Origin of the sequence: Lactobacillus selangorensis (assembly GCF_001437205.1) — a bacterium.
Taxonomy (GTDB): Bacteria; Bacillota; Bacilli; order Lactobacillales; family Lactobacillaceae; genus Paralactobacillus; species Paralactobacillus selangorensis.
The window spans coordinates 57672-115342 of record NZ_JQAZ01000006.1 but is presented as its reverse complement, the minus strand read 5'-3'; the positions used below and the strand labels follow the sequence as shown (position 1 = coordinate 115342).

The following is a 57671-nucleotide window of genomic DNA, read 5'->3' as shown; positions in this document are numbered from 1 at the left end:
ATTTCAGTCACCCACGATGACAGTGAAATCAGAGACGCCGCAAAATTGTATAACATCGTGGCCGGAAAATTGGAGGTGCCGACAAATGATCAACAGCAATAATTTTATTTTAATGGGTGCCATGAACACCAAGAACCTGCAGGTCAGTCCGTTTTCACTTGTTTTAGCAGCCTCGCTGGTGCTGGTCGCCGTCCTAATCAGTCAATGGCAGAAATTGGGCTTGACCAAGGATCTGTTAGTCGCCGCCATTCGAGCCGTCATTCAATTGACGATCGTCGGCTTTATCTTAAAGTACATTTTCCGAATCAATAATGCGTGGCTGACCGGCCTGATGATTTTGTTCATCATTTTCAACGCAGCGTACAATGCCCATAAACGGGCCGCTGGGATTCCGAAATCCTTCCCAATCTCGCTGATTGCCATTTTTACAGCGACCATCCTGTCGCTAGTCATCCTAGTGGTGACTGGTGCCGTCAAGTTTATTCCGTCCCAGACGATTCCAATCACTGGGATGATTGCCGGCCAAGCTATGGTTGCTGATGGCTTAGCCTATCGCAGTCTGAACAGTAGTTTTCACGACCGCCGGGAACAAGTTTTGGAAAAATTGGCTTTAGGCGCTAACGTCAAACAAGCATCTGAAGGTATTATTCGGGACAGCATCAAAAACGGGATGGCCCCATCGATCGATTCCGTCAAAACGATGGGAATCGTCAACCTGCCCGGGATGATGTCCGGTTTAATGTTTGCCGGCGTCGATCCGTTGCAGGCCGTTGAATACCAGATTATGACTGTCTTCATGATTTTGGCCACAACGAGTTTGAGTGCCTTCATTGCCGTCTACTTAGCTTACAAGCAGTTCTACAACGATCGGGATCAGCTCGTTCGGGATTAACCTTTATTTTTGTTTCAGAGCGTGTAAAATAGGCCTTGAAAGCGCCTTGATTAAGAAAGAAGTGGATGAAAGTGACAGAGAAAAAAGTGTACACAGACTATTTTTTTGATGAACCAGCTTTTAACACACATGATGGCGGGTATATTCCGTTAGTTGAAGCGGATGCCCCGCAAAAACCATTGGCCATTCCGCCATTGCTGAAGCCGGATCAGGAAACTGAGACGGATACTTGGTATACAGTCGATGCTCAGACCGGCGAATCGCAATTGCTGCCTGGTGCCAAGACCAAGACTTGGGGGTACAATGCCCCACTCTTAGGCCAAACAATTGTTTTTCAAGATGGCAAACATATCCATGTTACCCTGAAGAACGACCTGCCTGAATTGACAACTTTCCATTGGCATGGTCTGAATGTTTCCGGTCCTTACGTTGACGGCGGCTGTCACGCCCCTGTTTATCCAGGCGAAACCAAACAAATTGATTTCACGCTGCATCAGCATGCTGCAACGACTTGGCTTCACGCCCATCCATGTCCAGAAACAGCCATTCAAGTTTGGCATGGCCTAGCAACTCTGGTTTACGTCAAGGATGAAGCCGAAAGTAAAATGCCATTACCACGCAATTATGGGGTTGATGACATTCCGATTATTTTACAAGACCGTCGTTTCCATGAAAACAATCAGTGGGATTACGAAGCTGATTACGATCCCGACGGTGTTCAAGGCCCAACCGCAATGATCAACGGCACAATCAATCCTTATTTCGATGTCACGACCCAAAAAGTCCGCCTGCGCATCTTGGATGGTTCCAACCGGCGCGAATGGCGTCTGCATTTCAGCGATGACCTTGAATTTGCCCAAGTCGGTTCCGATGGCGGCATTATGCCAGAACCCGTCTACATGAATAAAGTGATGATTACCTGTGCGGAACGGGATGAAATCATCGTCGATTTCGGCCAATATCACGCTGGTGATGTCGTCACCCTCTACTCTGACGATGTCCCATTGGTCCGCTTCAGAATCCATGATTACAAACCTGACAATTCCAAACTGCCGGATCACTTAGCCGACATTACTTATCCAGATGTCACACCTGGTTCGCAAGTCCACAAGGTCACACTCGATGGCATGGACGAACAAGTTGCTTTGAATGGCAAGAAGTTCGATATGCAGCGGATTGATGACCGCCAGCAAGTCGGCACGACCGAAATTTGGGAAATCACCAATACCAACGATGCCAAGAACGGCATGGTCCATCCCTATCACATGCATGGAACGCAATTCTTAGTCTTGTCCCGGAACGGCAAGGAACCGTATCCGAACGAACATGGCTACAAAGATACAGTCGGTGTCAATCCGCAGGAAACTGTCCGAATCAAAGCCAAGTTCGATTATCCGGGTGTGTATATGTACCATTGCCACATCATCGAACATGAAGATGGCGGCATGATGGGCCAATTCCAGACTTATACCCCAACTGATCCTAATAAGAAGTATAAGCTGATGGACATGGACACCTTAATGAACGCCCTTGCCAAAGAACGTGGCGTCAAGATGGACGATGTCTGGACGCCAGAAAATCCGAAGCCAAAAGAATCGAATGAAGATTTGAAGTAATTTAATTTTAAGCACAACCTAAAAAGCTTCCTAACTGCCATTTTGCGCAGCTAGGAAGCTTTTTTATTCAATTCGCACGGCTGCACTAGATAAACTTCTTTGCAGAAGCCATGCAGACTGTTGCAAATATGCTGAGCCCGTGAATACTTGCGGCACAAGCCGAATACCGTCGGCCCGCTGCCGCTCATTTGGGCTGCATCGGCACCGAATTTCAGCATCTGACGCTTGAGATGGGTAATTTCCGGATAACGCCGAGCCGTCACTTCTTCCAAAACATTGCCCATGCCAGCACACATCTGGTCGAACGAGTGCGCTTTGATGCCGGCAATCACCGCACGTGTATCGGGATGCTGGTTCAAATCCCGATACGATAAATGGTTGAGCACACTCGGGGTTGACACACTGATGCGTGGTTTGGCTAAGACAACCCAAAACGGCGGCAACTCGCCCAAGGGCCGAATCTGGTCGCCTTTTCCGGTCACGAGCGCCGTTCGGCTGTAAACACAGTACGGCACATCGGAGTCGATTGTCAGCCCGATTTCGGCTAATTCAGCCAGACTCAAATCCAGATGCCAGAGCTGATTGAGCCCCCGCAAAACGGCCGCTGCATCAGCACTGCCGCCGCCCAGTCCGGCCGCAACCGGAATATGCTTCGTAATGGCGATTTGAACCCCGCCGGCAATATTAAATTTTTTTTGCAGCGTCCGAGCCGCCTGATACGCCAAATTGCGCTGATCCTCAGGCAAAAAGCCGCTATCTGTCCGGACTTCGATAGCCGGTGCGGCTGTCAGTTTTAAATGGACATAATCGGCCAGATCAACTGAAGTCATCACCATTTCCCACTCATGCCGGCCATCATCAGAATGCCGAAACAACGCATCCAGGCTTAAATTGATCTTTGCGGGCGCTTTTTCGATTCTTTCCATGTCAGCTCACCATGATCCTAAGTTTATTACTCTTAATTTACCAAAAATCTTGTTTGTTTGCACAAATTTTTCCACAAAAAAAGAGCTTTACCAGCTCTTTTGATTATTAGGAAACTTTTGCTTGATCCTCTGTCGATGCATCATCTGATTGATCGGCAGCAAATTTAATTTCAATGGACTTGGTGAGGACATCGGCATAACTATAAGAAACGTGCTCGAAAGAGTTTTCGTCTTGATCGAGATCCACAACAAAAACAGCCGGATAAGTTTCTTTCAGGGTGCCTTTACGCTTTGTAACCTTCTTGCGTCCTGCTTGTGCTACAACCATTAACTTCTCTCCGACTCTATCATCCAGTCGATGTTTAATGCTAGCTAGTGTAACTGGCATGCGCTTCACCTCTTCTGAATGAAATTATAGCACGTTTGCGGAAAGTTTGCAATTATATCACTAAATCTTTTTAATCGCAAGAATTTTTGCTGTTTTTTTATGTGATTTAATCTGCCTGTAATATTGCCGCATCAAGGTTTGCAAACTGTTGCAAGGAGAGCTGCTCCGCTCGAGTACCAGGATCAATCTGTGCCTGCGCCAAGGCGGCCGTCAGTTTCGCCTTTGTTTGCGGATCTTTGCCATACAAACTGATCAAATTGTTCCATAAACTCTTGCGGCGGTGGGCAAAACTACCCTTAATCAGCCGGTCGAACGACTTCTGATCCGGAATTTTAACCGCTGGTTCGGAACGCATCTTCAGGACGACCACTGCTGAATCGACATTCGGTGCTGGTACAAAAGCCGTATGCGACACGATTTCAGCAATTTCGACTTCGGCCCGCATCTGGACGCCGATACTCAAAGTCCCATATGCTTTTGTGCCGGGATGGGCCGCCAACCGTTCAGCGACTTCCTTCTGCATCATCAAAACCATCCGTTCGATCGGCAGTTTCGTCTTCAGCAGCTGCATCATGATTGGCGTCGTAATGTAATACGGCAGATTGGCCACAATCTTCAGGGTGTGTTTACCGTCAAAATACTTGGACACCAATGTTTCGAGGTCGGCTTTTAAAATATCTTCAAAAATAACAGCTGTATTTTCATACGGCGCCAGCGTTTCATCCAAAACAGGTTCGAGCCGTTCATCGACTTCGAACGCGAGGACTTGGTGGGCGTGGATGGCCAATTGTTCGGTCAAACTGCCGATGCCAGGCCCGACTTCGATAATATCATCCTGGTCAGTAACATCAGCGGCACTGACAATTTTCTGCAGGACCTTTTCATTGGTCAGAAAGTTCTGGCCTAAACTCTTTTTGAAACGGAAGCCGTACTTTTTTAAAATGGCCCGTGTCCGTTCTGGATTGGCGATGGCCTGATAATCTTCTCTCATTGTTCTCCTTTATCTAATTCCGCAACGGCCGCCAGAAAGTCGGCCCGTGAAATTTGAAACATTGCTAAGCGTTTTAATAATTGTTTGCCATTGGTGTAGCCGATATGCAGGATATCACCCAGCCGTTCCCGTCGGTGTTTGGCATCGGGCCCGTCCAGCAGGTCATGGTCGAGCAAATCGGCCTGAGTGACCTCCTGATGGGTTTCGCTAGTCTGCGTATATAAATGGTCCAGCGCCCTGAGAATGGCCGCAGGATTGGCATGTTCGACGCCTAAGCTGCCCTTTTTATACGGTTTGGCATCGGCACGGGGCAGAAAAGCGTGTTTGACGCCCGGGACATTCTGCGAAATAATCTTGCGAATCTTCTCGCCGTGAAAATCAGGATCGGTAAAAACAATCACGCCTCGTTTTTCTTGTGCCAGTGCAATTTTTTCAAGCACGGCATCATTGATTGCCGAACCATGTGTTTCAATGGTATCGACGTTCGGAAACACCTCACGAAGGCGTTTGGTGTCATCGCGGCCTTCCACCACGATTACTTCTTGTATTTGTTTAGTCATGGTCAATCTCCAATAATCGATGTGTATTTTGGTAGGTCTGTTCTGCCACTTGATCCGGATTTTCATCCCGCAGCCGGGCTAAAGCTTCCAGTGTATACAGCGAATAGGCCGGCTGATTTTGTTTGCCTCGAAATGGCATCGGCGCCAAATAAGGAGCATCGGTTTCAACCAGCATCCGGTCGCTAGGTACAGCTCGAGCCGTCGCATGGACGTCATGGGCGTTTTTGAAGCTGACAACTCCGCTAAAGGAAATGTAGAAGCCCATCTCCAGAAACCGCTGCATCCATTCTGGGTCGCCGTTGAAACTGTGCATTACGCCGCCACGTGCCGGCACGCCGACTTCTTCCAACAGTCGATAAGTGTCTTCGAAGGCATCACGAGTGTGGATTGAGATTGGCAAATTGAATGCTTTGGCCAGTTCGATCTGCCGTTTGAAAACATTCTTCTGGGCTGCATGCGGCGCCACATTCTGGTGGTAATCGAGCCCGATTTCACCGACTGCGACCGTTTTCGGGTCCTGCAGCTGTTCGATCAGAGTGGCTTCTTCAGCAGCATGGTAACGTTTCGACTCTTCCGGATGCCAGCCGACGATCGCAAATAAATTATCATATTGGTGCGCCAGCTGCAAGGCACCGGCATTCAGATTGGTATCCGAACCGACGATTGCCATCTGGGTTACGCCCAGTTTTTGCGCATGGGCGACATATTCGGCGACATGCCCCGTAAAGGCTTCATCATTCAAATGCGTATGGGAATCAAAAATCCGCATCGTGTTATCCTTCCTTTCACTAAAAAAGAGGTCGCAACGGCCTCTTTTTGCAAGCTTGTTTAATCGTTTTAACCTAAAACGGCCCCATTTTCAAGACTGCTGTCGACTGTAACGAGCTGAATATCGCCTTGGCTGTTTTCAATCGAAAGCAGCATGCCCTGGCTAATCTGGCCCTTCAGTTTGCGGGGCTTCAAATTGGCTACGATGACCACTTTCTGCCCGACCAATTGCTTGAAGTCCGGATAAGCCTGTGCAATACCGGATAAGATTTGGCGCTGGCCGTCGTCCCCTGCATCCAAACGGAACTGAAGCAGTTTATCGGCATTTTCGACCTTCTTGACATCGATGACCTCAGCCACTCGTAATTCAATCTTATCGAAATCTTCAATCTTAATCTGGTCTTTGCCCGTCAGTAAAGCCGTCTTTTCGGGATCGAAGCCAGTCTTAGCGTTGACCGTTTCATTTTCGTCATGGCGTGTCTTCTGTTCCTTGGCCATTTCTTCCTTGATGTAGGCCACTTCTTTGTCCATATCAAGACGTGGGAAGATTGGCTGGCCTTTCTTGACAACCGTCGTGCCTTCAGGAAATTCGCTGAAGTCGAGGTGGTCTAATTCAGAATGAGCATCGTTCCACTTCAACCCCAGCTGGACAAAGATTTCCTTCGGTGCATGCGTCATCACTGGACTGATCAGCAAGGCAATGACACGGAGACTGGCGGCCAGATGGGCCATAACACTGTCAAGTTCAGCTTTCTTGCTGTCGTCTTTAGCCAAGACCCATGGTTCGGTTTCGTCAATGTACTTGTTGGCCCGCCGAACTAAGCGCCAGACTTCGCCTAAAGCATCGGAGAATTTCATGCCATCCATCAGATCGTTGTAGTTGACGATGACATCACCGGCAACGGATTCGAGGTCAGCATCATAATCGGTGACTTCTGGCGTATAGGTCGGTACTTGACCGCCATCATACTTATTGATCATGGCGACAGTCCGGTTGAGCAGGTTGCCTAAATCGTTGGCGAGGTCATAATTGATCCGGCTGACAAAGTCTTCCGGTGTGAAGATTCCGTCGTTGCCGAACGGAATGGCCCGCATCAAGTAATACCGCAGCGCATCGAGCCCATAACGATTGACGAGCATATCCGGATAAACAACGTTGCCCTTCGACTTGGACATCTTGCCGTCCTTCATCATCAGCCAGCCATGGCCGAAGATTTCATGCGGCTGCGGCAAACCGAGCGCATGCAGCATAATCGGCCAATAAATGGCATGGAACCGGACGATTTCCTTACCGACTAATTGGACGTTAGCTGGCCAATACTTCTTGAACAAACTGTCATCGTCGCTGCCGTAGCCGAGTGCCGTGATATAGTTCAGCAGCGCATCGAGCCAGACGTAGATAACATGCTTCGGATTCGACGGTACCTGAATACCCCACTTGAAGCTGGTCCGTGAAATCGCTAAGTCTTCCAAACCGGGTTTGATGAAGTTATTGACGATTTCGTTTTTACGGGAAACCGGCTGGATGAAATCAGGATGTTCATCGAAATACTTGAGCAGCCAGTCTGTGTACTTGCTCATCTTGAAGAAGTAGGATTCTTCTTTGACACGCGTCACTTCATGACCAGATGGCGCCTTGCCGCCGATAACGTTGCCGTCTTTGTCACGGTAGACTTCGGCGAGCTGGGTTTCGGTGAAGTATTCCTCATCGGAAACAGAATACCAGCCTTCGTATTCGCCCAAATAAATATCATCCTGATCGAGAAAACGTTTGAAGAGCCGCTGTACAGCTGCCACATGCTGTTCATCCGTTGTCCGGATAAATTTGGTGTTGGAAATTTCAAGCATCTTCCATAACTTCTGAATGTCGGCGGCCATGCCATCGACATACTCCTTAGGTGTAATCCCTAATGCATCGGCCTTCTGTTCGATTTTAAGGCCGTGTTCATCGGTCCCCGTTAGGAAAAAGACGTCATTGCCCATCGCCCGTTTGTACCGTGCAATCGTATCAGCGGCAATCGTTGTATAAGAATTCCCGATCGTCAGTTTGCCGGATGGATAATAAATTGGTGTAGTTACATAAAAAGTTGGTTTTTTCTCTGCCATATGCCCAGACCCCCGTTGTTTAAAAATTCGAGTTGTATATAGTCTTTAGTATAGCATTTAACGACACTGGGAAAAAGCGTACCTTGCCCAATTTGGCGAACAATTCAAAAGAGGAATCAGCCCAAATTAGCTGATTCCTCTTTTGAATTAAAACAAACTCGTTTGTTCCGGTTCCTGATGCCACTCAAGCCCCAATATTTGCGCCAATTCGGCGGCATTAGGGGCAGCATCGTGGGCGGAGTTGTTATTGAAAATAACACACACTTCCTTGGAAGTCTGTTCGAGCTGCTTGGCAACATCGGCAAAATGTTCCAATTCGGAGGTGCTGTAATGATAAAGCGTTCGGGTTTTGCGCCACGACTGGCCTTGATTGGCCCAACCTTCGGCGTTGCGGCCATGCAGCCGTAAAATCGTTAGGTTCGGATTGGTGGCAACGGGCACAAACGGCACACTGTTCGTCGGCGTCTGCGGCTCATCCGGAATGACATGGATGAAGCCCAGCTCCTTCAAAAATTTCAAGGTACTGGCCCGATACGTGTCCTCATACCATGAGGAGTTGCGGAATTCGACCGCCACCGGATAACCCTTCAGATAGACACTGATGCGACGTAAATACTGGACATTTTCCTGTGTTAATGGAAAGAAATTCGGAAATTGAAATAAGATTGCTTTAAGCTGCTGATGATCGAATAACGGTGCAACGGCCTTGCGATACGCCGCAAACATCGCCGCCTCACTGACATAGTGCGCCTGCCAGTCAGCCTGTTTCGTCATGCCCTGATAGGCCTTCAGGATAAACTGAAAGTCGTTGGGCACCTGCTGCTGCCACTTCTGTTCCATTTCCGGGCCCCGAATGCCGTAGTAGAGACTATCGACTTCGACCACTGGAAAATATTGGGCGTACTCCGTCAGTGTCGGCTTCTTGCCGGCTGAATCTAACGACGGATGATCCGTCCAAGTGACTAATCCGATCGTAATCATGCTGCTCGCTTCCTTATTCTTCAAATCCCTTCTGATTTTGGGTGGGATGAGCCGCCGTCGCATGCTCATGATGCGCAAAATTGATGCGCAGAGCGCTAAGAGCGACATCAATCACACCGGCCAGCACCAAAATGACTAATGCATCCTGCTGTTTAAACGGCACCCCCAGTAAGATGACTGTATGCGTCGCCAGCAGAATCTTCAGCAATATATAGCCCAAAAAGAGGTCGGCACACAGCTGGACCCAGCTGTAATGACGAATTGCTGTTCGTATTTTCATGGTTGTCCCTCGCTTTCTAAAAGCTAGGCTGGTAATGGGTAAAAATCGGTCAATTCATCGTTGACAAAATTCGTATAGTAAGTTGTCTGCTCATTGGCCAGCAGACTGGGCAAGGCGGCCTTCAAATCGGCGACAATGCCGACATTATTTTTATTCGTAACCCATGCAGTTGGAAATGGGTTCAGGATACCTTCACGGGTCGCCTGCGGATACACGTTCTGCGGGAACGGCTGCTTCAAATTAGCTACAAATAAGTAAATCCCATCAACAAACGTGCCGTTCTGATGCCATTTTAGCAACCCGTTCTGACTAAGCTCATAGTGGTCCATCGTTAAGCCGGTTTCTTCCTGAATCTCACGTTTGATTCCTTGGATGGGTGTTTCCCCACTTTCGATCTTACCACCGACCCCGTTCCACATGCCTAGAAAAGGCTGTTTAAGGCGGTTGATCAAGAGAATCTGCTGCTGGTCCCGCACTAAGGCGAGCGTTAAATTATACTTTGCCACGATGATCGAATCTCCTTATCCGTTGATATTGACCTCAGTTTACCATAGAACGTTTTGAAGCTGAACCATTCAGTTTTCGGCGTCCTGCAGGTCTTTGATGACATGAGCCTGATACTGCTTCGTAATCAAAGTTGTATCCCGCAGCCAGTCGACCAGAAAACTAGCCAGCTGCTTGTCATCGAGTTTTTTGACCAGCCGGACCCGTTCATCGGCTTCCCGGCCCCGATTCGAAATGGATTCATGGTGCTGGTATTTTTGTGCGGCGACTTCTTTGGCCAAACTCATTCGTTGTTTGAACAACGCCACGAGCTGGTCATCAATTTCGTCCATCTGCTGCTGTGCATCTTTCATAGTAACTTTCCCCCTATTCCTTCAATTGTGCAAAAACATTAACGGCGTCCCCCTGAATCATCTCAACTGGGAACGGAAATTGCAACTGCTCTTCATTAACGGCAATCAATTTGGCATCAGGCTGACGATATTGGATTAAACCGGCGAATGGATACACTTGGAAGGACGTCCCGACGATCATAATCACATCGGCGGCTTGAATTGCCGTAATCGAATCGGCAACGGCATCCGGGTCGATTGCCTCGCCATACAAGACAATATCCGGCCGTAAAATGCCGTGATCGGCCGCATGCCGGTCGCTCTGCAGGTATTCAGCCGTCGTAAACTGCTGGCCGCACGTCTGACAATAAATCCGATTCAGGTTGCCATGAAACTCGATTACATGTTCAGCGCCAGCCTTAGTATGCAGGCCGTCGACATTCTGGGTAATAATATCGCCCTTCTGATTGGCAATTTTAGCCATCTGGGTATGAATAATATTCGGCTGCGCATCCGGAAAATACATGTTCTCTTTAACGAACTGATAAAACGATTCTGGATGGTCCCGGAGGTTATCCGCACTCAGCAGGTATTCGGGATTCTGGTGGCCGGCATAGATGCCGTTTTTAGAACGATAATCGGGAATTCCTGAAGCAGTCGAAACGCCAGCGCCGGTCATAAACGTGATGTGACGGGCCTGATCTAATGTCGCTTGTAAATTCATTGTTTATCCTTCCTTTTTGAACCAGAAAAATAACGTTTGGTGCTATAATGATGGCGAAAGGGAGCCACGACGATGAGTACAGCTGAAAAGAAAAAACTAATTGCAGTTTTAACCTACCTCTTCTTTGCCATTGTTTTAATTTTTAGTGTATGGGTGGCTTTCCATCTCTTAACTTATTTTTACCATGAAATTCCATATGCACTGGATAATTACTTTGGCGGTTCCAGGTAAAATACCTTCATCAAGAGTTCGCAATTCGTTGCGGACTCTTTTTAATTATCGTGCGCCGTTTTCAATCTGATACTTGTCCAAAAAGTCGGCCACGGTCATCTGATAGAGCTGTTTGAAAGCTTCGGGATCGTTGTCCTGATTGGTCAGCGGCAAAACGAAGGCGTTCTGCTGGTCAGAACCCAAGCCAATGTACGCCCGCTGTCCAGTTTGGCGATTGGTCAGGTCAGCATGCAGAATGTTGAAGACTTGGCGGACTTCCAAACGGCGCTGATGAGCGCTCAATAACGGCATCACGGTCACAAATTGGTCCAACGGCACGGCTTGATACCCCAGCTGAACGAGCAATTCCCCAAACTGGCGTAATAAATTCACGTAAGCCCGCCGGAACGTAAACGGCGTATCCAGCGGCCGGCTCATCAAACTTGTGTACAGCTTTTGAGCTTCAGACAAAGCGGCGGGATATAAGTGCTGCCAAGCTGCTGGCAGCGGCCGGTCGGCAAATAAAATCAGGCCGTCGAGCAAGTTAAGAATGCGGAGAATGATGCGTTCATCGCCATCTGTGGTTTCTGGCGTTAGAAAGCTCGCCATTCCTTGTGCATACTGGTCGTAAACTTGGTCGGTCAGCAAACCATCGTTAGCCTGAATATCACGAATGATGACATGGGCGGCACTGTCATACAGCGACGTCGAGATGGCCAGCAATGTCTGGTCGACTTCCGGTTTCTGGGTCGTCACCAAGTATTCCGGCTGCGGAAATTGTTTTAGCTTCAATAATAAGTGCAATAATTCATGCGAGAGTGTGTAGTTCGGATTGGTCACATCGGTAATGGTGATTGCCAAAGTACCGTCCTTTTTGACGTGCTGCTGGCCTTGGTCATGCCGGAGATAACCGACGGCCTGGTCGCCGAACGTCACGTCCAGCGTGCCAGCATAATGATCCCGCACGGTCGCCAATAAGTCTTGCACGACCGGCTGTAATTCGATTTGTGTTCCCATAAAGGACCCTCCCGTTTTCAAAATCTGTATGGTCTATCTTAACCCAAGTTTTCCCTGGTGACAAAAGAATTTCTTTTTTGAGAATAAAGGTGCTAAAGTCGCACAAAGTTCGTTATAATAAGGATGTATCCGCTTTTATAAGGAGGAATGAGAATGAAAATCAGTATTCCCAATGACAATGGTTTTTTTATCCCGAAATATAGTAAGCAGGCACCCGCCGACGATTACTACAATGGCAATCCCGCCGTGTCGTTTCCGTTTACGATTACCGATGCACCCGCTCCAACGGAAACTTTCGCCATCGCCATGCTCGATTTCGATGCGATTCCGGTCTGCGGTTTTCCTTGGATTCACTGGGTCGCCGCTAATATTCCGGCCACCGATTTCAAAGTGCCGGCCGATAACAGCCGCACGCTGAAAGTGCCGATGGTACAGGGCAACAACAGCAATGCTGGTTCGCTTGTCGGTGAAAGTGATCCATTGACAACCCGCCATTATACGGGGCCATTGCCACCTGACAAAGACCATCAGTATACGATTACCGTCTTCGCCGTTGCGAAACGGCTGCCCTTGCAAGCGGGATTCTGGCTGAACGAGCTTTACCACCAGCTGGATGGTGAAACATTAGATGAAGCAACTGTTACTTTAATTGGCAAAAAATAGATAAAGGGGTCGATCCACATGACAGATACACATGATCGCAAAGTTATTTTATACATCACTGAGAGTCTGGATGGTTTCATCGCCGAAAAGGACGGCACTACCACTTGGCTGTCCAAACTGAATAACAGCGAGGCTTACGAAGATTATCAAGATTTCTATAATTCCATCGATACCGTCATCATGGGCCGCAGAACCTATGCCGATCGTGTCAATAAAGCCGGCAACTATCCATATGCCGACAAGAAAACCTATGTCTTCTCGACTTCCATTGAAGATACCGATGACCCATCAACCGTCATCTCCGGCAACGTCCAAGAATTTGTACGACGATTGAAGCACGAAGGCGGCGAAGATATTTGGATCGTCGGTGGCGCCGATATCTTTACGGACCTGCTTCGTGCACACTTAGTCGATGAAATCATCATCACGATTGCACCTGTCCTTCTGGGCGACGGCATTTCATTAGTCAGCACCAACCTCGACGATGTGCCGCTGCATCTCAAGGCAACCAAGCGTTTAGGCCACTTTGCCCAGCTGACGTATACATTGCCCGAAAAAGAGGAAGAATAGGCTTACTTGAATTAACAATAATAAAAATTAACACTAAAAATAGGCGATTCTCGATATCACTCGGGAACCGCCTATTTGTCACTGACACTTATTAAGCAGTCTCATATTACTTCCATATTATTGTATAGTTATGTTAATAACTTCATTAAGTCATCATAATTTACCATTTTTGTGTCACCATCGATACTTTTTTCTTTCAGTCTTCGATATAAATAGCCAAAAATATTTGTTTGACTTCCTAATGATTTGTCAACTAATACAACTAAAATTGCCTTAATTGCAGTATTTTCGATTTTCCCTTTTTTTTCAGATAAGATACCAAACAATTCAAAAGGCACCGGCAAATTAGTAGCTGCATGAGGGATCGAAATATGATTTAGAATTAGCTGGTTCCCTTCACCCTCACGCTTGATTAAGTCGTACTTTTGCGTTTCCGTCATATTAGCATTTTCAACAAAATAATCCAATCCCTTCTTAAGCGTCTTAGAAACATCGTGGTTCCCTTTTAAATAAACCAAATTAATTTTCGGAAAAAAGTTACCTAAATTTTGTTTAAAATAATTATCGACAGACATTTCACCTAACTGAGAGATTAATTTTTGGTCGATGATTCCTGTAAACTTTAAATCATAGTAATCCCTTGTTTTACCAACTGAATCGCCATTATAAAGATAAAGTGAAAATTGCCCATCCCTTCGGAAATTTTTTTCCTCACGTTTAGTTGTTACTAATGTGACATCTACATTTACGGCTTTTTCAGAAATAATCAATTTATTAATATTGCCGAATGACGGACGTTCTGCATACAATAGGATTTTCACAAATGAATCATCTTTGTTTTGAACTGCATAAATTAGATAAAGCGCGAGTAAATCACCATCTATATAAACGCTACTCAGATAGTCAGAAAACTTAATTTCTAATTCCCGACCGAAATCAAATAGAAAAGGATTTCTAATTTTTAAAAGATCCATTTGTTCATTTAATTCATTTAATTGATATATTGGAAAAGCAATACTGCGATTTAAATGATTCAGTATTTTTTGATAAAGAGAATCATCTCGAAATTCAAAATGATAATTTTGGTTTACATTTGCAACTAACTCCTGAATTGTAGCAATATTCAATTTAGCAAGATTTTTAATCTTATCATTAAACCAAGATGAAATTACTGATAATATTTCTGCATCACTAGAATCAATTTGTTGATAAGACTGTAAATAATAGCTTGTTGTATCTACCTGAACAGTAAACTGATGCCAATTCTCATTGTTCAATACAAAACTATTAATCGGATTTTGAGTTAACAAATAATCATATATTTTTTTATAATCCAATTGTGATGCTTTTTCTTGAATTAGTTCAGGTATATTTAAAATTAAATCTGCAATAAAATCAAGTTTAACTTCCAACTCAGCTTGAATATAATAACCTTTACCAGTTTTAGACTTAATTTTCAATTCTTCGGGAGCTTCTTCTCGTAAATAGCCGATAATTCTTTGGATTTCTTTTTTGGGTAAAAAAGTTTGTTCAACCATATCGTCCAAGGTTACAAATGGTTTAGTTAATAAAACAAATAAAATTTGTTGTCGCTCAAAATGAACATTATCCAATTGCTGATTTAATTTTTCTGGACTAGGGACATGCAAATGGTAGCCTTTAAAATGAGTAATTGTACCCAAATTATTGTTTAAAAGCCAGCTGTTAATAACTGAAATATCACGAATAACAGTTCTGCGAGAAGTCTCTAAAACATTAGCCAGCTCATCTCCGGACAAATCTCTATTCTGCAACAGTTTAATCAGTTTAATTTGCCGATCATTAAACATAAACCTAACCTTCTCCTACTCTTTAGTGATTCAATGCAAAAATTAACCGATCCAAACCATCTTTTACTTTCGAACGTGGGCAGCCAACATTCATTCGCAGATAGTTACTATCTCCATATGTCTTTCCTGGCATAATGCCTACCTTCCCAATATTAACTAACTTATCTTGTAACTCCTCACTACTTAAATGAAGAGCGGAAACATTCATCCAAGCTAGATAAGTAGATTGTGGCTCTGTAAAGTTAATTAGAGGAACTTTTTTTTCTAGATACTTTGCGACAAAATCCATGTTATCTTTCAAATATGCTTTTAATTCAGTTAAATATTCATCTGAATGATTGTACGCAGCCATTTGTGCCATCATTCCAAAGATACTAACTGATGACAGTGCATTTTTTTGCTTCAATTCAAATAAGAAACGATTCAACAATTCTGGTTCAGGACAAAACATATACGAACCAATTAAGCCTGGAATATTGAATGTCTTACTTGCCGACGTACAAATGGTAACCTTCTCAGTTGTAACACTAGTAATTGGAATATATTTAGCACCTTCATACACAATATCACCGTGAATATCATCCGAAACGATAAATACATTATTTCTCTTACAAAGTTGAGCAAGTTTAGTAAGCTCTGATTTTGAAAAGACTTTCCCAGTAGGGTTATGTGGATTAGTGAGTAAGAACACTGTATTATTGGGATCCTTTAGATATAATTCCAACGTATCCCAATCAATTTTGTAATCCTTGTCTGCGGCTAAAAGTCGTACTGCAGCAATTCTTCGATTATTTCCCTGAATAATGTTATAAAAGGCGTCATACATAGGTGTAAATACTACTACCCCATCACCAGGTTGACTATTTAACCGAATCATACTAGCCACAGAAAAGCCAACACTTGGACTGTAGGCAATCCAATCAGGATTCATATCTACATCATGCTGCTTCTTATACCAATTTACGATACTGTCCTTATAGTCACTATGATTCCAACGTGAATAACCATATATTGGATGTTTCATTCTTTCTTTTAAAGCATCCTGAACTTCATTAGGAACAGGAAAATCAGTATCCGAAATTGAAAACGGTAAAATATCATTTCTTCCAAAGCGATCTTGAATATAATCCCATTGTGTGCTGTAAGTATTATGACGATCAATTATATGATCGAAATTATAATCATCTGTCATCCTTCATTACTCCATTTCTATTAAAAAAACAGGATTAAACATATCGTTTGCACCTGCTTTTTAAATTGATTGACTAATTCATTTTTTCTTTTAATGCATTGTCTTGTTTAGCAAGTGTTTCGTCATCACTTTCAACTTTCTCTTTCAATTGCTTTTCATTTTGACGTTTCAACCAAGCACCTTTGAAAAGAATAATGAAAGTAACGTTCAAAACTAATCCAATTACTAAGACAAGATAGAACCAATACCAAGGTTTCATTAAACCAATAAGTGGATCAAAAATCCCAATTCCTGGTGCGATCCGTTGTAATCCGAATACCATTGCAAGTGAGCCGGTAATTCCCCCTGCCAAAGTATTTGCAGCAATCATCGGCACAGGAGCAGCTAAAGCAAACGGAATTGCTGGCTCAGTCGCAACTGTCATCCCAACAATAAACGCCGAAATACTAGAATCCTTTTCTGCTTTACTAAACATATTAGGCCGAATCCAACTAGCAATTGCTGCTGCCATTGGTGGAAGTAAGGTAACGACACCAACAATGCCGTACCATGTGTACACATGGGAACTCAATAAAGAAAAGGCAAAGAACCAAGCAGTTTTGTTAATAGGACCACCCATATCAAAGGCCAACATACACCCAACTAAGAATCCACCAGCAATCTTTGCGGATGCTGGCATATGATTCAAGAAGAACAGCATGTTCTTCATAATAAGTGCCATAAATGGACCAATTAAATAATAAGTTAATAGACCAAAAATCAGCAAAGTCACAAACGGAATAATCAAATACCCCATTAAGGATTGGATACTCTTAGGTAACCGGATCTTCTTAAAGTATTTTACAAAATAACCAATACTCAGTCCTAAAATAATCGCGCCTAAAAATCCGGCGCCTGATTTAGTTCCTAGTAATGTTGTATCATTTGCAAGAAATGTGGTTAAAAATGCTGGGGCGAACGCAGGCTTATCGCCAATTGAAGCCGCAATGTAGGCACCCATGATTGGAATCATAAAAGTAAATCCTAGATTCCCAATTTGAGTAATAACCCAAGCCAGTGACGGACGCACTCCATTTGCCAATGCAATATTCGGCATACCGAATTGAACCATCATACTCCCGATGGCAACTAGTAACCCACCACCGATAACAAATGGTAAAGCAGCGGATACACCAGCCATCAAATGGCTCATAATGCCATCTTTAGCAACAGCCTCATCACCAAGTTTTACATTTGAAGCGCTGTAAAGTTTCGCTTGATTATCAATATCGTCAAAAATAGTATCAATATGTTTCAAGGCATCTGAAACAGGTAATTCAACAACTTTTTTGCCATTGAAACGCGACTTATCTTCATCTGTCATTCCCTTCCCCAAAGCAAGAATAACGTAATCGGCGTTAGCAATGTCATGCGGTGTTAATTTATTTTCAACGCCACTTGCGCCTTGTGTTTCAACATGAATTTCATAGCCGAGTGATTTAGCCTTTTGTTCTAGAGCTTCTGCAACCATGTATGTATGCGCAATCCCAGCTGGACAGTTCGTGACTGCAACAATTTTTAACTTTTTGTCGGACATGATCTCTACCTCCTTTTATTTCTGGCTCATTAAACATTCACAATATTGCTAATTGCCTCATAAACCTGCTCCTCATCTCCATTTTTAAGAATATCAATGAAGTCCTGATGCATTAGCTGACGACTTAATTGTGCCAATAATTTCAAATGAACATCTGACTGATCAGTAGGAATCATTAAAGAAACCCATGTATTTACAGGCTTGCTATCTAACGAATTCCATTCAACATCATTTTTACCTCTTGCAAAGAAAACGCTCGCTTCTTCAACTACATCTGATTTTGTGTGAGGAATCGAAACACCATTTCCAAAACCGGTCGTTGATTCCTTCTCACGATCAAGTAAATCTTTTTTTAACTGGTCCTTATCCGTTGTAATACCTTGATCATAGGCAAGCTGTGCTAAATCACCCATAACTTCATCTTGATTTGTTGCATCTAAATTCATAATAAGATGATTTTTATCAAATAGTGTCATTTTTTAAATCCCCTTCCTGATTTCATTATTAGTATATTTGAAAACGTTTTCTAAATTAATGCTTTTTTTGTCACTTTCTCAGTGACATATTGGTCATTTCTTGCTTTATGCATAAATTATGCAATAAAAAGATAAATATGCAAAATAATCTTTTTTTATTCTTTATATTGCATATTTTTTGACTATCGGTTAGGATAAGGGCATCAACTTATTCAGGGAGGATTTAAAATGAAAAAGAAGTTATCAATTTGGGCCTTATTCATTCTTACGATTGTCATGATCGTCAGTGCCTTCATTCCGGCCGCTTCACCAGTCCAGGCTGCGGATGACTCGCTCGCCAAGATCAAGGAAAAAGGGACTTTGGTCGTGGCGACGAGCCCTGATTACCCGCCCTACGAATTTTTAGTCAATAAAAAAGGCAAGTCGCAGGTTCAAGGAATCGATATCATGGTCGCCAAGAAAATCGCCAAAGATATCGGCGTCAAACTCGTCGTCAAAAAAATGAGTTTTGATTCCCTGCTCGTGGCCCTGCAGACCGGCAAATGCGACATGGTCATCGGCGGGGTCAACCCGACCCCGACCCGGCGCAAAAACGTCGATTTTTCGAAAATGTACTACCATGGCGGGCAGTACATCCTGATTAAAAAGTCGAATGAATTGTTCTACCATAATAAGAGCTCCTTCACCAACAAATCGATCGGCGCTCAAACTGGGACGACCCAGTATAGTTTAGCCAAGAAACAGATTCCTGGCGTCAAAATGAAAGGCATGACGTCCTATAGCGATTTAGTGCTGGCCCTGAAGACGAACAAGGTCAATGGGGTTGTCATGGAAAAACCGACTGCCCTCGCCTATGAGAAGAACGATTCAAGTTTGAAGGCAATCAACGCCGATTTTAAACTCGACAAAGGGACGACTGGGGTCGCAATCGCGTTTGCCAAAGGCAGTACGAGCCTCGTCAACGCCGCCAACAAATCAATCGACCAAATCAACAAACAGGATCTCGTCAACAAAGTCTACATTCCTAAAGCCGGCAAGTACATGAAGGTCAATACCCAAGATACATCCATGATGCATTACTGGCGGTTCTTCGCCCTTGGGGTCGGCTACACTTTGATTATTTCCGGCGTCTCCGTCATCTTCGGGATTCTCTTAGGCCTCTTGTTTGCCTTAATGAAATTATCGAAAAACAAAGTCGCCCATGCGATTGCAACGGCGTATATCGAATTCTTGCGGGGCACACCAATGATGGTCCAGGTCCTGTTCGTCTACTTCGGGATTGGCGCCGTCATCAATATTCCGGCCCTCTTAGCCGGAATCATCGCTGTTTCGCTGAATAGTGGGGCGTATGTCGCCGAAATCATTCGGGGCGGGATCAATTCCGTCGATCCAGGTCAGACCGAAGCGGCTGAAAGTTTGGGGCTGCCGCACGCCGATGTGATGCGGTTCGTCGTTTTACCGCAGGCAATGCGGAACATCTGGCCGGCGTTGGGCAACGAATTCATCACCTTGCTGAAGGACAGTTCAATTGTTTCAATCATCGGGGTCACCGATTTGATTTACGAAGCCAACTTAGTCCGGTCCGATACGTATCGGGGGGTTATGCCGATTTTCATCGCCATGCTCCTCTACTTTGCAATGACCTGGGTCCTGACACGGGTCCTCAATCACTTCGAAAGGAAGATGCAGCATGGCAAATAAACCAATTTTAGCCATCGATCATTTAGAGAAAAAATACGGCGACACCGTCGTTTTGAAAGATATCAATGAACAGATTCAGTCCGGCGAAGTTGTCTGTGTGATTGGACCGTCTGGGGCTGGGAAAAGTACTTTCCTCCGCTGCCTCAACCTGTTGGAACAGCCGACTGCTGGCGAAGTCCGTTACAAAGGCCAGGACATCCTCAAATTCAACAAGACCCAGCTCAGCGACTACCGTGAAAAAGTCGGCATGGTCTTCCAGAATTTCAACCTCTTTCCGAACATGACCGTTTTGGAAAACTTGAAGTTAGCGCCGAAACGGGTCAAGCACCTTTCTGATAGCGATGCGACCGATGCCGCACTTACCCTTTTGGAACGGGTCGGCCTGAAAGATAAAGCACAAGTTTATCCTGACAGTCTTTCCGGCGGTCAGAAACAGCGAGTGGCCATTGCGAGAGCTTTGGCCATGAATCCTGAAGTCCTCTTGTTCGATGAACCGACTTCGGCCCTCGACCCTGAAATGGTCGGTGAAGTCCTCTCGGTCATGCAGGAACTGGCCGAAGAAGGCATGACGATGGTCGTGGTCACCCATGAAATGGGCTTCGCACGTGAAGTCGCCAACCGAGTCTGGTTTATGGCCGATGGGTATATCCAGGAAGATGGCACCCCGAACGAAGTCTTCGAACATCCCAAGACCGAACGGGCCCAAGACTTTATCGCCAAAATTATCGGTAATTAAATATGTAAAAAAGTCGTCCGATAGTTTGCTGCCGAACGACTTTTTTTGTTGCTGCTATTGTTTTAGTTTATTTTGAGCGCTGCTGCCTGAGTTTGCGCCCTAATATTCCCAAGGCTAAGACCAAACTGATGCCGAGCAATAGGTAACCCAGCGGCAGCAGGAAAAACGGTTCATGCAAGAACCCCTGACTATCAACTCGCACGCCAATCACAGCTTTCACCAAGAAACAAACTGCCCCTAACAGGGCCATCAGTGCCGCCGCCAGATTCAGCCAGGTACGCTTCGTTGCATCGCCATCCCGAACTAATTTATGCGTCATCTGCTCATCTCCTAAAATCAGCCGGTCCAGTGAAAGACCGAATTGCTGTGCGATTAAAACGACCATTTCGAGATCAGGCAAATTGCGTTGCCGTTCCCAGCTTGAAATCGTCTGTCGTGACACGTGTAATTGTGCGGCCAGCTGTTCTTGGGTCAAATGATGTTCCCGTCGCAGCCGTTTAATTTGTTCACTAAATTCCATTTTGCTGTCCTCCATGCCCTCTTTATACCGGAACAACGCTAAAAAAGAAAGCAAATCTTGCCAGCATGAGCTGCTCGTTTGACAAGCAATGCCGAGATGGCGGCAATCAGGTACAAAAAAGTCCGCAAAATAGCGGACTTTTTTAATAGCCTATTTAATTTTTCCTTCCTCACGCAGCTGCTTGAGTTCTTCGAAGAGGATGCCTTCGCCGAGTCCGTTTTGTGAGAAAACGGTCCGGTCGGAATCAAGGTAGCTGATGATGGTAACAATGGGAATCAGACCACCGACGATAATATCAGCCCGGTCTTTTGACAGACCCGGAATCTTTTTACGGCCGTCCAGATTTTGCGAAACGACTTCGCCGAAGACGTTGTTGACTTCATCGTTGCGCATCCGGTAGCCATGGATATCCTCAAAGTGCTGGAAATGTTCCTTGCGCCGCTGGATTTTGGCCAAGGTCCGATTACTGCCGCCTAACGCTACAATCGGCAGATTCATCGCCTTGCGGAGCCACCAGATGCCGTTGTAGAGCTGGGTCATGCCAGTGGTCATGTTGAACAGTTCACGGGCTGAAATCTGGTCAGGATTGAGGTACTTTTCGGTCAAATTGACCGACCCCATCGGAATGCTGATCAAATTATTGGCCTTACGATTCTGAACCAGGATTAGTTCGGTGCTGGCGCCGCCGGTATCCATGATTAGGCAGTTCATCAGCGGCAAAGTTTCTGTGACGCCTAAATAATCGTAATAAGCTTCCTGGGTACCTGGAATGACTTCGAGTTCGATTCCGATTTCATCACGGACCCGTTTCAGGAATTTCTTTTTATTTTTAGCATTGCGCACGGCGGCCGTTGCGACGGCACGGAGTTTCACATTGCTGAGCTTGCTGTAATCGGTTTTGAACCCCTTTAAGGCTTCGATGGTCCGATCCATTGCTGCCGGCTGCAAAGTATTGTCATGGAGCTGCATGTCTTCGGAGAGCCGGACGAACTCACGGTAACGTCCGACTTCCTTGTAAGCACCGTCGTCATCAATCTGGTTGATGGTGAGTCGGGCTGAATTAGAGCCTAAGTTAATGACCGCAAAATTTTCCATTATTTCTGATCGCCACTTTCATCTAGAGAATCGTCGGGTTTCATCAGCGGAATGAAACGATGTTCGTTTTCGAACGTGGTTTTAGCCGTTTCATCCGTTGGTGTAATCAGGTAATCGGCAATTTCTTTGGCATGGTCGGCTTGATACTCCTGTGCATCGAGCTTGACCAGACCCCGCCGATCGACACGGTCCCAACTGCCATCCGGCTGAAGGACTCGTGTTTTGACATTATCCGACCATAGTAAAGTATACAACCGCATTACTTGATGTTGAATATCTGGTTGCAAGATCGGGAATAATAATTCAACCCGGCGGCTGATATTGCGCGTCATCAAATCGGCACTGGACAAGTAGGTTTCCTCTTCCCCATCGGCCCAGAAGTAGTAAATACGGCTGTGTTCCAAGAAGCGGCCGACGATCGAGTGGACCGTAATGGTGTCGCTGATGCCGGGAATGCCGACCTTCAAATTGCAGATACCCCGCACGAGCAGGTGAATTTCGACGCCAGCGTGACTAGCCTCATAGAGTTTCGAAATCATGCCTGCATCCGACAACGAGTTCATCTTCATTTGGATAAACCCACGTTTGCCGTCCTTGACATTCTGAATTTCGGCATCAATCTTGTCATAAATAAACTGTCGCAAGGCAATCGGTGCAATGACCAGTTTATGGAAGTACGGCGGTTCGGAGAAACCAGACAGCATATTGAAAATGTTGGAGGCATCAATCCCCATTTCGACATTGGCGGTAAAGAGACCCATATCCGTGTAGCCTTTAGCCGTTTTATCGTTGTAATTCCCAGTCGACATGTGCATGTAACGCTTGATGCCGTCTTCTTCCCGCCGGACAATCAGCGTCAATTTACAGTGCGTCTTCAAACCAACTAAGCCATAAATGACGTGGCAGCCGGCTTTTTCGAGTTCTTGGGCCCAATGCACATTATTCTTTTCATCGAAACGAGCCTTGAGTTCGACTAGTACCGTTACCTGCTTGCCGTTGTCAGCTGCCTTCTTCAGATAAGTAATAATTGGGGATTGCGACGATACACGGTACAGCGTCATCTTAATGGCGAGCACTTGCGGATCTTCGGCCCCTTCACGGACAAAATCGACGACGGGATCGAACGAGTCATACGGCAGGTTCAAGAATAAGTCCCGTTGTGAAATCAGGTCAAAGAGGTTGTTGTCTTTGAAAAGTTCAGGTTCGTAGGGAGTGAACGGCGGATAAAGCAGGTCCTTGTGCCCCGTGACCTGCTTCACCAGTTTGCTCAAGAAAGTCAGGTCTAAAGGACCTTTAACGGCATAAACATCGGCCTCAGTCAGGTGCAGGTGCTTGATCAGCGTCTTACGCAAGTATTTGCTCATACTGCTTTCGTAGTCGAGTTTCAGGGCCTTGCCCCGTTCCCGTTTCTTCAGCTGCCGTTGGATTTCCTTCATCAAATCGGACGCATCTTCTTCGGCAACGTCCATGTCCATATCCCGCATCACTCGGAAAGTGGCTGTTTCCTTGATTTCTGAACCGATAAACAGTTCATTCACAAAGTACTTGATGATATCTTCAAGCAGAATGAATTCGTTGTTGGCGCTTGGCAATTTGATGACACGGGGGAACATGCCGGGTACTGGCACAGCAGCGAAGGATTTCTCCTTATTCTTCTTCTTCGTTTCATCCGGCCGAATCAGCTGGATAGCGATGTTGAGCGAATCATTAGCAAAAAATGGAAACGGGCGGGAGACATCGAACGCCATCGGAGTCAGCACCGGCGCCAATTCATTGTGGAAGAAGTCGTCAATATAAGCCAGCTGCGGCGTTGATAATTCATCCGGCTTCAAGATACGGATGCCATAGTCGGCCAATTTCGGCAGCAGCGACCGATTCAGCGTCGTATATTGTTTATCCGTCTGCAGATGAATCTTTTCGCTGAGCCCTTCCAATTGCTGTTTCGGCGTCATGCCGGATGCATCCGGCTTTTCGTAGCCGACTGATTCCATCTTTTTCAGCGAAGCGACTCGAACGTTGAAGAATTCATCGAGGTTGCTCTGGGTAATTCCTAAGAATTTGACCCGTTCGAGCAGCGGGTTGTCCCGATCACGCGCTTCCTCCAAAACACGGTCATTAAAATCGACCCAGCTTAACTCACGGTTCCAGAAATATTTCGGATCTGAATAATTCGGTTCTGTCATAAGCGACCCTTCCCTTTCAAAATTGGTTGTAACCCATAAACTTCCTCAAAGAACTTGCCTTTTCGCTGGAAGGTCCATTTCTCCAACTCGAAATTTTCCTTCGCAGTTGCCGTCACAATAACCTGCGGGTCCCGCACAGAGACGGAAATCTTGGTGATTTTCTGCTGGCGGCTCGCATCGAGCGCATCGGCCAGCCGTAAAATTGCGGTTAATTTAGCAATCGTCATCCGTTTGTCAATCGGCAATTGATCGAACCGATCCAGTTCAGCCGACGGCGTATCTGTACTGTGGTAACGGGCAATGGCCGCCACCATCAGCTGGGCAGTCGATGACAGTCCGACAATCTTCGAAGCCCGGATGATGTAGTCGGAATGGAAATAATGGTTGTGATTGTCGACATACGAACCGACATCGTTGACTAAGGCCGCAATGTGCAGCAGCAGCCGTTCCTTCTTGCCGAGCCCATGAATCTTCTTAAGCCGGTCAAACAGCGTCAGCGCAAATTTAACAGTACTGTCACGGTGCTTGGGGTCGACATGGTAGCGATTCGACAGATTGACCGCCGAACGAATCGTTTCCGCATCGGAATCCCAGCTGCCAATCTTCTTGCCATTTTGAACGGCGGCATTGACAGCGACCCCATCGATCAGCTTCAGCTGGGACAAATAAACCGTCTTGACTTTGAGCAGTTCCAGCAATTCATTCAGCATCACAACGGTGGGCAAGACCTGCGGCACTTTATCGGCACTGACGTGGTAATGTTCAATCAGATATTGATCGCTGGCATGCAGAATTTCTTCGTACAATCCCTTGACTCGTGTGCCAGTAACTTTAGTCGCCATCTTTTTATTTGGAATCGCATTTTCAAAAATCGAAATACTCGAACCCATCAAAATAATATTGTCGAATTTCAGGCTGTCCGGCAGCATCCGTTTAAATTCATTGATTTGACTATCGATATAATCCCGTAAAATTTCGATATAATTTGGCGCTAAGCGTTTGACATCCTGCATCACTTCTTCGATGCGCAGCGGACCGATTTTAAGGTTGCGGGAAAAGATGAATTGTCCGCCAGTATACGCCGTTAACTCAACGTTCCCTGAGCTGACATCCAACAATAATGTTCCATCCTTAACAATCTCGTTGAATTTTGGCAAATAAACAGCGGCCGCCTGGTTGCGATACAACGCTTCCTGGCTGGGATTGATCCATTCAATCTCCAGTCCCGTCCGAACATAAATCTGGTTGCGGACGTATTCGGCATTCGCCGCCTCATGGAATGCATTGGTGGCAACGACCCGGTCCGGCTTGAGCCCATAATCCTTCAGCAAACGCTGGCATGCCGTCAACGCTTCAATTACCGTATCGACCGTTTCGATCTGGATCTCATGGCGGGCAAACACGTCATCGCCGATGCTGACCTCATATTCAACTCGTTCCAATTCTTGTAACGTCTTCAAATTGATGATGCTGCAATAGACACTCTGCGCCCCAATTACGATCACACCATAATCCACTTTTTTGGCCATCGATTACCCTTCTTTTTAACTGAATTCAGTTCCGCATTTCTCCACTTCTATGATAGCACGTTGCCCTTCATTTAGGCAGTTCTAAGGAATATCACGGTGCCCGAAAATCCAATTGGCACCGGCATAAAATAACACGATATACACGACCAATCCCAAGAACATCTGGTTATAATTCAACCCAAGTGCAGCGGTAATGGCTGAAACGTGATTCTTCGTCCCCAGCAGGTTGGTCAAGTTCGTCATGTTCAAGGGATTCCACTTCAGCCACTCATACTGACGAATCATTGCACTTAGCAGACTCCCAATCAGCGAACTGACAAAATAACCGCTTAAACTGATAACAATCGCCAAACTGCGAGAACGCATCCCAGCAGCAAATAGCAAGGTCAGCGTCGCAAAAAACAAGGCCACGAAGGCGGTGCTGATCATGTATTGACCAAACTGATAAGTCCGATCCCAACTGGCAATCGGAAAAAAGCCGATCAGCAGCCAGTTAAAGAGGTAGCTGCTGGCCCACAGGACGGTAAAATGTGCCCAGACGCTGGTCAGCAGGACGAGCAGTTTGGCAAAGAGGATTTGGGTGTGTCCATGCGGCCGCACCAGCAGAAAGCGAATCGTGCCCCGATCGAACTCACTCGTCAGCAGAGTCGCCGCTGTAATGATGATGAAAATAACGGCCAGCGTTGTCCCCAAAATAACATCGTTCAGCCAGTTATTGCTCAGCGTCAAGGCTGGAAACGCTGCATGGTTCAGCGCCGTCATCAGCCCGACGGCGAGAAAATCAACCATCAGCATCCCCCACTGGGTGCGGCGCTGGTAGAGTTTGATCAGTTCGTTGCAATAGAGGGCCTTCATGCTTCACCCACTAACTGCAAATAAGCATCCTCCAGCGACACTTCTTGTTTGGCGAGCGTCAGTAGGCCGATTCCGGCGTCCCCTAAGGCTTTCGTTACTTCCGGCCGGATATCAGTCGTCATCGGAATTTCAAAGTGCTGTTTGGTCTGGGTAAAGTCGAGCTGCAAGTGCCGTAACACGAGCGCCGTTTGGGCCGGATTATCAGTTTCAAGAATCAATTTAGCATTCTGACGGGCCTGCAAAGCAGCCAAGGTCCCAGCGTAAACGACTTCACCTTGTTTCAAAACGACCAGATCGTCGGCTAATTTTTCGATGTCGCTCAAAATATGGCTTGAGATTAAAATACTGACTTGTTGCGCCGCCAGCTCCTGCATCAAAACCCGAAAATCGTGGTCGCCGGCCGGATCGAGTCCATTCATCGGCTCATCGAGCAGCAGCACCGCCGGCCGGGCCAAAATAGCTTGGGCAATGCCCAGACGCTGCCGCATTCCTAAGGAGTACGTTTTGACCTTGCGCTGGATTGCAGCGGTCAGTTTTACCTTTGCCACCACCGCATCGATTCGTTCTTTTGAAACTGGCGGCCGGCTGGCACGGGCGTATTGCTGCAGATTTTGGTAGCCGGTCATATAATCATAAAATTGGGGCGTTTCGATAATCGTCCCTATGTGTGCCAACGCCTCCGTCAGATGCTGATCTATATTCTGACCCAATACCGTTACCGTGCCGCCCGATTTGGCAATCAGTCCAACCATCAGCCGAATCGTCGTTGTTTTGCCGGCTCCGTTCGGTCCTAACAGACCCAAAATGTGACCGGGCTGCATTTTAAAATTGACCTGTTTTAAAATTTGTTTTCGACCGATTCGTTTCGACAAATCGGTCACCTGCACACTCACAGCTTTCATGTAATCACTCCCTGATTTAAGTGTAAAGAAAAGGAAGTTGCGACACAAGTCGGTTTACCGTTGAGAATGCACAAATTCCAAAGTTGGATTTGCATTCTGAACGCACTTTGAAATAGTAGATTTGTGGCGCTGATGAGAATTCAAAAAAGAGACCATGACTAATGTCAGGTCCCTTCGTTTGAATTTATTTTAATAGTTAAATGCTGGCACCGCCGCCGCCGGAACTGCCGCCGCCACCGGACCAGCCGCCAAATCCGCCTGAGCTGCCGGAACCACCCGACCAGCCGCCACCAGAACCAAATCCGCCGCCGCCCATAAAAAGCCACCATGGAATACGACGCCGGCCGCCACGACCGTTGCCTGAGCCGCCTGAACCGCCGCCGAAGAAAAAGACGACGATGAAGACAATCACCACAATCGTGATGATTTTATCAAGCAGCGAGCCGCCGCTTGCTGACGTCTGTTTCTGGGTAATCTGCTGATAATCAGACTGCGAAATCCGCTGACCATCATCCTGATAACCATAATGCTTATCAATAATGGTCGTGACAGCGTTGAAGGTCTTGCGCAAGCCTTCATCTTCTTTGGTCGTGCTGCTCGACTTCAGCAAATTCTGATTCAGCGCCAGGATTTTGCCGGCCGTTGCATCCGGAATAACGTCTTCGAGGCCGTAACCGACCTCGATGCGGACATTCCGCTGACCATTGTTGACGGCATACAGAATCAAAATCCCGTTATCGGAACTTTTCTGACCGATGCCCCATTTCTGGAAGAGATCGGGAGCGTAACTGTCGACCGTATCGCCATGCGTCGATTTGACGACGGCGACCACGACCTGCGGCTTCTGTTTTGTCGTCGCATACTGTTCATTTTTGGTGCTGATGCGTTGTTTGGTCGTTTCCGACAAGATACCAGCTTGATCATAGAAATTGGTCGTTGGCCGGGCTGGCAGACTTTCCGCCTGCACCGGCCCCGTTCCGATGAAAAACAGGAAGAGCCCGACCAGACTTAGGGCCATTAGCCGCAGCGCACGTCGCATCTTGATCACTTCCCACTAGTTGAAGACGAATCAGTGGTCAGATCGACTTGCGGTGCTTCCTGAGCCTTCGTATCGGCCTTGAAGTACGGCTTTTTACCTAAGCCCATCATATTTGCAAAGATATTTTTAGGGAACGTCACAACGGATTGATTGTATTTTTCAACCGCCGTGTTGTAACGTTTCCGTTCGACTGAAATGCGATTTTCACTGCCTTCCAGCTGGGTCATCAAGGTCTGAACATTTTCATTTGACTTCAAATCGGGATATTTCTCGTTGATGACATTGATCAGCGTCCCAACCGATTGATCCAATTCATTGTTGGCCTTGTTCTTAGCCGTGCCGCTCGAAGCAGTGTTGTAGCTCTTGCGGGCATCGGCAATCTGACCGAACACCTTTTGCTCCTGCTGCATGCTGCCTTTAACGGAGTTGACCAAGTTCGGCACCAAATCATACCGCCGCTGCATCACATTTTGAACTTGCGAAGCAGCCGCATCAACCTGCTGCGATTCTTTGGCCAGACTATTGTAGGTACTGATTCCCCAACCACCCAATAAGAGGATGACTAGCAGGACGATCAGCCACGGATGAAAATTTCTTTTTTGCATCGTTTTGTCCTCCTTATAATCTTCTTATTGTACCATGCCGCCCTAACTGAACATCAGTCTTTAGGCGGAATATTGCTGGGCTTCGATCGCTACAGCCAGCGCCGTTTGCAGACCCCTGACGCTGTCGCCGACACTCATCGATGGCAAATGGTCGGCAACGGCTTGTTCCGGCAGCAACGGCACCTGAAGCAGACCGTTCCAGCAGGACAAATTCTGCTGGACGATCAGTTCTTGAGTGCGGTACATCAGATGATTGCCTAAAAACGGTTCAGCCGTCGTCATAATCCGGCTTGGCAAGTGTTCGCCCCGTAACCCGGTCAGCAATTCACGCACCGGCAGCTGGCTCCAAAAAGCAGCTGGTCCATCGACAGTAATCGGGGCATCGGTCGTTCGCTGTCCGGCATTGTCGGGCCGCCGGCTGTCATTCAAATTGACGGCCATCCGAATCAGATTGAGCGTCGTCGTCGGAGCTGCCATCACATTGAGCACCAATGTCGGCGGTGCGGCGGCAATCTGATCCGCCAGTACCGCTACACAGGCATTGAACGCCGCTGGCACCTTGAGTTTGCTGATGTGCTCGCCCATAATTTTATCCGGCAGGCGTTTGACCGCCTCCCAGCTGGCCGACAGCTTGTGTGGCTGCAGCGGTTCAAACCCAGTGACTAAAACCGTCATCCTGGCACCTCCATTTGCAATTTAGAATTCTTTGAAATAGTTGATGCCGATCGCATCCCGCACTTCATCAAGTGTTTGATTTGCGACCACATTAGCCCGTTCGCTGCCTTCTTTGAGAATCTGGTAAACGGCGGGAATGTCTTGTTCGTAAACCTTGCGGCGGTCACGAATCGGCTTCAATTCAGCTTGCAAAACATCATTCAAGTACCGTTTAATTTTAACATCACCGAGTCCGCCCACCTGATATTGTGCCTTCAATTCGGCGACTTTATCTTTATCGGGGTCGAACACATCGAGATAAGTGAAGACCGTATTGCCTTCGATTTGGCCTGGATCGGACACATGAATATGGTTCGGATCGGTATACATCGACATCACTTTCTTCGTGATCTCGTCGGGTTCGTCGGAAAGATAGATGGCATTGCCGAGCGACTTGCTCATCTTGGCATTGCCGTCAAGTCCCGGCAGACGGCCTTCCCCTTTAGGCGGAAACACGCCCTTAGGTTCGACTAAGACATCCTTCTTGTAAATGTGGTTGAAACTACGGACAATTTCACGTGCTTGTTCCAGCATCGGTTCCTGGTCATCGCCGACTGGCACCGTATCCGCCTTGAACGCCGTAATATCGGCGGTTTGGCTGACTGGATAAATCAAAAATCCGGCTGGGATGCTCTGGTCGAAATGCTTCTGCTGAATTTCAGCTTTGACCGTTGGATTGCGTTCCAATCGGGAAACGGTGACTAAATTCAAATAGTGCATTGTCAGCTCGTTCAAAGCCGGAATCTGCGATTGAACTAAAATTGTCGACTTCTGCGGATCGATGCCGACCGCCAAATAATCCAGCGCCACTTGGGTCAAACTGTGACGGATTTTTTCAGGATCACGAGCGTTATCCGTCAAAGCCTGCATATCGGCAATCATCACGTAAGTTTCGTAGTCGCCGGAATTCTGCATCGCCACACGAGTCCGTAATGAACCGATATAATGTCCGATATGAAGCCGTCCAGTGGGGCGATCGCCTGTTAAAATCACATGTTTCTTGTCTGCCATTGTTATTTCCTCCTTAAAATGAAAAAAGCCGTCCTATTGTCTGCACAATAGGACGGCTTTTCCGTGGTACCACCTAAATTACACGTCTTGAAACGTGTCACTTCTGGATAAGGGCCAGTTCCCAAACAAGCTACTTTTGGTTCACTCGTTTCTGTTAAAAGGCCCATTCGTTTTCCCCATCCGGCGACGCTCGCACCACCCGCCGCTCGCTCAACAGACTTTTTGGAAAACTACTCTTCCTTTTCGTTACTGAGATTTGAATACCCTCATCTTAAGGGAGGAAACTGTTTCTGTCAAACCTTAGTAAAAATAACTCAGGTCGCTTTCGACGGTCGGATACGTCATAATCCGCTTTGAAATCTGAGCAGCAGGCGTCTTCTGGTCAATCATAACCACAAAATCATTGATCAGCCGATCGGCGCTCTCCGACAAGACAACGGCGCCGACCAGCAGTCCCGTCTGCTGATCCGTAATCGTGCTGACTTGGGCATACGGCTCCCGAATCCGCATATACGTGAACCAGCTGGTCACATCCTGAGTCGTAACCTGGTAATGGGCGGGATTTTGCTGCGCTGTCTCCAAGCTGACCCCAGCCATCGCCAGTTTCGGACTAGCATAGACAATCGTCGGAATGGTCGGATAGGCAATGGTAGCAGTCGTTTGACCGGTCAGTAATTGACCAAGATAGCCGCCCTCAAAGCTGGCAACCGGCGTCAGTTTCGGCTGCGACTTTGAAACAACGTCACCGACTGCATAGACCCGTGAATTGCTCGATTGGAGGTGATCGTTGACCACAACCCCATGCCGGTCCGTCGTGACGCCGGCGTTTCCAAGTTGTAACGCCGTTACGTTCGGCGTTCTGCCGGTAGCATCGATGACCAGATCGGTCGTCGCCTGATATCCATTCGTCCCCTGCAGATGATACCCATCAGCTTCAGAAGTAATCGTCTCAATTTCGACATTATAGTCGAACTGAATCTGTTTCTGTTGGGTCAGCAATTCGGCCAGTTTCTGCGTATAAGTCTGTGGAAACTGCCGCAATAAGCGGTCGTTATGCTGAACGATATGCACCTGTGCGCCCGCCGTTGCCGCAATATTAGCCAGTTCAATCGCAATGTAGCCGGCCCCAATGAACGTGATCCGTTTCGGTAATGTCTTCAAATCGAGAAAGTCGTTGCTGGTCTTCAGGTATTGCTGCCCCTTCATTGGCAGTAGCGCCGGCTGCTGGCCAGTGGCGATCACAAACTGATCGGCCGTATAGTCCGTCGTTCCGACCGTGAGTGTCCGTTCATCCTGAAATTGGGCTGTGCCAGCTGCAGTGTCGATTCCGGTGGCTTTCAAACCGGCCAAAGTGTTGTTCGGCACTTTGTCAGTGTATGTGTTTTTGAACGCCATCAAAGCAGGCCAATCGACTTGCGGCAAGCCGGTCAAGCCATGCTGCTGCATCTGCTGAGTCAAATCTTGAGCCGCAACGGATGTATAGAGCATCTTCTTCGGATCGCAGCCCCGATTCGGACAAGTGCCGCCCCACAAATCATTTTCCACTACTAAAACAGTTTGCCCAGCGGCTTTTAAAGGATACGCCGCTGCCAATCCGGCGGGTCCGCCGCCGATTACGATCGTGTCATAATGTGTCATCACAAACAGCTTCCTTCCTATTTAGCATGGTGCGTCTGATCACTCAAATAGCGAATCACATCTTGCCGAGTCAGATGGCCGACAAGTGCACCGGCCCGTTTAATGGCGATGTGGTCGGTATCAGCCAGCTGCGGCAGTACCTCCCGCACCAGTGTTTCGGTATCAACGCCGGTTTCTGACTGGTTTTCATCAGGATGCGCCGGCTGCCAGTAATTTTCAAGTGCGCCGACTGGCTCGTCCAATAACGCATTCTGGCTCTTGCTGGTGGCAAAGAACGATTCAACGAAATCGTTGACGGGATGTTCAGCAATCGCAGCAGGCGTATCGACCTGCAGCAACCGGCCGTAACGCATAATCGCAATGCGATCGCCGAGTTTAAGGGCCTCATTCATGTCATGAGTCACAAAGACGATTGTCGTCTTAAACTTTTTGTGCATTCGTAATAATAAATCCTGCAGCTGGGTCCGTGAAATGGGGTCGAGCGCACTGAACGGCTCATCCATCAGGATTACCTCCGGCTGGGTTGCCAGCGCCCGCAGGATTCCGACTCGCTGCTGTTCACCGCCGGACAATTCCGACGGCATCCGATCCCGATATTTATCCGGCGGCAGCTCGACTTGTTCGAGCAGATCGTCGACGGTGGCGGCAATCTTAGCCTTATCCCAGTGCTTCAGCTCTGGAATCAGGGCAATGTTCTGGCCGACCGTCATATTCGGAAATAAGGCAATCTGCTGGAGAACGTAACCGATATTCCAGCGCAAATCACGAACATTGTAATCCGACAACGGTTTGCCGGCAAAGTCGATTGTGCCGCTCGTCGGCTGGATCAGTTCGTTGATCATTTTCAAAGTCGTCGTTTTGCCGCTGCCGGATGTTCCGACCAGCACAAACAATTCGTTCTGGCCGATTGTTAAGGATAAATCGTTAACGGCCGGCGCTGCATCGGCATACTGCTTATTGACATGTTTAAACGCAATCATCGGTGTCGTCATGCTATTCCCCCCTTAACAAATGATGAGCTCGCAAATACTGCCGGGCCACACTTGCGGCCGATTTTTTCTCAACGTTGACTTCATAATTCATCTTGCGCATCTCAGCGTCCGAAATCTGGCCTTTCAGCTTGTTCAGGCTTTTAACGACCTGCGGATACTTGCGGGCCGTTTCCGCCCGCATCAGCGGCGCACCTTGATAATACGGGAACAGATGCTTGTCGTCCTTCAAAGCGACCAAATGGTACTGTTCGATCTGCGAATCGGTCGAATAACCATCGACAATGTTGACACTGCCCCGATTGAGCGCTTCATACCGCAGCGACGGGTCCATCGACTGCGTCTTGAATTTCAGCCCGTACTTCGACTCTAATCCTTTATAGCCATCCTGACGATCGAGAAATTCGAGGTCGAAGCCAGCATCCAGTTTCGACTCGACCTTCTTTAAATCGGAAATATCCTTGATGCCATACCGTTTGGCAAACGATTGCTTAACGACGACCGCATAGGTGTTATCGTACTGCATCGGCGCTTGATAACTGAGGTCGGCCTGCTGCCTTAACAAAGTTTTCGATAATTGATATGTCTGACTGGCGGTGGCTGGCACAGTCTGCCCTTTTGGCAACTTGACAAGACTTTCAAGCACTGTACCGGTGAATTCCGGATAAACGTCGATTTGTTTGCTTTCCAAGGCATTATAGAGAAAACTCGTCTGGCCGAAATTTGACTTCAGCACGACTTTCGTCTGCGGACTGTCCTGCTTGATTAAATCTTTGTACATGTTAATCAAAATGTCGGGTTCGGACCCCAATTTTCCGGCAATGGTGATGGTCGGACGGGCATTTTCATAGGCTTGATAACCAGTGTAGCCCAAGCCGCCGACAATAATCAGCACTAAAACGGCCACTGAATAACGCAGTTTAACATGCTGCAAAACACCAATCAGCCAGCTGAAGACAATCGCCAGCAGCGCCGATGAAATGGCACCAATCAGTGTCAGCGCTGTATTGTTACGATTGATGCCCAGCAGGATAAAGGTCCCTAACCCGCCGGCCCCAATCAAAGCCGCCAGTGTTGCTGTCCCGATGATCAGCACCAAGGCATTGCGGATTCCGGCAATAATCGACGGCAGCGCTAATGGCAGCTCGACCCGAAATAATTTCTGCCAGCGGGACATCCCAAAAGCATCCGCTGCTTCTTCCAGCGATGGATCGATATCAGTAATGCCTAAATAAGTATTTTGAAAAATCGGCAGCAGCGCATAAATGACCAGTGCGATCGTTGCCGGCAGATTGCCGATCCCCACAATCGGAATCAGCAGTCCCAATAATGCCAGTGAAGGGATGGTTTGGAGCACACCGGCAATCTGCAGAAAGAAGCCGGCCAGTTTGTGATGGTTGGTGACCGCGATTGCTAGCGGAATTGCAATCAGCATGGCAATCACAAGTGATAAGAGTGAAATTTGAATATGTTGGAGCAGTGCTTGGCCCAAATCGGTCCGCCGTTCCATGAATGTTTGGATTAAATCTGCCACAATCCTGCCTCCGTCTTTCTAAAAGTAAGTATTTCTATTGTAACATTCTTATTGTTACTTTTAAAGTAACGGTTTCGGCCATTTTCAAGATCTGCTATTTTTATTGTAGCTGTTTCAACCCGTGACGACCTCTAAAACGCAATCAAACTAGCTTTACTTCCTCCTTAAAAAGTCATAGAATGATAGGAAAACTTTTTCTAAAGGAGCCGGGCAATGACGGAAAAAAATGAACGACAAAAGGAACAGCAGCGAGTCGATCATGTGGTCGCTCAAATCAAAAAGCGCCAAGTCGATCTCAACGATCAGCTGGCCAAGGCCCACCATGAAACCCGTGCCATCGAACAGAATTACGGCGATAACACCCGTGTCAACACGACTGAAGTCGATGATCGCATGGAAACCAATGCCGCTGTCCAGCAGCAGAAGCAGATGGTCGCCAATTCTGTCGAAAATGAAACGATTTTAAAAACTCAAACACAACGTTTAGACGAACTCGAAAACTCGCCCTACTTCGGACGAGTCGATATCAAAGAAGACGGCGAACAGGAGACCCTCTACATTGGGACTTCCACGTTCATTGACGATGAGAACCATTTTTTGATTTATGACTGGCGGGCGCCAATCTCAAGTATTTATTACAATGGGACGCTGGGCCAAGTCAGTTACGACACGCCCACCGGTCCAACCACCGTCGCTCTCGAAAAGAAGCGCCAATTTTTAATTCAGCATGGTCAAATCGAAAATATGTTTGATACTAACGAAACTGTCGGTGATGAGATTCTCCAGCAGATTCTGGGCGGCGAAAGCAGCGAATACATGCAGAATATCGTGGCCACCATTCAAAAGGAACAAAATGACATCATTCGGGATACGTCGGCCGATGTGCTGATTGTTCAAGGAGCGGCCGGCAGCGGCAAAACGTCGGCGATTCTGCAGCGGATCGCCTACCTGCTCTACCACAGCCGCAGCCACCTCAATGCCGAACAGATGATTCTCTTTTCACCCAATCGGCTGTTCAGTAATTATATTTCAGAAGTGCTGCCGAGCTTGGGTGAGAAAAACATGCGGCAGGTCACCCTTGATGAATTCTTCCGCCAGCGTTTCTCCGGTCTCAAAGTCGAGAGCCGCTTCGAACGTTTCGAACGGGATCAGCGCCATTTTCCGAAAACGGCCCGGTTGATTCGGCGTTCTAAAGAAAGTGTCGCCTTCATGGAGGCTGTCCGTAGTTACGCCAAAAGTACCGCCCTGCGGAAACCGGCCTTCAGCAGTATTTATTTCGAAGGCGCTGTTTTCTTCAGCAAGGATGAAATCACGGCTATTTATCAAGGCCTGCCAGAACGAATGCTGCCGGCTGACAAGTTCATCCAGACGAAGAATACTTTGATTCGGCGCCTGAAACAAATCATTCGGGAACAGACCGATGACGATGATGTGCAGGATGAAGTCGATTTGCTCAGCAGTGAAGACTATGAACGCCTGCTCAACGGCCATGAATTCGAATCGGCGGCCCATGAACGCCACTATCTGGGCCGCAAACTGCTTTACGAACGGTATGAGCCGATTTATGCGGCCATTTATAATGATTATTTCTTCGACCTCTATCAAGAATACGACCATTTTCTAGCGACTCAGTCCGTTGCGGGCGTTTCCCAGCAGGCTTGGGATGCCATGCGGTCCGGTTTTCGGGATTTAATCAATAAACACCGCCTTGACCTCGACGATGCAGCGCCATTACTGTACCTGCGGGATGTTTTGACTGGCGGCGGTCAGAACCATGCAATCCAATTCTTATTCATCGATGAAATGCAGGATTATTCGCTGGCGCAGCTTCATTATGTCCACCATGCCTTTCCAAAGGCTAAATTGACACTGCTCGGCGACCGTCAGCAGGACGTTTTCGGCGCCCACGACGCTCAGACTGATTTTATGGCCGCTATTGCTTCTGTCTTTCCGCATAAACGGGTGCGGCTAATCAACCTCAACAAGAGTTATCGGTCGACCCAAGAGATTACCGATTTTGCGAAGGCATTACTGCCGGATGGCGATGCAATTCAGTCGTTTACCCGACCGGGTGCCAAACCAGTCGTACTCGACTGTCCAAACGACGATAAAATTGTCTTGACCGAACTGACTAGGACCGTTTATCAGGCCCTTGACCAGCATCACACTGTCGCCATTCTGACCAAAACGCAAGCAGCCGCAGAACAATTATTTGCCCGTCTGACGCTCGATACACCGATTCACCTGCTGTCGGCCGCCAATCGTTCCATTCCGGAAGGCGTCATCATCCTGCCAATCTACCTAGCTAAGGGGCTGGAATTCGATACGGTCATTGGTTATGATATTTCGGCCGGCACTTACGGAACGCAAGATGCCGATTTGCTGTATACGCTGGCGACACGAGCAATGCATCTCCTGACGCTGATTGCGATTGGCACACCGAGCCCGTTGCTGACGGACCTGCCGGCGGATTTAGATACCTTAAAAGTCATTGAATAGAAAAAAGGCTGTGACAGATGTCACAGCCTTTTTTAAACAGAACGTATTCCAAACGTTTCCTGTTTCCAGTGCAACCTTTTCAAACCAACTCCTGTTATAAAAATGTGGAGAGAAAATTATTCAGGAAATGCAAACCAATATCGTAACGGATATCCCGTGTGTGCAGATACGTATACGCCAAAACACAGCCGAATAACATGTACACCAGCAGATTCATCGTAAAGGCCTGTTCATGGGCCCAGCCGAATAAGAATCCGCTCATGAGGACACCGACAATATTGTTGAACCGTGTCGGTTTGGTAAAGAGATAATTGAAGAAAAAGCCCCGAAACAGCAATTCTTCGACTGGCGGTGCCACCAAAATGACCATAATATCGCTCGAAATCGGATTGGCAACAATCGTCTGATTCACACTCGTCTGATTTGAGGCTACCGGCAATTGATGCCGAATCGTCAGCCAGATATTAACGGCCTGAATGATTCCTAAACAGACGACCATGGCCACCATAAACCAGAACCGCTGCTTGGTCAGCCGCTGACGGCCGAAACCACGAGGATTGTTTTTATCAAGTTCGGTTTGATAACGCCATAGGAGAAAGCCGACCACAAAGAGGGCGACCAAAATGTAAATGACGAAATTGCTGAGCCGTGCGAATTGATTCTGCTGGAGCGTGCCGCCCCAGAAAAATTGAACGACCATATAGAGCAGGAAGAAACAAATCCATTTAATCACATCGAGTCCGTACCGTTTGATGCCGTTTAAAATTCTCATTGCTTTTCCTCCCTTCCTGACGGATTGATTATCTCTATTCTACCGGATTTACCAGAAAAAGGCCGTAAAAACATTCACGGTCTTTTTATTTGAGCTTTTTCGGAAAAATCAGCTGAAAACTGACCCCATGCGGTTCGACATTCTTAACCGTGATTCGGCCGTGATGCTGCTCCATGATCCACTTAGCAATCGATAAGCCCAAACCGGTGCCGCCGGTGTTTTCATTGCGAGCCTGGTCGACTCGATAAAACCGTTCGAATAAGTGTTTCTGGTCCTCTTTGGAAATACTGCGGCCGGTATTTTCAACAATCAGCAGCCAGTGCGGTCCTTGCGGAGCTTCCGTCCGCACCCGGATTTTCTCACCAGCCTGCGTATATTTCAAACTATTGTCGAGCAGGATGACCAATAATTGCTGCAGCAGTTTGGGATCGACCGTCACCGTTTGCAGATTATTGGTCTGCAGGCGGAACTTTTTCTGCTGCCCGACTGCCATCTCACGATAAGGTTCGCAGACGCCCTTCAGAAATTGTGGCAGTTCAATCGACTGCGGCTGCAATTCCACTGTGTGCGCATCCGAACGCGCCAGTGTCAATAAATCCTGCGTCAGCTGATATAACCGCTCGCTTTCGTTGAGCGTCTGGGCAATCGCCTCGCTCTGGTCAATAATCTGATCGTGCGGCTTGGTCAATAACGTCTCTAACTTATTCTGAATGATTGTTAACGGTGTCTTCAATTCATGAGCCGCATCGGCCACAAAGTCCTGCTGTTTCTGGGAGGCTTTCATGATTGGCCGGATAAAGTAGAGCGAGAACAAGTAGCTGATGCCGATCGACAGCAGCCAGAACAGCACCAGTACAACAATCATAATCTGCTTGAACTGGGTAATCGCCGCCATTTGGACATTCAGGTTTTCGATTAGGAGGACATAATGGCCGGCCGCCTGCGGATCGCCCGATTTCTGCGGCACCTTGATGTACAGCGTCCGGAATTTATCGTTGCCGACGGTATGCATCGTCAGTTCATTCAGCTCGCTCATCGGAATATGCAGTTTTTTCAGCACCGAATAACGGTTGCCGAGTGTGCCTTTATTCAAAATCCGGCCATTGGCGCCATAAATAATCATCTGCGCCTGAAAAGGCTGATTCATAATCTGGCGGGCATTTTGTTTCGACGGTGTCCGCTTTTTTTTCGGCGGTGTCCGTTTCTTGGGGTTGACCAGGATTTCCTGCTGCATCTTCAGGTTGTGATCGACATCTTTAAACAAGCCGTCTTGGAAGAAATGAAAAATCAGCAGGCCCAAAATAACGAATAGGATTGCAAAGGTCACAAATTCAATCCAGAAAAACTGCCATTGCAGTTTGCGATTGTGCGCTTGATCCATCTTCAGACCTCCAGCATGTAGCCGACGTTACGCACCGTCTTGATGACATCATGGTCCATGACCTGTTTCAAACTCTTGCGGACGTTGCTGATGTAAACCTCAATCACATTCAGATTTGTCTGCGAATCAAAGCCCCATAAATGGTTGAAAATCTGTTCCTTCGTTAGAATTGTATTCTGATTTTCAATGAGATAGCTGAGCAAGTCGAACTCCTTGCCGGGAAAATTGACCGCTTGTCCGTTGACAGTAATTGTGTGAGTTGCCAGATCGATTTCAATCGGCCCAGCCGCCAATTTCTGATCATCATGATAAGCATGGTTCCGTTGCAGCAACGCCTTCAAACGTGCAATAAATTCTTCGCGATGAAACGGCTTGGTCAGATAATCATCGGCTCCCAAGTCGAAACCATGCAGTTTGTCCTGCAGGGTATCTTTGGCCGTTAAAATCAAAACGGGCGTCTCAATCTTGCTGGCCCGCAGATTTTTCAAGAGATCAAACCCATTGATCTCCGGCAGCATCAGATCGAGCACAATCGCATCATACGCATCCTGCTTGGCGTACAATTCGCCCGTCAGGCCGTCCAAAGCTGTCGTGACGTCGGCAAAATCGGTCGTGAAACCCTTGAGATTGTCCAATAAAGCTTCGTTATCTTCAATAATAAGTACTTTCGGTTTCAGAATGACCGCCTCTTTCTTCACAAAATATTCACAATTTTTTAAGCTGGCTTTAGGTTGGCATCCTTAAAGTGAGACTCATAAAAGGATGTGAAGCAAATGAAAAGCAAACGAAAAGTCGATTGGTACCTTGTCGTGATTCTGCTTCCCGCTGCGTTTTTATATGGGTGGGGCATTTGGAATGCCGGCTCCGCTAACAGCTATTATACCGCTGCAGTGACAAGCATGGTCAAGAGCTGGAAGAACTTTTGGTACGGCGCCTTCGATCCAGCTGGTTTTATTACCGTCGATAAGCCGCCGGTTGCCCTCTGGTTCATGGCAATCAGTGCCAAAATTTTCGGTGTCCATGGATGGAGCGTTGTGCTCCCATCGGTTCTCTTCGGAATCGGTTCCGTTGCATTAATGTACAAAATGATTAAACCGTATTTCGGTGTCTGGCCTGCACGTTTGGCCGCTTTGACCCTGACTTTGAGTCCGATGGTCGTCGCCGATTCACGGACCAACAACATGGATGCTGCCCTCGTCTTCTTTCTGATGTGGGCCGGCTATATCTTGCAGCAGGCAGTCGTCAAGAAATCAAGCTGGCGGGTCATCGTCAGTTTCGGATTGATTGGGATCGCCTTCAACATCAAGATGCTGCAGGCGTTTATGCTCCTGCCCGCCATGTATTTCTTCTACTGGCTGGCCGTCAAGAAACCTTGGCAGCGGAAAACGGGCCTGCTGCTGGTAGCGACTGCTGTACTGGCAATCTTCACCTTAGCATGGCCGGTCGCTGTCGATGCGACTCCGGCTAGTCAACGGCCCTATATCGGAAGTTCGCAGAAGAATTCTGTTTTGGAACTCGCTTTTGGCTATAACGGGGCTGAACGCCTTCTTGGTCAATCGACGGGAACGGGCGGCGCCTTTCCAGGCATGAACACTTCGAAAAGTAAAAAGAGTGCCGCCCCGACCGGTACAAAAAAGCCGTCCGGTACCAAAGCACCGACTGGCAAGAAACCGGCGAACCTGAAGGGTATCCCTGAAGGCGGCATGGGCGGTGCACCGACTGGCAGTAAAACCGGTGCTGGCGGCCCTGGCGGTTCGAAAGGCGGCACCGGTGGCGGCGGTATAGGCGGCAACAATATCTTCAATATTGGGACAGCCGGACCGCTGCGACTCTTCCAGTCTGCTTTAGGCCCGCAGATCAGCTGGCTGCTGCCATTTGCCCTAATCGGCATGTTCGGTGCCTATTGGGCCTATCGGAAACGTAAAAATAAGTGGTATCAGACGACGACCCAGCAGAATCAGATTTGGTATTGGGTCGGCTGGCTGATTCCAGTCGCTGGTTTCTTCAGCGTCGCTTCTTTCTACCATCCGTACTATACAATTATGCTGGCACCGCCGATCGCTGCTTTGTTCGGAATCAGCTTGCCTGTCTTGTGGCGGCAATTTAAACACGGCACCTGGAAACAGTGGACCACTTATTTATTGCCACTTGCCTTTGTCATAACGATGTGCCTGCAGGCTTACTATGTCGGCACCTATTATTTCTGGGCCAGCATGGCACTCTTAGTCATCGCCTTTGTCCTGATGGTACTCATCTTTGCCTTTAAGAAACGGCCCAAAACGACGTGGCTGGCTGGCGCAACGACCTTCTTCCTCTTATTGACACCTGGATTGTGGTCCTTGACACCAACATTAGCCGAAGAATCGGCAGCCGTTCCGACAACCGGTCCCGATCTGCTGTCTCAAGGCGGCGCATCCAGCGGCAACCTCGGCGGCAGCGTTGATCAGTCCTTGCTCAAATATTTGAACAAGCATGAATCGAAATCAACCAAGTACTTGTTTGCCACAACCGATGCCAACTCGGCTTCAGCCTACATCATCAAAACTGGTCGGGCCGTGATGGCAATCGGTGGTTATAACGGGACTGACCCCGCTATTACCTTGAAGCAATTCAAGCAGCTGGTAGCCAAAGGCGAAATCAAGTACTTCTACGTCAGTTCGCAAAACTCCAACTCAGCGATTGTGAAATGGGTCAAGAAGAACGGCAGCAAAATTTCCGCCGTCAGCTCCAGTTCATCATCCACACAGCCCGGCGGTTCCAGCCAAGGCATGACCGAAATGACCGGCGAACAGCCAAACAGCAGTACTAGCGCCAACGGTCAGCCGACTCCGCCAAGCGGGACTGCTGGTCAAACCGGCGAACAGCCTGGGGGTACTCAGCCAGGCGGTCAAGCGCCGACCGGGACTGGGGCTGGCGAAGCACCAGCACAGCCAAGCGGCACTAAAAAGAAGCCTGCAAACGGCAAGACGACTAAGAAGCCATCGAAACAGCCGGCCAAACCATCTGGCAGCAAATCTGCCGGTGGCGGCATGGGCGGCGGTATGGGTGGTACCTTGTATAAACTGTCCGTTGCCGCAGCTAAGCAATAAAAGGAGGTTTTCAAAATGCAAACACCGCTGATTTCGATCGTCTTACCTGTTTATAACGAAAGCGAAATCCTGCCGACAACATTGGCAACCCTGCAGCGTTACATTCGGGCCCGACCGGAGAATTATGAACTGATCTTCGTCAACGATGGTTCGACCGACGACAGTGCAGCAGATTACTGCTGCCATCCAGAAGAATCCAGCGATTCGTTTGGTCGATTTTGCCAGAAACTTTGGCCATCAGCTGGCCATCACAGCTGGTCTTCGTTACGCCCATGGGACTGCTGTGGTCGTGATGGACGCCGACCTGCAGGATCCGCCGACGGTCATTCCGCAGATGATTGACAAATGGAAACACGGTTACCAGGTCGTGTATGGCAAACGGGCGCACCGTGATGGCGAGACCTGGTTCAAACTGGCCTCCGCCAAAGCCTTCTACCGTTTATTAAAGAAAATGACGTCCATCGACATTCCCGTCGATACCGGCGATTTTCGCTTGATGGACCGTTCCGTCGTCGACGTTCTCCTGCAGATGAATGAAACCGACCCCTTCGTGCGGGGCATGGTCAGTTGGGTCGGCTTTAAACAAACCAGCGTTGAATACGAACGCCAGGAACGCAAAGCCGGCACCTCCAAATACCCGCTGTCGAAAATGATCAAGCTCGCCCTCGACGGATTAACTTCCTTCTCATTGATTCCGTTGAAGCTCGCCGGCTGGGCCGGTGGTTTCCTGTGGGGAATCAGCTGGCTGCAACTGCTCGGTGCCCTCGTTTTAGGCAAACTCGGGAGTATCAGTTTCATCATTTTCGCGCTCCTCAATTTCAGCGGCCTGATCTTAGGCGGACTGGCTCTCCTAGGTTTGTACGTCGGACGGATTTTCACCGCTTCACGCCAACGTCCCCTATATGTCGTGGCGGATACCAAGGGTTTCAAACAGAATCAGCAGCTGCACACTTACTCACAGCAGCAAGCGAGTCTGTAATTTCCAATTATGAAGTGAATACCAATTCAATCTCATCATGATACCGATACAAAAAGCTCGGAACGAAATCGTTCCGAGCTTTTTATGACTAATCTTTTTGCTTATTCTTATGAAACAGTGCAATAATCCGTTGGCCCAGTGCCTTCAAATTGCGGCGCATGACTTGGAAGAAAGTCAGCGAGCGGACCATGCGATTGGGATCCATATGTTTCCGGATCTCCCGCAGCATTTTCTTCGTATGGCGAGTCGAGAACTTATACATCCCGTTTTTCTTGGTTTGAACACCCCAACGTGGGATCCAATGACCTTTAAACATCACGGATGCAACAATCGAATCTACTTCGGTCCAAGGAATTTGGATAAATTTGCTGGGATCACCATCGTCATAAAATTCGATTGCCTTGTCACCGATCATCATGTCGCCATAATCACCCATGCCAAGATACGAGGTTGCCTTCATTACTAAATCCACTCTTGTATTGAGCGACTTTACTGGTTCACGATGCTGCTTAAGCAACAGCCGAGCACGTTTGCGATGTGCCCGAGTATCCTTTTCATTACCGATCGTTTGTTGTGCCATTTTATTCTCTCCTTACCTTTAAAACGAACAATAGCGGTCTCCCACCAGCATAACTGGTGATAAACCGCTATTGCAAAAACGTGCTATTACAGAATTCCGATTACATGAAGGAGAATAGCTACGACGAAAATACCAAGAATGATAATGATTGGTGATACTTTCTTCTTTAATAACCACATGCAGAGGAATGTTAACAGCAAGCCGGCTAAGCCTGGAATCAATTGATCCAAGTTATCCTGCAATGTTGTAACTTTGATCTTTGACAAAGCCATCCCTTTACCTAAGTTATATTCCGTTAAAGCCTTCTTGATTCCGGCAGCACCTTTTGGAAGGGTACTCCAGTCGATGTAGGCACCTTTACTCAAGGTTGTCTTTGAAACAACTGGAACGAATGTGATCGTAACCCAGCGTTCAATTAAAGCACCGAGGACGAACATACCCATCATAGAAGCCCCACGTGTTACGGCCTGGAGTAAACCACCGGATAAATCGTCGGTGATACGAGTCCCGACACGGTAGCCGAATTCCTGCGTGTACCACATGAATCCCCAACGAATGAGGTTCCAAAGAACGAAGAATAAGATAGGACCCATGATGTTTCCGGCCAAGGCCATGGAAGCACCTAAGGCACCAAGAATTGGACGAACAGTGTACCAGAACACTGGATCACCAACACCGGCCAAAGGACCCATCATACCAACTTTAACCCCCTGGATAGCAACGTCATCGACGTCACCACCATTGGCACGTTCCTCTTCCAAGGCTAATGTAACCCCAAGAATTGGAGATGCTAAGTATGGATGTGTGTTGAAGAATTCCAAATGACGCTGATAAGCAGCGGCACGGTCTTCTTTTTTACTGTAAAGTTTATTGATAGCTGGAATTAAAGAGTAGCACCAGCCACCATTCTGCATACGTTCGTAGTTCCACGAACCCTGGATGAACGTTGAACGCCATGCAACACTGAGACGATCAGCTTTTGAAAGTTTGATCTTCTTTTCAATTGGTTTGCTATCAGCCATGATTTATCTCCCTCTCTTTAATAGTCATCCAGAATATCGCCAAGCGGATCACCAGTGTTGTTGGCACTGCTGTTGCTTGAACCACTATTGTTGTTATTGCCACCGATAGTCCCATCGAGGCGTAAGTACATCAAGGCTAATGAAAGGCCTAAAGCACCAATGGCGATCAATGTTAATTCGGAAATAGCAGCAATTGCAAACCCAATAGCGAAGAATGGCCATACTTCTGCGGAAGCCATCATGTTGATAACCATGGCGTACCCAACGGCAACAACCATACTACCACCAATTGACATACCATCTGACAACCATGCAGGCATTGAATTTAACATTGCAGAAACCTGCTTAGCTGGGATAACTAACAAAAGTGCGGCTGGGATCGCAATACGTAATCCCTGTAAACAAATACTTACAATTTGCCAAAAATCAATCGTACGATAATTTCCTTTTTCTGCGGCAGCATCCATCAAATGAATAATAGCAACAGTAATGGTACGAACGATCATGGTTAAGAACAAGCCGGCAACGGCTAATGGAACGGCAATCGCAATGGCCGAACCAATCCCCTTAACGCCCTGTCCACCTTGAACTAAAATAATAGCGGAAGCAACTGATGCTAAAGCAGCATCAGGCGCAACGGCGGCACCAATGTTCGCCCAACCTAAGGCGATCATTTCAAGGGAGCCACCTAACATAAGGCCGGCAGTTAATTGACCTGAAACCAGGCCGATCAATGTACAAGCAATAACGGGCTGATGGAGTTCGAATTCATCCAAAATCCCTTCCATGCCGGCGAAGAATGCAACGATTACGACTAAAATCATTGAAATTCCTGACATCTGAGAATCCTCCTATTTTCTATTGACGCTACTTCTTCTCGGCTAACAGCTTTTCAGCTTTATCGAGAAGTGGATCGATGTTTTCAGGTGAGTCATTTGGAACTTTACGAACATCAAGCTTGATGCCCAACTTTTCCAATTCCTTGTATGTGTCAACATCTTTTTGATCCATAGACAATACCTGGTTTACGGCAACTTTACCTTTAGACTGTGCCATTGAACCAACGTTGAGGGTCTTGATATCAACGCCACCCTTAATCGTTGTCAATGCGTCTTCAGGAGTTTCAAACAAAATTAAAGCCTTTGTGTTGCCGAAACGAGGATCCTTAGCGACTTCGATCATTTTCTTGATCGGAATAACATTTGCTTTGACACTCGGCGGAGCGGCCTCAATAATCATACTCTTACGTAACTTATCTTTCGAAACACTGTCAGAAACAACAATGATCCGGTTCGGCTTTGTCGTCTTGGTCCAAGCTGTCGCAACCTGTCCATGAAGTAAACGAGAATCAATACGTGCTAAGACAAACTTGATATGTCCGTCCCCAAGCACTGTCCCTGCTGGAATTGTACCTGTTGGCTGGTCGCTGGCAGCGGCTGCTTTAGGTGCTTCCTTAGGCTGTAAGGATTCTGGTTTGATCTTGATACCTGCCTTGCCCGCATCGATCAGATGACTTGCAATCTTTTGTGCAGAGTCTTCTGTCAAACGTGAACCATAAGCTTCGATAACCATTGGCAAGTTCATGCCTGTAACCATTGCCCATGAGTCTTCATGACCATCGAAGATCTTGCTGGCTTGGTTAAATGGTGTACCACCCCAAAGGTCGATGAGCATCAATACTTGTTTAGGATCGTCAAATGAATTAATGGCGTCCTCCAACTTTTTATGAACATCATCTGGGCCTTCATCCGGCATCAAGGTCACGGCTTTGACATTGTCTTGTTTCCCAAAAATCATTTCTGATGATTGAAGAATCCCATCGGCAAATCTTCCGTGGCTTGCTAGGATAATACCTACCATGCTGTAACCCTCCTAAAAATGAATTTGAGCTGGAGAGACATCTTTCGCCGATCAAGAAACCGCTTTTAAATAAACTTAAAAAAAAGATAGCATTCGTTGATAGAACCGGTTTCATGAAAACGGTTAAAAGATGTGACTCACTTGACTAGCAACGCTAATCAACAACTCACTGTGAATTAGTATACCAATCTGAAAGTTAGATGTAAAGCGCTTCCTATGAAATTTTTTGTATAAAAAAGAACAAGAAATCAAGTAAAACGCACTTAATCCTTGTTCTAATGGTATATACCAGCCCTTTAAATAACTTAAAAAAAGTTTAAACGTCTCTTAACATTTTAGAGACCCTTTGCCTCCAAAAGTTTTTCGACAGGCTGTTTCTGTTCTGCTGGAACGGTCTGATAATAAACATCGATGCCTTGGTCAGCAAGCCAGCGCAATGCTTTGGCATCGTCGGCATCAGCAGCCAATGAATCAGCCACCATAACCTTCCCATTCGAGAAGCTCATCCCGCCGACATCGACCTGAGTCAACTTAATACCGCCCTTAACCAAGGTAACCATGTCTTCTGGTGTTTCGGTCAGCAATAAGACTTCTAAGTCGTCAAAATGCGGATCTTTGTAAGCTTCAATCAGCTTATCCAGCGGCATAACATTGACTTTGAGTCCTTCTGGTGCGGCCTGTACCATCAATTCCTTCCGTAACGTATCCTTAGCAACCCCATCTGATGCAACAATGATGCGATTGGGCTGAACTGCTTTCACAACTGCATTGGCAACTTGTGCGTGTAACAAACGACTATCGATTCGTGCATACTTGATCGTCATACTCATGTTACTCATCATCTCCATTATTTTTTTGCGTTTCCAAGTGTCCGACACCCTTCCGGGCTGCCTTTTCAACTTCGGCAACGACCTGCTCCAGAGGCTGATCACGGACAAAATAAGCCTCGATCAGCATCGGCAAATTCAAACCAGTTACTAACGCCATTCGGTCAGGCGCCTGTTCAACTAGGCGTCGTGCAACCGTAAATGGCGAGCCGCCCCAGAGATCGACGATAAACAGTACATCGGCCTCAGGCGGAAATGATGCGAGCGCAGCTTGATATTTCGCCAACAGATCGGCGGGATGCTCCTCTGGCATAAAGTTCACCGCCTGAATCGGCTGAATTTTTCCATAAATCATTTCGGCCGATTCTTGGATGCTCGCCGCAAACCGGCCATGGCTTGCAAGAATAATCGCCAGCATAGCGCCGCCTCCCTCATTCACAATTCGGGTTTTACGCTTCGAAACCGCTTTCAAATCCTACTAAAATCAGTATAACATATCTCGCCCAAAGAGGAACCTTATCGCTGGTTTAAAATTCTTGAACGCTACAATTGACAAACTAATAGAAATTAGATAACCTATTATTTGTTAAATGCCGTCTTAGCTCAGCAGGTAGAGCGCATCCATGGTAAGGATGAGGTCGGCGGTTCGAATCCGCTAGACGGCTTCACAGCCAGCTTTTATCGTCGTATTGCGATGATAAAAGCTTTTTTATGTGCCGCGAAAACTTAATTATTTTATGGTTGACAATCAAGAACGTATGTTTGTAGTATAGAGGTATCAAATCTACATAAAGAAGTGAGCGCGGTTGAAGAAAAAGCAGCGGAGCGAGCAGATTGCCGCCGTTCTCGTTTATTCCTATTTAGAAGCCAAGCCCTTAGTCGTCAAATTCACCCATACCACGAATCAGGTCCATGGCACAATCGTCCGTTACGACCCCCATCATGAGAGTTTCTGGCTCGATGACTGGCCATACCCCGAAAAACTGGATGATTTTACGGAGGCCCGTTTACTGGAAGAATGACAAGCGGCGTTAAAAAAGCTGGAACGAAATCGTTCCAGCTTTTTTATGCGAGTCGAAAACCCTGCTTTTTAAGAACCGCACCGATTTGATTTCGTTTCCCCTGAACCGGTTTTTGCTGCTGCATCGCAATTAGATGTGTAAACGTTTCAGCCCGTTCGTTCGAATCACGCTGAGCATAATAATCCGTCAGCGTCTGGTCATAGTCTTTTAATGAAGCAATCGGATCAGCCACGTCTGGATAATGGTTCTGAAAGGCGACCTTTGCCAGCGGCAGACGTGGTTTCAAAGTCGGCTGATCGTCCGGATAACCGATCAATAAACCGAGCACCGGAAACGTCAGTAACGGCAAATGCAGCAGATCGATCATGCGCTGCGAATCGTTTAAAATACTGCCCAAGTAAACAGTGCCGAGCCCCATACTTTCGGCGGCGATCACCATATTCTCGCCAGCCAGCACGGCATCGTACGTCCCAGCTAAAAAAGCATTCCAAGTCCGCAAACGTGCCGTTTCTTGTCCCAACGAGGCTGCGATCGTTGCATTGCGGTATTGGTCAGCAATCAAGATTACTAAGGTGGCTGCACTAGCGACAAATGGTTTGGTCGTTATTTCCGCAACCGCCTTCTTTTCAGCCGGATCGTTGACAACAGCAATCGAATACTGCTGGCTGAAGGTACTGGTTGGTGCGTGCTGGCCTGCATTGATAATCGTTTGAAGTGTCTGATCCGATAACGAACGATCCTGAAAATGACGGATCGAGCGATGATTTAATAGTAGCTTTAACGTCTCGTCTTCCATAAATGAGCCCCTTTTCTAATTGAGTTCATTTTAAGACGCACTGACCGCATGTGCAATCCTTCTATTTAAAGTGCCGCATCATGTGTTTCATCAAGTTGATTCAATAGATTATAAAGGGCGCCATATAAATTGGCATCATTACGGTATTTGGTTGCCATGATCTCAGGACGGGCAATTGTGAGCCGCACCCAATCCCGCCGTGCCAAAATTGCATCATAAGCCCGATTGATCTCATCGACTACGATCGGTTGGGCTGAAATGCCGCCACCGATTACAAAACGATCCAAATCAAGCACGGTCTGCATGTTTAAAATCAGACTAGCGACCTGCTGACAATAAGTTTCAAAAATCGGCCATGCGACTGGATCATGGGCATTGATCGCTTCAAAAACGGCTTCACCATCGGTTTCAGGTGTGATATGGAGTTGATGAGCGATTTTTTTGATCATCCGCACCGCTGAACATGTATAGCCGAATAGCCCATCATTAGAATAATCCTGTTGATTCGAAGGCATAAAACTGACTTCACCACCGTTACGATGCCGGCCAGCCCAGAGATGATTATTTAAAATAATGCCACCGCCAACACAGGTTCCTAAAACGATCGCGGCGCCATTCTGAACGTCGGCCAAATTACCGATCCATAATTCAGCCAGAGCGGCACATTTGCCGTCATTTTCAATGCCAACTGGGATGTGATATTTTGCCAACTGATCTTGGAGACAAACGGTATCTAAATAAGGCAGTTCTGCATCTGGGCAGTGAATGGTCTGGGTCGTTTGCTCAACGGTCCCAGGTGTGCTGAAGGCAATTCCCTTGATTTGTGTGTGCAAATCATCAACGACTCGATTGACTTGTTCGATAAAACTAGCCAGACAGTCACGCGGTGTCGTGACGCGCCCATTTTTAATTAATTGTCCCGAACGATCAATCAATCCATATTTCAAATTTGTTCCGCCAACATCAATTGCTAAATATTTTGCTTCATCCATTATTCTTCACTCCCTGATTTTTCCATAACTGCCACTGTACTTGGCTTTAAGACGACGATCAACACGGTACTGATTGCAATTCCAATTAACGAAGCCAACATATAAGCAAATGGCTTCTGAGCAACAAAGGCAACGATCCAGCCGCCCCATGGAGCTGGGTTACCAGCGCCTAGAATCATGGCAATGCTAGCACCAATTGCCGATCCAATCATATTGGCCGGCATCATCCGCATTGGATCCGTTGCTAAAAACGGAATCGCACCTTCTGAAATACCAACAGCACCCATCACGAGCGCCGCCTTGCCAGCTGATTGTTCATTGACCGTAAACTTTTTCGGTGCAATTAAAGTTGCTAATCCCACTGCTAAAGGCGGAATGCAAATTGCAACCCCAATGCCGGCCATGATTGTCATTGCCGTTGCTGACGGCATTCCTGTCGTTGTGTTGACCGTTCCAACTAATGCGGCTCCAAACCCATAAGCCACTTTGCAAATTGGACCACCGCAATCAGCACCGACCATTGCTCCTAGAATCAAGCCGACGACTAACAGATTACTTGTTCCTAAACTCTTCAGCCACACGGTCAGGAAATTCATTAAAGCAGCAATTGGTGCACCGATTCCCCAAACAACAACACCGCCGACAATCAACGTACTAATCAATGGAACGACCAGCATTGGCATAATGCCCTGCAAACTATCTGATAATTTGATTTTATTTAAATAGAAACAAATCACACCAGCTAGAATTCCGGTAATAATCCCACCAATAAAACCAGCACCAATATTATTTGCCAACAAGCCGCCAATCACACCGGCCGCTAAGCCACTAACACCAGCCATCGCAAATGCGGTGTATCCAGACAAGATTGGAACCATTAATCCTAATCCGGCTTGACCAATTTTAGCCAAACCGGCTAAACTGCCAGTCGTTGGAACTGCATTTTGACCACCCAGCAGCACACTCAGAGCTAGCAAAATGCCGCCTGAAGCAACAAATGGAATCATATAATTAATCCCGGTCATCAAATGGTCACGTAAATGACCAAATAAAAATTTCATATCATTCATAATTTTCCTCCTGAAAACGTTTTCTTTATATTGTTAGTTTAGCAAGCCGTTTTCTTAAAAACGATGAAATTCATGTGGACTTTTTCTTGATTATGCAAAAACACCGGTGTAATACGTGTAAGTCCAATTATTTTTAAAGATTTCCGTTAAAAAATGCACACTTTGTGAGTCAGACCACTTATGACCACAAATGTGCATTTTTACTTAATTCTGTTATTTTTAACCTCAAAAAAAAAGGATCATCGCATCATAAAATGCTGTGATCCTTTTCGCTATAATTCAAATTCCTAATTCCATCTTTGCCTCATCACTTATCCGATCGATTGTCCAGATCGGATCCCAAACTAAATTGATTTCAACACGACTGATCTCATCAACTGTCAATAACGCCTCACTGATCTGAGTATAAAGATAGTCAGTCAGCGGGCACCCCATAACGGTTAATGTCATCGTAACGACACAAACACCAGAAACTTGTGGTTCCAGATCATAGATCAGCCCTAAATTGACTAAATCAATCCCAATTTCAGGATCGATCACTGTTTTAAGAGCAGTATATCCTTGAGTAATCGTTTCTTTACGCGTAAGGGCTGCTTGTTTTGTCATCGCCACATCCACCTCTCAGTCAAGCCGAAACAGCCACACCTAAAATCATTCCGATCAAATAGGTGACCACTGTTGTAAAGAGACCGACCGCCACATTTTGCAGAATTGCTTTTAACTTGGAGGTATTGGTGTTGGTATAGCCGATGAGAGCATTGATTGCTAAAGCAACCACCATTGCCAGTGCAGTATCTAACACCCGCCAGCGAGCTGGTGAGAGACTAATGGCTAGTAATGGGATCAAAGCACCCAAAATGAATGACATAAACGACATAGCTGCCGCATGGATCGGATTCATCAAATCAATTTCATGAAGAATCTCCTGATCCTGTTCATCACTGACTTCCTGTTCATCTAATCGTTTCAGCTGAACTTCTTTTTGTGCACTCACCGAAATATATTCGCCACCGGCCATTGAACATGCACCGGCTAACATACCAGAGATTCCACTGATGAATAGTGTGTGGCCACTTAAATTGGCGGCAGCCGCCCCAAGAACGATTCCTGAAACAGAAATGATGCCATCATTTGCGCCTAAAATGCCGGCACGGACAACATTCAAGCTGTCCCAAAAATGCAGCTTCGTTTTTGTGATATTTCTAAATAGTTCGATCATCATAAAACCTCCAAGAAAAAATGACTGTCAATTACCTAATTATTCCAAACCGTTGACAACGGCATGAATATTTTGATCTTCAAAAAACGAATGGATGTCGCTAACCTGCTGATCCGTCAGTAACGGGGTATCCTTCATCGTATACGTCCGATTCAGATATTCATACTTGCTGCTCCCATACTGATGAAACGGCAAAATGTGAATTTCCTTGACGCCCACTTCATGAACATAATCGGCAATTTGCTGCAGATTCTTTGGGACCGTTGTATACCCAGGAATGAGCGGCACTCGTGGCATTACACGTGCAGTCGGTGTTGCAAGGGCTTCTTCAAAGCTGGCTTTTACTTGAGCCACATTATCCCCGATGACTTGTTTGGCTCGAATCGGGTTCATGATCTTCAGATCAAACATGACATAGTCTGTATACGGAAGCACCTTCTGAATTTCAGTCAATGGCATTGCACCAGTTGTTTCGATCGCTGTCGAAATTCCGAGCTGCTTGCATTGACGCAGAATATTGGCTCCAAAATCAGCTTGCATCAGGCATTCGCCACCTGATAACGTGACGCCACCACCTGAAGTGCGATAGAAAATCTCATCTTTCTCAATTTCATCCATCACTTCATCAGCTGTCATCCAATGACTGATCGTTTCCTTTTTGCCATTCTTGACCCACGTCACTGGCCGCACGGACTGCGATTCAGGATTGCAGCACCATGGGCAGCGCAACGGGCAGCCTTGTAAGAAGACGATCGTTCGAATACCCGGTCCATCATGGACTGAATAACGTTGAATATTGAAGATCAAGCCTTTGTTTGGATCTTTTTTAATCATCAGTCAGCCACCTCTTACAGATTATGTTCCGTCCGCCGAATAATATCATCCTGAATTTGCTTGTTCAGATCAACGAAGAAGGCACTGTATCCAGCCACACGAACCACCAGACTGCCGTAATTTTCAGGATGTTTCTGTGCATCCAGCAATGTTTCACGTGACTGAATGTTGAACTGAACATGACGGATCTTCAGTTGGGTAAAGGCCATCAGGAAATCCGCAAACTTACGAATCCCGGCATCGCCTTTCAATGTGTTCGGTGCAAACTTCAAGTTGAGCAAACTGCCATTAACCGCCAAAGTGTTATCAATCTTGCTGACCGACTTCAAAACAGCTGTCGGGCCAAGATGATCACGGCCGACCATTGGTGATAAGCCACCATCGGCCAACTGTTCATGAGCCTTGCGTCCATCTGGGGTTGCGCCGACATCTTCACCCAATGGAATATGGGCAGAAACGGTGTAGGCACCAGCGTTGAATTCACCGCCACGAATATTCTTGTACTTGCCTAATTCAAGCGCAAAATGTCTGAAGAACTTGGCACATTCCATATCGACTTCAGGATCATCGTTGCCATATTTGTGGAAATCATTGATAAAGTGCTGACGCAGCTTTTCACCATCATCACCTGCATAATTGCTTTCCATTAAATCGATCAACTTCGCAAAGGACAATTCTTTGTTTTCAAAGACCGCTTTTTTAATGACGTACAATGAGTCAGCCAAGTTGGGTTCGCCGATTCCCTGAACACCAGAGAAGTTATAACGTGCACCGCCTGAAGTAACATCTTTCCCGTTATCCAAGCAATCTGAGATCAGTGATGATAAGAATGGAATGGGGGCAAATTCACGATGGCCCAGATCAACGATATCTGAACCTTTAGTGACTATTTTAACGTATTTATCAATGTTATCGGAGATTCTTTGCCGTAATTTAGCATAAGTTAAGTTTTTGTCGTCGCGCAGTTCATACATACTGATTTCCATGACCCGCATTAAGTTGAATAAGGCAATATCATGCAACCCATAAGTTTTGCCCGGAATTGTCGTTTCGACACAGCCGACGACCCCATAATCACGCGCATCATCCAGCGAAACACCCTTGCTTAAGAAACCAGGGACACAAACCTCATCGTTGAAAATCATTGGGATCCCAGTCCCTAAACGAATCGTTTCGCAGGTCTTATTTAAGAAACGACGTGGAATCTGTTCATTGATCCGTACCGATAAGTTCGGCTGCGGCAATTGAATATCTTGATACAGATCGAGCATCTTGTAAGAAAGTTCATTGACCGAATACTGGCCATACTTATCGAGACCCCCTAAAGCAACCGTATAGCCAGTTGGGAAGCCGGCAAAGCACTTTGCACTTTCAGCACTCCGTAGTAAAACGACATCATATGTCTTCAGATAAAAGTCGCCGAGGACTTCGCGCAAGAATTTAGCCGGGACACCATCCGCTTTGGAATTTTTATAGAACGGATACATATATTGATCCATGCGGCCCAATGATAATGAAGAAGCATTTGATTCATACTGCGCCACAATGCTCGTCATCCATAATAATTGCAGTGCTTCATAAAAGCTATACGGCTTGTCTGTTTCAAGCCGTTCGCACATTGCGGCCATTTCAGTTAATTCAACCCGGCGATAATCAGGTGTTGCTGGGTCGGCTGCCATGTCACGTGCTAAATCGGCATAACGCTGAAAATGGCGCTGCATGCCTTTGAAAATGATCTCGCAGGCTTGATAGAAATCATTGTCAGGATCGGCAGCCCGTTTTTGATCAATGATTTCAAGATATTTACCGATCCCATTATTGAGAATCAATGGGAAATCCATGATGATGTGGCCTTGACCCTTATCGGTCTGGTTTAACTTAATGACCAAATCATCTTCGGCCGCCTTCACATCAGGTGTGATCTTCGCATTGATAAAGTCCTTCATCGACTTGCCGGTCCAATATGGAAGTAAGTTAGCTGTGTAGTAATCACGATCTTCTTTTGTGAAATCGAATTGATCCTGTGGACGTGTCCCGATCGTATCGATTTCTTTCATGATCCAATATGGATCCATTTCAGGTGATAAAATACCACTACGCGGCCGTACTGTCCGGTTCCCAACGATCAGTTCACCTGGCCGAATGCTGATTTGGACATGATCCAAAATGTGCGCCGTTGCTTTCGCACGCCGAAGAATCGTTGGTTCGCCAACTGTCTGCTGGTAACTTTCGGTATATAATTTAGCTCTTTCAAGTGAGATCTGCCGTTTTTGTTTAAATAAGTTATGTTTCATTTCTTCAATTCTAGATACCGGGCGCACTGTTTCAAATGCAGGACGTTCTACTTTGGTTAAGGTTTCGGTTGTCATGAGATTGATCCCCTTTCAGTTTTCATTGTCATTATGCAATACCAATTCAACTAAATCAATGCAAAATGTTGACTTCAAAGTTTTTGCATTGAAATAGCACAGATGTGCCAACTTTTTGGGTTTATTGTTTTGAATTTTTGGATTATACTTTGACTAATTAAAAGAAGTTGAGGTGTCCACATGAATGCAAATGAAATTCAAGCCCGACGGAATCAGATTCTCGCCCTGCTTAAGAAAGATAAAACCGTTAAAATCAGCGAATTAGTCAGTCGGTTCAAGGTCTCAGACGAAACGATCCGTAAAGATCTCACCATATTGAGCGACCAAGGTTTAGTCCATAAACAATTTGGAAAAGCCACGATCGTTGATGCGCCACCACTTGCACCCGTCAATCAGCGCACTACGATCAATACTTTTGCGAAAAACAAAATTGCCGATAAAGCCTTTGACTTTCTGCCTGCCAAACGAATCACCATGGCACTCGATCAAGGCAGTACCGTTGCTAGTTTAGCGGCACTGATCGCTAAACGCGACCGCGATACGATCATCACCAGTTCACTGTTATCACTGATTGCCCTGCAAAACAGTCATGAAGAAATTTTCAGTACAGGCGGTAAATACAGCATTAACGACATGTCTTTTCAGGGCGATCAGACATACAACCTGTACACGGATACTTACTTCGACTTTAGTTTCGTCGGTTCAAGC

General features: G+C 46.8%; 57 protein-coding genes, 1 tRNA gene, 1 pseudogene and 1 other annotated feature (2 of these 60 cut by a window edge). Of the genes and pseudogenes, 14 read left to right on the top strand and 45 right to left on the bottom strand.

The genetic code is table 11. The features are described from left to right. From IV40_RS08495 to IV40_RS08485, 3 genes are all read left to right on the top strand, one after another. Positions 1-102: the end of an ABC transporter ATP-binding protein gene (locus IV40_RS08495; protein WP_057770595.1), read on the top strand. The gene continues 564 nt to the left of window position 1, outside the view; 102 of the gene's 666 nt are visible here — the last part of the coding sequence; its start codon lies off the left edge, out of view; its stop codon occupies positions 100-102. Positions 103-121: 19 nt separating this feature from the next. Next, positions 122-892: an ABC transporter permease gene (locus IV40_RS08490; protein WP_057770675.1), complete on the top strand. Its 771-nt coding sequence runs from the start codon at positions 122-124 to the stop codon at positions 890-892. Positions 893-963: 71 nt separating this feature from the next. Then, positions 964-2508, top strand: coding sequence for a multicopper oxidase family protein (locus tag IV40_RS08485; protein ID WP_420843263.1), 1545 nt, complete (start codon positions 964-966; stop codon positions 2506-2508). A gap of 50 nt (positions 2509-2558) precedes the next feature. On the opposite strand, the gene ispE is transcribed toward IV40_RS08485, so the two are convergent. The 11 genes from ispE to IV40_RS08430 all read right to left on the bottom strand — a co-directional run bounded on the left by ispE (position 2559) and on the right by IV40_RS08430 (position 11068). After that, entirely contained in the window at positions 2559-3434 is an 876-nt protein-coding gene (ispE, locus tag IV40_RS08480) for a 4-(cytidine 5'-diphospho)-2-C-methyl-D-erythritol kinase (protein WP_057770591.1), read from the bottom strand. A gap of 106 nt (positions 3435-3540) precedes the next feature. Beyond that, positions 3541-3822 (bottom strand): Veg family protein, encoded by a 282-nt coding sequence (locus IV40_RS08475; RefSeq protein WP_057770589.1) that lies wholly within the window; start codon positions 3820-3822, stop codon positions 3541-3543. Between the two features lie 106 nt (positions 3823-3928). Continuing rightward, complete coding sequence (rsmA, locus tag IV40_RS08470) at positions 3929-4813, bottom strand: 16S rRNA (adenine(1518)-N(6)/adenine(1519)-N(6))-dimethyltransferase RsmA (RefSeq protein ID WP_057770587.1); 885 nt, start codon at positions 4811-4813, stop codon at positions 3929-3931. Next, positions 4810-5373, bottom strand: coding sequence for a ribonuclease M5 (gene rnmV, locus IV40_RS08465; protein WP_057770585.1), 564 nt, complete (start codon positions 5371-5373; stop codon positions 4810-4812). Before rnmV ends, rsmA begins: the two co-directional genes overlap by 4 nt. After that, positions 5366-6142: a TatD family hydrolase gene (locus tag IV40_RS08460; protein WP_057770583.1), complete on the bottom strand. Its 777-nt coding sequence runs from the start codon at positions 6140-6142 to the stop codon at positions 5366-5368. Before IV40_RS08460 ends, rnmV begins: the two co-directional genes overlap by 8 nt. 68 nt (positions 6143-6210) lie before the next feature. Continuing rightward, positions 6211-8247, bottom strand: a complete 2037-nt coding sequence (metG, locus tag IV40_RS08455; RefSeq protein ID WP_057770581.1) for a methionine--tRNA ligase — start codon at positions 8245-8247, stop codon at positions 6211-6213. Positions 8248-8394: 147 nt separating this feature from the next. Beyond that, the gene (locus tag IV40_RS08450) at positions 8395-9228 is read right to left on the bottom strand and encodes a DUF72 domain-containing protein (RefSeq protein ID WP_057770579.1); all 834 of its coding nucleotides are present in this window, start codon (positions 9226-9228) and stop codon (positions 8395-8397) included. A 13-nt stretch (positions 9229-9241) separates the two neighbouring features. Continuing rightward, positions 9242-9508 (bottom strand): hypothetical protein, encoded by a 267-nt coding sequence (locus IV40_RS08445; RefSeq protein ID WP_057770577.1) that lies wholly within the window; start codon positions 9506-9508, stop codon positions 9242-9244. Positions 9509-9531: 23 nt separating this feature from the next. Then, the gene (locus IV40_RS08440; RefSeq protein ID WP_057770575.1) at positions 9532-10014 is read right to left on the bottom strand and encodes an NUDIX hydrolase; all 483 of its coding nucleotides are present in this window, start codon (positions 10012-10014) and stop codon (positions 9532-9534) included. A 69-nt stretch (positions 10015-10083) separates the two neighbouring features. After that, the gene (locus IV40_RS08435; protein ID WP_057770573.1) at positions 10084-10365 is read right to left on the bottom strand and encodes a chorismate mutase; all 282 of its coding nucleotides are present in this window, start codon (positions 10363-10365) and stop codon (positions 10084-10086) included. A 13-nt stretch (positions 10366-10378) separates the two neighbouring features. After that, positions 10379-11068, bottom strand: coding sequence for an NAD-dependent protein deacylase (locus tag IV40_RS08430; RefSeq protein WP_057770572.1), 690 nt, complete (start codon positions 11066-11068; stop codon positions 10379-10381). Positions 11069-11140: 72 nt separating this feature from the next. Here IV40_RS08430 and IV40_RS10780 point away from each other — a divergent pair, with 72 nt between their 5' ends. Next, positions 11141-11299, top strand: coding sequence for a hypothetical protein (locus tag IV40_RS10780; protein WP_156404264.1), 159 nt, complete (start codon positions 11141-11143; stop codon positions 11297-11299). Between the two features lie 45 nt (positions 11300-11344). Here IV40_RS10780 and IV40_RS08425 read toward each other — a convergent pair whose 3' ends face one another. Further along, the gene (locus IV40_RS08425; RefSeq protein ID WP_057770570.1) at positions 11345-12295 is read right to left on the bottom strand and encodes a hypothetical protein; all 951 of its coding nucleotides are present in this window, start codon (positions 12293-12295) and stop codon (positions 11345-11347) included. Between the two features lie 153 nt (positions 12296-12448). On the opposite strand from IV40_RS08425, the gene IV40_RS08420 reads away from it, so the two are divergent. Both IV40_RS08420 and IV40_RS08415 read left to right on the top strand, forming a co-directional pair. Then, positions 12449-12958: a YbhB/YbcL family Raf kinase inhibitor-like protein gene (locus IV40_RS08420; protein WP_057770568.1), complete on the top strand. Its 510-nt coding sequence runs from the start codon at positions 12449-12451 to the stop codon at positions 12956-12958. 18 nt (positions 12959-12976) lie between these two features. After that, positions 12977-13528, top strand: a complete 552-nt coding sequence (locus IV40_RS08415) for a dihydrofolate reductase family protein (protein ID WP_057770566.1) — start codon at positions 12977-12979, stop codon at positions 13526-13528. Positions 13529-13656: 128 nt separating this feature from the next. On the opposite strand, the gene IV40_RS08410 is transcribed toward IV40_RS08415, so the two are convergent. The 4 genes from IV40_RS08410 to IV40_RS08395 form a co-directional block, all read right to left on the bottom strand. Continuing rightward, positions 13657-15357: an HTH domain-containing protein gene (locus tag IV40_RS08410; RefSeq protein WP_057770564.1), complete on the bottom strand. Its 1701-nt coding sequence runs from the start codon at positions 15355-15357 to the stop codon at positions 13657-13659. A gap of 22 nt (positions 15358-15379) precedes the next feature. Beyond that, positions 15380-16549 (bottom strand): MalY/PatB family protein, encoded by a 1170-nt coding sequence (locus IV40_RS08405; RefSeq protein ID WP_057770562.1) that lies wholly within the window; start codon positions 16547-16549, stop codon positions 15380-15382. Between the two features lie 73 nt (positions 16550-16622). Beyond that, entirely contained in the window at positions 16623-18125 is a 1503-nt protein-coding gene (locus IV40_RS08400) for a PTS fructose-like transporter subunit IIBC (RefSeq protein WP_057770560.1), read from the bottom strand. Between the two features lie 29 nt (positions 18126-18154). Beyond that, positions 18155-18601 (bottom strand): PTS fructose transporter subunit IIA, encoded by a 447-nt coding sequence (locus tag IV40_RS08395; RefSeq protein ID WP_057770558.1) that lies wholly within the window; start codon positions 18599-18601, stop codon positions 18155-18157. A 228-nt stretch (positions 18602-18829) separates the two neighbouring features. Here IV40_RS08395 and IV40_RS08390 point away from each other — a divergent pair, with 228 nt between their 5' ends. Continuing rightward, positions 18830-20302: an ABC transporter substrate-binding protein/permease gene (locus IV40_RS08390; RefSeq protein WP_057770556.1), complete on the top strand. Its 1473-nt coding sequence runs from the start codon at positions 18830-18832 to the stop codon at positions 20300-20302. Then, on the top strand, positions 20292-21038 hold the full coding sequence (locus tag IV40_RS08385; RefSeq protein WP_057770554.1) for an amino acid ABC transporter ATP-binding protein: 747 nt from the start codon (positions 20292-20294) through the stop codon (positions 21036-21038). The genes IV40_RS08390 and IV40_RS08385 overlap by 11 nt, the downstream gene beginning before the upstream one ends. A gap of 67 nt (positions 21039-21105) precedes the next feature. On the opposite strand, the gene IV40_RS08380 is transcribed toward IV40_RS08385, so the two are convergent. From IV40_RS08380 to IV40_RS08320, 13 genes are all read right to left on the bottom strand, one after another. Beyond that, positions 21106-21558 carry a DUF3955 domain-containing protein gene (locus tag IV40_RS08380; protein ID WP_057770552.1) on the bottom strand — a complete coding sequence of 151 codons (453 nt, stop codon included), beginning with the start codon at positions 21556-21558 and terminating at the stop codon, positions 21106-21108. Positions 21559-21708: 150 nt separating this feature from the next. Continuing rightward, a complete protein-coding gene (locus IV40_RS08375) occupies positions 21709-22656 on the bottom strand; it encodes a Ppx/GppA family phosphatase (RefSeq protein ID WP_162258852.1) in 948 nt (315 codons plus the stop codon). Further along, entirely contained in the window at positions 22653-24836 is a 2184-nt protein-coding gene (locus tag IV40_RS08370; RefSeq protein WP_057770549.1) for an RNA degradosome polyphosphate kinase, read from the bottom strand. Before IV40_RS08370 ends, IV40_RS08375 begins: the two co-directional genes overlap by 4 nt. Beyond that, positions 24833-26365: a Ppx/GppA phosphatase family protein gene (locus IV40_RS08365; RefSeq protein WP_057770547.1), complete on the bottom strand. Its 1533-nt coding sequence runs from the start codon at positions 26363-26365 to the stop codon at positions 24833-24835. Before IV40_RS08365 ends, IV40_RS08370 begins: the two co-directional genes overlap by 4 nt. 81 nt (positions 26366-26446) lie before the next feature. Then, a complete protein-coding gene (locus tag IV40_RS08360) occupies positions 26447-27220 on the bottom strand; it encodes an ABC transporter permease (protein ID WP_057770545.1) in 774 nt (257 codons plus the stop codon). Then, positions 27217-28122 carry an ABC transporter ATP-binding protein gene (locus IV40_RS08355; RefSeq protein ID WP_057770543.1) on the bottom strand — a complete coding sequence of 302 codons (906 nt, stop codon included), beginning with the start codon at positions 28120-28122 and terminating at the stop codon, positions 27217-27219. Before IV40_RS08355 ends, IV40_RS08360 begins: the two co-directional genes overlap by 4 nt. 196 nt (positions 28123-28318) lie before the next feature. Continuing rightward, entirely contained in the window at positions 28319-29161 is an 843-nt protein-coding gene (locus tag IV40_RS08350; protein ID WP_057770541.1) for a TPM domain-containing protein, read from the bottom strand. A gap of 5 nt (positions 29162-29166) precedes the next feature. Further along, the gene (locus IV40_RS08345; protein WP_057770539.1) at positions 29167-29766 is read right to left on the bottom strand and encodes a LemA family protein; all 600 of its coding nucleotides are present in this window, start codon (positions 29764-29766) and stop codon (positions 29167-29169) included. 60 nt (positions 29767-29826) lie between these two features. Then, positions 29827-30441, bottom strand: coding sequence for a pyroglutamyl-peptidase I family protein (locus IV40_RS08340; RefSeq protein WP_057770536.1), 615 nt, complete (start codon positions 30439-30441; stop codon positions 29827-29829). Positions 30442-30462: 21 nt separating this feature from the next. Next, positions 30463-31491, bottom strand: coding sequence for a tryptophan--tRNA ligase (trpS, locus tag IV40_RS08335; RefSeq protein ID WP_057770534.1), 1029 nt, complete (start codon positions 31489-31491; stop codon positions 30463-30465). Between the two features lie 45 nt (positions 31492-31536). Further along, positions 31537-31747, bottom strand: a binding site (T-box leader). Between the two features lie 44 nt (positions 31748-31791). Next, a complete protein-coding gene (locus tag IV40_RS08330) occupies positions 31792-33132 on the bottom strand; it encodes a dihydrolipoyl dehydrogenase family protein (RefSeq protein WP_156404263.1) in 1341 nt (446 codons plus the stop codon). Positions 33133-33146: 14 nt separating this feature from the next. Continuing rightward, positions 33147-34121, bottom strand: coding sequence for an ABC transporter ATP-binding protein (locus IV40_RS08325; RefSeq protein WP_057770530.1), 975 nt, complete (start codon positions 34119-34121; stop codon positions 33147-33149). 1 nt (position 34122) lies between these two features. After that, a complete protein-coding gene (locus IV40_RS08320) occupies positions 34123-35652 on the bottom strand; it encodes an ABC transporter permease/substrate-binding protein (RefSeq protein ID WP_057770528.1) in 1530 nt (509 codons plus the stop codon). Between the two features lie 213 nt (positions 35653-35865). Here IV40_RS08320 and helD point away from each other — a divergent pair, with 213 nt between their 5' ends. Beyond that, complete coding sequence (gene helD, locus IV40_RS08315) at positions 35866-38151, top strand: RNA polymerase recycling motor HelD (RefSeq protein WP_057770526.1); 2286 nt, start codon at positions 35866-35868, stop codon at positions 38149-38151. Between the two features lie 94 nt (positions 38152-38245). Here helD and IV40_RS08310 read toward each other — a convergent pair whose 3' ends face one another. From IV40_RS08310 to IV40_RS08300, 3 genes are all read right to left on the bottom strand, one after another. Next, complete coding sequence (locus IV40_RS08310) at positions 38246-38923, bottom strand: CPBP family intramembrane glutamic endopeptidase (protein WP_057770524.1); 678 nt, start codon at positions 38921-38923, stop codon at positions 38246-38248. A gap of 85 nt (positions 38924-39008) precedes the next feature. Then, on the bottom strand, positions 39009-40304 hold the full coding sequence (locus IV40_RS08305) for a sensor histidine kinase (protein ID WP_057770522.1): 1296 nt from the start codon (positions 40302-40304) through the stop codon (positions 39009-39011). 2 nt (positions 40305-40306) lie between these two features. Continuing rightward, positions 40307-41002, bottom strand: coding sequence for a response regulator transcription factor (locus IV40_RS08300; protein WP_057770520.1), 696 nt, complete (start codon positions 41000-41002; stop codon positions 40307-40309). A gap of 75 nt (positions 41003-41077) precedes the next feature. Between IV40_RS08300 and IV40_RS08295 the strand changes: the two genes are divergently transcribed. Further along, a complete protein-coding gene (locus IV40_RS08295; RefSeq protein WP_057770518.1) occupies positions 41078-43393 on the top strand; it encodes an ArnT family glycosyltransferase in 2316 nt (771 codons plus the stop codon). A 15-nt stretch (positions 43394-43408) separates the two neighbouring features. Continuing rightward, positions 43409-44372: pseudogene (locus IV40_RS08290) on the top strand (glycosyltransferase family 2 protein). An 88-nt stretch (positions 44373-44460) separates the two neighbouring features. On the opposite strand, the gene IV40_RS08285 reads toward IV40_RS08290, so the two are convergent. The 6 genes from IV40_RS08285 to IV40_RS08260 form a co-directional block, all read right to left on the bottom strand. After that, positions 44461-44889 (bottom strand): DUF956 family protein, encoded by a 429-nt coding sequence (locus IV40_RS08285; protein WP_338033663.1) that lies wholly within the window; start codon positions 44887-44889, stop codon positions 44461-44463. A 149-nt stretch (positions 44890-45038) separates the two neighbouring features. Continuing rightward, positions 45039-45974: a PTS system mannose/fructose/sorbose family transporter subunit IID gene (locus IV40_RS08280; RefSeq protein ID WP_057770516.1), complete on the bottom strand. Its 936-nt coding sequence runs from the start codon at positions 45972-45974 to the stop codon at positions 45039-45041. Between the two features lie 17 nt (positions 45975-45991). Beyond that, entirely contained in the window at positions 45992-46813 is an 822-nt protein-coding gene (locus IV40_RS08275; RefSeq protein WP_057770513.1) for a PTS mannose/fructose/sorbose transporter subunit IIC, read from the bottom strand. A gap of 28 nt (positions 46814-46841) precedes the next feature. Beyond that, positions 46842-47834 (bottom strand): PTS sugar transporter subunit IIB, encoded by a 993-nt coding sequence (locus tag IV40_RS08270; protein WP_057770511.1) that lies wholly within the window; start codon positions 47832-47834, stop codon positions 46842-46844. Between the two features lie 335 nt (positions 47835-48169). Beyond that, a complete protein-coding gene (locus IV40_RS08265; RefSeq protein WP_057770509.1) occupies positions 48170-48664 on the bottom strand; it encodes a PTS sugar transporter subunit IIB in 495 nt (164 codons plus the stop codon). Between the two features lies 1 nt (position 48665). Further along, positions 48666-49079, bottom strand: coding sequence for a PTS sugar transporter subunit IIA (locus IV40_RS08260; RefSeq protein WP_057770507.1), 414 nt, complete (start codon positions 49077-49079; stop codon positions 48666-48668). A 174-nt stretch (positions 49080-49253) separates the two neighbouring features. Here IV40_RS08260 and IV40_RS08255 point away from each other — a divergent pair. Further along, positions 49254-49326 (top strand) — tRNA-Thr (locus IV40_RS08255). A gap of 141 nt (positions 49327-49467) precedes the next feature. Continuing rightward, complete coding sequence (locus IV40_RS08250; RefSeq protein ID WP_057770505.1) at positions 49468-49683, top strand: hypothetical protein; 216 nt, start codon at positions 49468-49470, stop codon at positions 49681-49683. Between the two features lie 43 nt (positions 49684-49726). Here the strand turns inward: IV40_RS08250 and IV40_RS08245 are convergent, their stop codons facing one another. The 7 genes from IV40_RS08245 to IV40_RS08215 all read right to left on the bottom strand — a co-directional run bounded on the left by IV40_RS08245 (position 49727) and on the right by IV40_RS08215 (position 56963). Further along, positions 49727-50479: an NADPH-dependent oxidoreductase gene (locus IV40_RS08245; protein WP_057770503.1), complete on the bottom strand. Its 753-nt coding sequence runs from the start codon at positions 50477-50479 to the stop codon at positions 49727-49729. Between the two features lie 65 nt (positions 50480-50544). Further along, a complete protein-coding gene (locus tag IV40_RS08240) occupies positions 50545-51471 on the bottom strand; it encodes an ROK family protein (RefSeq protein ID WP_082617960.1) in 927 nt (308 codons plus the stop codon). Continuing rightward, on the bottom strand, positions 51471-52541 hold the full coding sequence (locus IV40_RS08235) for a PTS fructose transporter subunit IIC (RefSeq protein WP_057770499.1): 1071 nt from the start codon (positions 52539-52541) through the stop codon (positions 51471-51473). Before IV40_RS08235 ends, IV40_RS08240 begins: the two co-directional genes overlap by 1 nt. Positions 52542-52820: 279 nt before the next feature. Then, positions 52821-53147 (bottom strand): metal-sulfur cluster assembly factor, encoded by a 327-nt coding sequence (locus tag IV40_RS08230; RefSeq protein WP_057770497.1) that lies wholly within the window; start codon positions 53145-53147, stop codon positions 52821-52823. Positions 53148-53166: 19 nt separating this feature from the next. Beyond that, positions 53167-53760 (bottom strand): VIT1/CCC1 transporter family protein, encoded by a 594-nt coding sequence (locus tag IV40_RS08225; RefSeq protein WP_057770495.1) that lies wholly within the window; start codon positions 53758-53760, stop codon positions 53167-53169. Positions 53761-53799: 39 nt separating this feature from the next. Then, positions 53800-54594 (bottom strand): glycyl-radical enzyme activating protein, encoded by a 795-nt coding sequence (locus IV40_RS08220; protein ID WP_057770492.1) that lies wholly within the window; start codon positions 54592-54594, stop codon positions 53800-53802. Positions 54595-54608: 14 nt separating this feature from the next. Then, the gene (locus IV40_RS08215) at positions 54609-56963 is read right to left on the bottom strand and encodes a formate C-acetyltransferase (protein WP_057770489.1); all 2355 of its coding nucleotides are present in this window, start codon (positions 56961-56963) and stop codon (positions 54609-54611) included. Between the two features lie 180 nt (positions 56964-57143). Here IV40_RS08215 and IV40_RS08210 point away from each other — a divergent pair, with 180 nt between their 5' ends. Then, a protein-coding gene (locus tag IV40_RS08210; RefSeq protein ID WP_057770486.1) for a DeoR/GlpR family DNA-binding transcription regulator crosses the window boundary here: on the top strand, positions 57144-57671 show its 5' portion. It continues 240 nt past the right edge of the window; the window shows 528 of its 768 coding nt (coding positions 1-528); its start codon is at positions 57144-57146; the stop codon falls past the right edge of the window.

Excerpts from the sequence above, each read along its gene's own strand:
- IV40_RS08405 (WP_057770562.1), bottom strand. The coding sequence starts at position 16,549 with ATGACAGATGATTATAATTTCGATCATATAATTGATCGTCATAATACT.
- IV40_RS08295 (WP_057770518.1), top strand. The coding sequence starts at position 41,078 with ATGAAAAGCAAACGAAAAGTCGATTGGTACCTTGTCGTGATTCTGCTT.
- IV40_RS08450 (WP_057770579.1), bottom strand. The coding sequence starts at position 9,228 with ATGATTACGATCGGATTAGTCACTTGGACGGATCATCCGTCGTTAGAT.
- IV40_RS08310 (WP_057770524.1), bottom strand. The coding sequence starts at position 38,923 with ATGAGAATTTTAAACGGCATCAAACGGTACGGACTCGATGTGATTAAA.
- IV40_RS08420 (WP_057770568.1), top strand. The coding sequence starts at position 12,449 with ATGAAAATCAGTATTCCCAATGACAATGGTTTTTTTATCCCGAAATAT.
- IV40_RS08425 (WP_057770570.1), bottom strand. The coding sequence starts at position 12,295 with ATGGGAACACAAATCGAATTACAGCCGGTCGTGCAAGACTTATTGGCG.
- IV40_RS08460 (WP_057770583.1), bottom strand. The coding sequence starts at position 6,142 with ATGCGGATTTTTGATTCCCATACGCATTTGAATGATGAAGCCTTTACG.
- IV40_RS08370 (WP_057770549.1), bottom strand. The coding sequence starts at position 24,836 with ATGACAGAACCGAATTATTCAGATCCGAAATATTTCTGGAACCGTGAG.
- IV40_RS08260 (WP_057770507.1), bottom strand. The coding sequence starts at position 49,079 with ATGCTGGCGATTATTCTTGCAAGCCATGGCCGGTTTGCGGCGAGCATC.
- IV40_RS08475 (WP_057770589.1), bottom strand. The coding sequence starts at position 3,822 with ATGCCAGTTACACTAGCTAGCATTAAACATCGACTGGATGATAGAGTC.
- IV40_RS08380 (WP_057770552.1), bottom strand. The coding sequence starts at position 21,558 with ATGGAATTTAGTGAACAAATTAAACGGCTGCGACGGGAACATCATTTG.
- IV40_RS08275 (WP_057770513.1), bottom strand. The coding sequence starts at position 46,813 with ATGTCAGGAATTTCAATGATTTTAGTCGTAATCGTTGCATTCTTCGCC.
- IV40_RS08235 (WP_057770499.1), bottom strand. The coding sequence starts at position 52,541 with ATGAATGATATGAAATTTTTATTTGGTCATTTACGTGACCATTTGATG.
- IV40_RS08490 (WP_057770675.1), top strand. The coding sequence starts at position 122 with ATGAACACCAAGAACCTGCAGGTCAGTCCGTTTTCACTTGTTTTAGCA.
- IV40_RS08215 (WP_057770489.1), bottom strand. The coding sequence starts at position 56,963 with ATGACAACCGAAACCTTAACCAAAGTAGAACGTCCTGCATTTGAAACA.
- IV40_RS08305 (WP_057770522.1), bottom strand. The coding sequence starts at position 40,304 with ATGGATCAAGCGCACAATCGCAAACTGCAATGGCAGTTTTTCTGGATT.
- helD (WP_057770526.1), top strand. The coding sequence starts at position 35,866 with ATGACGGAAAAAAATGAACGACAAAAGGAACAGCAGCGAGTCGATCAT.
- IV40_RS08395 (WP_057770558.1), bottom strand. The coding sequence starts at position 18,601 with ATGACACTATTTGATAAAAATCATCTTATTATGAATTTAGATGCAACA.
- IV40_RS08385 (WP_057770554.1), top strand. The coding sequence starts at position 20,292 with ATGGCAAATAAACCAATTTTAGCCATCGATCATTTAGAGAAAAAATAC.
- IV40_RS08355 (WP_057770543.1), bottom strand. The coding sequence starts at position 28,122 with ATGAAAGCTGTGAGTGTGCAGGTGACCGATTTGTCGAAACGAATCGGT.
- IV40_RS08225 (WP_057770495.1), bottom strand. The coding sequence starts at position 53,760 with ATGATCGAACTATTTAGAAATATCACAAAAACGAAGCTGCATTTTTGG.
- IV40_RS08220 (WP_057770492.1), bottom strand. The coding sequence starts at position 54,594 with ATGATTAAAAAAGATCCAAACAAAGGCTTGATCTTCAATATTCAACGT.
- IV40_RS08245 (WP_057770503.1), bottom strand. The coding sequence starts at position 50,479 with ATGGAAGACGAGACGTTAAAGCTACTATTAAATCATCGCTCGATCCGT.
- IV40_RS08430 (WP_057770572.1), bottom strand. The coding sequence starts at position 11,068 with ATGAATTTACAAGCGACATTAGATCAGGCCCGTCACATCACGTTTATG.
- IV40_RS08415 (WP_057770566.1), top strand. The coding sequence starts at position 12,977 with ATGACAGATACACATGATCGCAAAGTTATTTTATACATCACTGAGAGT.
- IV40_RS08230 (WP_057770497.1), bottom strand. The coding sequence starts at position 53,147 with ATGACAAAACAAGCAGCCCTTACGCGTAAAGAAACGATTACTCAAGGA.
- IV40_RS08240 (WP_082617960.1), bottom strand. The coding sequence starts at position 51,471 with ATGGATGAAGCAAAATATTTAGCAATTGATGTTGGCGGAACAAATTTG.
- rsmA (WP_057770587.1), bottom strand. The coding sequence starts at position 4,813 with ATGAGAGAAGATTATCAGGCCATCGCCAATCCAGAACGGACACGGGCC.
- IV40_RS08360 (WP_057770545.1), bottom strand. The coding sequence starts at position 27,220 with ATGAAGGCCCTCTATTGCAACGAACTGATCAAACTCTACCAGCGCCGC.
- rnmV (WP_057770585.1), bottom strand. The coding sequence starts at position 5,373 with ATGACTAAACAAATACAAGAAGTAATCGTGGTGGAAGGCCGCGATGAC.
- IV40_RS08445 (WP_057770577.1), bottom strand. The coding sequence starts at position 9,508 with ATGAAAATACGAACAGCAATTCGTCATTACAGCTGGGTCCAGCTGTGT.
- IV40_RS08270 (WP_057770511.1), bottom strand. The coding sequence starts at position 47,834 with ATGGTAGGTATTATCCTAGCAAGCCACGGAAGATTTGCCGATGGGATT.
- metG (WP_057770581.1), bottom strand. The coding sequence starts at position 8,247 with ATGGCAGAGAAAAAACCAACTTTTTATGTAACTACACCAATTTATTAT.
- ispE (WP_057770591.1), bottom strand. The coding sequence starts at position 3,434 with ATGGAAAGAATCGAAAAAGCGCCCGCAAAGATCAATTTAAGCCTGGAT.
- IV40_RS08280 (WP_057770516.1), bottom strand. The coding sequence starts at position 45,974 with ATGGCTGATAGCAAACCAATTGAAAAGAAGATCAAACTTTCAAAAGCT.
- IV40_RS08390 (WP_057770556.1), top strand. The coding sequence starts at position 18,830 with ATGAAAAAGAAGTTATCAATTTGGGCCTTATTCATTCTTACGATTGTC.
- IV40_RS08350 (WP_057770541.1), bottom strand. The coding sequence starts at position 29,161 with ATGCGACGTGCGCTGCGGCTAATGGCCCTAAGTCTGGTCGGGCTCTTC.
- IV40_RS08410 (WP_057770564.1), bottom strand. The coding sequence starts at position 15,357 with ATGTTTAATGATCGGCAAATTAAACTGATTAAACTGTTGCAGAATAGA.
- IV40_RS10780 (WP_156404264.1), top strand. The coding sequence starts at position 11,141 with ATGAGTACAGCTGAAAAGAAAAAACTAATTGCAGTTTTAACCTACCTC.
- IV40_RS08265 (WP_057770509.1), bottom strand. The coding sequence starts at position 48,664 with ATGAGTATGACGATCAAGTATGCACGAATCGATAGTCGTTTGTTACAC.
- IV40_RS08325 (WP_057770530.1), bottom strand. The coding sequence starts at position 34,121 with ATGACGACACCGATGATTGCGTTTAAACATGTCAATAAGCAGTATGCC.
- trpS (WP_057770534.1), bottom strand. The coding sequence starts at position 31,491 with ATGGCAGACAAGAAACATGTGATTTTAACAGGCGATCGCCCCACTGGA.
- IV40_RS08435 (WP_057770573.1), bottom strand. The coding sequence starts at position 10,365 with ATGAAAGATGCACAGCAGCAGATGGACGAAATTGATGACCAGCTCGTG.
- IV40_RS08365 (WP_057770547.1), bottom strand. The coding sequence starts at position 26,365 with ATGGCCAAAAAAGTGGATTATGGTGTGATCGTAATTGGGGCGCAGAGT.
- IV40_RS08400 (WP_057770560.1), bottom strand. The coding sequence starts at position 18,125 with ATGTCCGACAAAAAGTTAAAAATTGTTGCAGTCACGAACTGTCCAGCT.
- IV40_RS08345 (WP_057770539.1), bottom strand. The coding sequence starts at position 29,766 with ATGCAAAAAAGAAATTTTCATCCGTGGCTGATCGTCCTGCTAGTCATC.
- IV40_RS08340 (WP_057770536.1), bottom strand. The coding sequence starts at position 30,441 with ATGACGGTTTTAGTCACTGGGTTTGAACCGCTGCAGCCACACAAGCTG.